This window comes from Methylobacterium sp. GXS13 (assembly GCF_001455965.1).
In the GTDB taxonomy this organism is placed as follows: Bacteria; Pseudomonadota; Alphaproteobacteria; order Rhizobiales; family Beijerinckiaceae; genus Methylobacterium.
In genome coordinates this window covers 1-44,310 of sequence record NZ_LKKO01000049.1, presented here as the reverse complement: position 1 = coordinate 44,310, position 44,310 = coordinate 1, and the positions used below count along the sequence as shown (strand labels likewise).

The window sequence follows — 44,310 nt, the reverse complement described above, 5'->3', positions numbered from 1 at the left end:
CCGAGGACGAGGATTGGTCGGCCTCGCTGCTGGCGGTCCGGGGCGTCGCGGCCCGGGCCGCCGCGCTGCAGAAGCGCGCGCGGGACTCGGTCCGAGAGGCGCAGCGCGCGGTGCGGGACTCGGATGCGGCGGCGCGGGCGGCCGAGGACCGGGCCCGCCATGCCGAGGCGACGATGCGCGAAGCGGTCACCCGTGCGGAGCGGGCCGAGGAACAGGTCCGCTTGGCGGCCGAGCGGGCCGACCGGGCGGAAGCCCGGGCCACGGAGGCGCATATGTGGCTGCGGCGCATGCACGAATGCATGGTCAGCGAGTTCGGGGCGCTCGCCGCCGAGCCGACCCGGCCCTGACGCGGCCGCGCCGGGCTCACGCGGCGGGAGCGGCGACCACGTCGACCGCATGCTGCGCCCAGGCATAGGGCTCGCTATGGCCGTGATACACGGCGATCTCGAGCTCTAGGATTCGGACGCATTCCTCGGACAGGTCGGCCAGGATGTCGTAACCGTCCTCGTCGATCGCCGACCGGACCGACACGAACGGCCGATGATCGTCGTAGGTGACCAGCACTTCCTGCTCGGCATAGGGATCGAGCGGGTTAATACAATAATGGGCCGGCATCCGCCTTATCTCCCGAGATGATGTCGCGCAGGATGGCTTTAAGTCTCGGTTGTAACAGCCCGATGAAGAGTGCCGAGCGCCCCGGCCGTTGCGCGCGTCACAGCGCGGGCTGGGGGCCGCCTTCGACGGCGCGGCACTCGGGCACGGCCGCCGCCGGAACGACGGGGCAGGGCCCCGAAAACTCCGCCCGGAGCGCCGAGAGCGCCGCGCGGATCGCCATCCGCACCGGTCGCGGCGCGCTCCCGGCCTCGGCGCGCAGCTGAAGCTGCTGCAGCTCGTGCCGGAGGGCCCGCCGCCCGGGATCACCGGGCAGGCCGTACTCCGCGGTGAGCAGGCTCAAGAGCTGACGGCCGAACGGATCCGCGAGAAGGGTCGCCATGAAGCCAACTCAACACAGTACAGGATCAAGCCAAAAAGCGATCTCTGCTATATCGCTCCGTATAAACCGCTGATTGGCGACTCCATAGTGAGAATGCTAGACGAAGATTACTGACTTGCGTAACCCCCGCGCCGGTCAGTACCGGCGCGGCGGGAGGGGGAGCTTTGCTCGCCCGCCTCGCCGGTGCCCCCGGCCCGACCGATCCGGTTCGGGCGACGGACACGAACAGGGCCGCCCCTATCGGCGAGACCCGAGGTCTCGGGCGACATGGGCTGAGCGGGCAGGGCACGCACAGAACCGGCCGTCGGCGCGCCATCGTCCCACGCCGTCACCGCGGTGGGGTGGCGGAGCGATCCCGGGACCTGCACCGTTCGGAGGTAATGCGCGAAATCGCTTTGCGCCACGCACAAAGACACGGCACGCCGCCAAACCGACCGATCATCTTAAGGTCAAAACAACACTTCCTGGCGATGATTGCTGCATTCGGACAATTCGAAGCTGTCCAGCGAGCAGGCCGCCGTGACCCTCAGCCTCGTTCTCAGTATCACCGCCCCGCTGCTCACCGGCGTCGGAGCCCTGCTCTGGGCCGGGTTCGTGGCCCCCGGCCTCGACGAGGTGCCAGACACGCCGTCGCGCCGCGATCTGCGCACCTGGTGAGCGCCGCCCCCCTCAGGGCATGCGGCGGATCCCAGTGATGTTCTCCGGCGAGAGATCCGCCGCGAGGCTCCGGTGCGGAGCGCTCTCGGCGGCTCGCACCGGGGTCGGCGGCGGCCTGCGGTCGCCCGCGCCCGGGGTCGCCGCAGCCTCCCGGTTCGGCCAATCCTCGAGCTTCAGCGCCCGGGCCGGCTTCTGATCGCCGCAGCCGGCGCAGACCGAGACGAGCCACGATTGCCAGAGGCCGTCGGTCCTCTCCTGGGCCGAACTCGCCTGCTCGCGATGCGCCGAGGCCAGGGGGAGCGTGTCGAGGTCGGATTGCTGCTTGGGTTCGGCCAGGGTCCGAAGCTCGTCGAGCTTCACGTCGCCTTTGCCCGCGGCCGGAGCGATCGGGGCAACCGAGGCGGTGGCACCCGGCAGGGAGCCGGTGGTGCCGGGATCCGGGCGGCAGCCGATGCAGATCCGGGTGCTGATCGCGTCGTCCGCGGCTTGGCGCGGCGTCCGGCGCTCGATCGGCTTGGTCGCGACCGGGCTGGCGGCCCGGCTAGGCGGCTTGGTCTGCCCGAGCGCCGTGGTGTTCGGCGCCTTCTCGGTGGTGAGCGGATCGCCGCCGGTTCCGGTGACGGCCGGCTGCGCCGCCGCCAGTCCGGCCGACAGGATATAGAGCACGAATCCGACAACCGGAGTACGCAGTGTCGTCATGGTCACCTCCATGACTGGTCAATCGCGTATATCGCATCGGGTTCAGTAATACTTCCGGATGAACCCGGCAGATGATCATCCCATGCCCGCGGATCTCCCAACCCGAGCCCGGGTGACGCCTGCGAATTCGGCGCGGTATCACGCTCGCGGAAGCCCTCCCTGGGAGGGCCGGTTCTCGGAGGCATCGATGGATCTGGGTTTGAGCGGGCGCCGGGCCCTCGTATGCGCGGCTAGCAAGGGGCTCGGCCGGGGCTGGGCGCTAGCGCTCGCCCGCGAGGGCGTTGCGGTGACGATCACGGCCCGCACCCGGGAGACCCTGGAGGCGACCGCCGACGCCATCCGCCGGGAGACCGGCGCGGCGGTGACCGTGGTGGCCGGCGACATCGCCACCGACGCGGGCCGGGCCGCCGCGCTCGCCGCCTGTCCGGAGCCCGACATCCTGGTCACCAATGCCGGCGGCCCGCCCCCGGGGGATTTTCGCGAGTGGGACCGCGACGCCTGGATCCGGGCGCTCGACGCCAACATGCTGGCACCGATCGCGCTCATCAAGGCCACGGTCGACGGCATGATCGGGCGGAAGTTCGGCCGGATCGTCAACATCACCTCCGGGGCCGTGAAGGCGCCGATCGCGCATCTCGGCCTGTCGAACGGCGCCCGCTCGGGGCTTACGGGCTTCGTGGCCGGCCTCGCCCGCCAGACGGTGCGGCACAACGTGACGCTCAACAACCTCCTGCCCGGCCCGTTCGACACCGACCGGATCCGCAGCAACGCCGCCGCCGGCGCCGCCAAGGCCGGCACCAGCGTGGAGGCATTCCTCGAAGCCCGGGCTCGCGACAACCCCGCGGGGCGCTTCGGCCGTCCGGACGAGTTCGGCGCCGCCTGCGCGTTCCTGTGCAGCCAGCAGGCCGGGTTCATCACCGGCCAGAACCTACTGATGGATGGCGGGGCCTATCCTGGGACGTTCTGAGCAGGGGCTGGCGAACAGGCGCCGATCGCCCGCGCGGCCGGTCGTGGTCCGCTTGCCTTCGGCTACGCGGTTGCGCAGTATCACAAGACGGCACGGCCCATGCCGCCCCCCTCCGAATCGGGGAAGCATCTCCCATGCAGGGCCTTCCACGCATTGCGCCGACTCCGTTCGAGCACGCATCAGGAGGGATTGCGGATATCGCTCGGACGAGGAGGTCCTTGCATGACTCTGTCCGCTCCCATTTTCCGGCTCAGGCGCCAAGCCAAGCTGCTTGCGCGCGGGTCGAACGCGCCGCTCCACCACGCCCTCGACCGGATCGCCCAACGGGAGGGCTACCGGAGCTGGAGCTATCTGTCCGGGTCGCACCCCGCATCGCGCCCGACGCAGCGGATCTTTGCGGCTCTCAGTCCCGGCGACTTGGTTCTGCTCGGTGCACGCCCCGGGCATGGCAAGACGCTTCTGGGTCTGGGCCTCGCCCTTGGAGCGGCGCAGGCTAAGTGCCGCAGCTTCTTCTTCAGCCTCGAATCGAGCGAGGCCGCCGTACAGGCCCGGATCCGCTCCCTGCGCGGGGAGGGCGCGCCGATCCCGCTGATTGTCGATACCTCGGACCGGATCTGCGCGCGCTACATCGCGGACCGGGTTCAGGACGGTCGCGGCGGCAGCTTCGTGGTGATCGACTATCTCCAGATCCTGGACCAGAAGCGCAGCAATCCCGAACTCGACGTTCAAGTGCGGGACCTCAAGACCCTGGCGCGCGACACATCGGCGATCGTAGTGGCGCTCTCCCAGATCGACCGCGCCTTCGACCCCGCGAACCGGCCCGTGCCGCAGCTCTCCGATATCCGTCTGCCGAACCCGGTGGATCTGAGCCTCTTCACCAAGGCGTGCTTCCTGCACGCGGGCACGGTGCGTCTCGACGCCGTGGCCTGATCGCGGAGCGTCCCGGCACGGTGTCCCGTTCCTTGCGCGCTGCCGCATCCGGACACGCGTCATCGACCCCACGCGGCAACCCGCCGGGAGCATGGCCCAAACACCCAGTCGCAACCGGGGTGACGCGGGACGCCGCGAAGCCTGAACGCAACGTTGCACAAAGAGCCGGCTTCCCGGCGTCCCGCGGATCGAAGGCGCTGCCGCCAACCGGCCGGCCGCGCATTCAGATCCGTTTTTTCGTCCGATGTCCGTCACGCGGGAACCCGCCTGCGCTAAGTTCCAGTCCCGAGGTGCTCATCGCCCCTCAGCGCTTCCGAGCGAGCCTTCGTCGCACGCCCCCTCGTAGTAGAGGGCGCCGCAGAACCGCCGCACCGCCCCGTACAGGGTCGCCCTCAGGCCTCTGAACGGCCATTGGCATTTCCTCCGCCGGCCGCCGCCCAGCCCGAGCCGGGGGGTGTCGCGTTCCCGCGCCCGGGCCTGCCGCAGCCGACGGCAGACGCAGGCACCGGCCCACCGCCGCCGACCCGGCGGCTGACCGGATGGGCGCCCCGAGACGTCTCACGACGCGTCGCGGCGGGCGAGAGACCATGAGCACAAAATAGGAACATTGTCAAGGGACGGACCGGGGAAGGGGTTCCCAAACGGCGAGCCCTTTGGCGGGGTTCGGGGCGGAGCCCCGATGAACCAGGGCTCCGCCCTGGACCCGCACAAGGTCCAGGACCTTGTGAATCCCGGATTCCCTCGATCGGCGCCGACGCATTGCCGGCCAGCGGCCCCTGGTGCACCCTGTCGGCGATCTCGCTCACCAAGCCAGGAGCCGTCGCATGATCGCAGCCGCCCATTCCAGCGCCCCGGACCAAGAGGCCAACCCCGCCGCGATCCAGGCGATGCGGTTCGACCTAGCGGCGGCCTACCGGCTGATCCACCGGCTCGGCCTCGACGACAGCATCTACACCCACATCTCGGCGCGGCTGCCGGGGGAGGGCCATCGGTTCCTGATCAATCCCTACGGGCTGCGCTTCGAGGAGGTGACGCCCCAGAATCTCGTCACCGTCGATATCGACGGGCGCGTGCTCGAGGATCCGATGGGGCTCGGCATCAACCCGGCCGGCTTCACGATCCACAGCGCCATCCACGCCGCGCGCCACGACGCGATCTGCGTGCTGCACACCCACACGGTCGCGGGGGTCGCGGTCTCGTGCCAGGAGGAGGGGCTGCTCGCCCTGAACCAATGGTCGATGCAGTTCGCCGGCCGGCTCGCTTATCACGCCTATGAGGGGATCGCCCTCGACCTCGACGAGCGGGCGCGGCTGGTGGCGGATCTCGGCGACAAGCCGGTCATGGTCCTACGCAACCACGGGCTGCTGACCTGCGGCCGGTCGGTCGGCGAGGCGTTCAAGCTGATGCACAACCTAGAGCGCTCATGCCGGGCGCAGCTGGCGATCCAGGCCGCCGGCGCACCGATCACCCGCCCCTCCGCCGCCATCGCAAGCAAGACCGCGGGGCAATACGCAGCCGGCTACGATCGCATCGCGGTCCAGGGCGCCCCCGACAACGAATGGGCGGCGTTCAAGCGGATGCTGGCCCGCACGGATCCCGACTTCGCGCAGTGAGCCGGCTACGGATGGCGGGGTGAGAGCAGGGGATGTCGTCAACCGGGCTGGGTGGAACGTGCTCATCTCCCCCTTGTGGAAGGAAAAGCACGGTCCGGACGGTTCTCGACTGTAAAAGAGTCTCTTCGAGACCAACACACGCCCTCCCTCCCCCCTCTGCGGGGGAGGGAGGGCGCTTGGGGTTAACCTTGGCCCACATTCGGCAGCGATATGTGAACATCTTAGCCCGCACTGGAGAGGGGACCTGCGTCACATCCGGCGTCGCACGAATTCGGTCCCCCGCCGCTGAGCCGGGCAGGGCGCCTCACGGCTCCGGCCAGGCGGCGCTCGACCGGTAGGAGCGCTTCAGGAATTCGATGAAGGCCCGGGTCTTGGCCGGGACGAAGGCCCGGCTCGGATAGACCGCATAGATGCCCGCCTGGGAAGCGGCCGTGTAGGCGGGCAGCACCACTTCCAGCAGGCCGCTGCGCAGTTCCGCGTGCACGTCCCAGGTGGAGCGGAGCGCGATGCCGAGGCCACCGATCACCGCCTCGCGCACCACCTCGTTGGAATGGGTCCGCAGGGGCCCGGCGGCGCTCACCGTGCAGGGCCCGTCCGGCCCGACCAGGCGCCACGGGTTCTGGTTCTCGGTGGCCAGGCAGACATGGCCGCGCAGATCGTCCGGGCCGGCGGGACGCCCAGCCGCGTCGAGATAGCTGGGCCGCGCGCAGAGGACCCGCCGCACCGGGGCGAGGCGCACGGCGGTGAGCCCGGAACTCTCCAGGGTGCCGACCCGGATCGCGAGATCGTAGCCGCGCTCGACGATCGGCTCGAAATCGTCGCTGAGCTCCAGGTTCAGGACGAGGTCGGGATGGAGCGCGAAGAAGGCCCGCAGGTGCGGGACGATGTGCAGCCGCCCGAACGAGCTCGGCGCCGTCACCCGCAGCGTCCCCCGCGCCCGGGAGGCCCGCTGCGACACCAGGGTCTCGGCCTCCGCGATGGCGTCGACGATCGGGGCGATCCGCTGAAAGAATTCCTGGCCCACATCGGTGGGCGCCACCCGCCGCGTGGTCCGGTGGAGCAGCCGCACGGAAAGGCGCTCCTCCAGCCGCTTCAGCCGCTTCGAGACCACCGCCACCGACAGGCCGAGCTCGGACCCGGCCTGGGTCAGGCTGCCGGCCCGGACCACCCGGGCGAAAATCTCCAGATCGCTGTGATCTTGCATGGCGGTGGGGCCGACATTCTCAACGCCGCGGAAAGAATCAAATCCCTTTTGGCGCCTTTTTCGCGGGAGCCAAGGGCTCTATCGCTGGGCCATCAAAGAATCTTCACGCGCCGCTCAAGTTTTTCTCAACAGCGCGCGCCAGCCCAGGGGATCGCCATGTCGGGCCTCGTCGTTGCCGAAGACCTCCGCCGCTTCCTGTCCGAGGAGGCTTTGCCCGGGACGGGCTTGAGCGCGGACGCGTTCTGGTCGGGCTTCGCCGCGATCCTCCGGGATCTCGCGCCGCGCAACCGGGCCCTGCTCGACCGGCGCGACGGGCTCCAGGCCGATATCGATTCCTGGCATCGCGACCGCCGGGGCGTGCCGCACGATCCGGCCGCCTACGCGGCGTTCCTGGCGGAGATCGGCTATCTGCAGCCGGAGCCGGAGGCGGTGCGGGTCACCACCACGGATGTGGACGCCGAGATCGCCGAGATCGCCGGCCCGCAGCTCGTGGTGCCGATCTCCAACGCGCGCTACGCGCTCAACGCCGCCAACGCCCGCTGGGGCAGCCTCTACGACGCGCTCTACGGCACCGACGCGATCCCGCAGGACGGCGAACTGGCCCCGGGGCAGGCCTTCAACCCGGCCCGCGCCGCCGCGGTGGTCGCCCGGACCAAGGCGTTCCTGGATACGGCCGTGCCCCTGGCCGGGGGTACCTGGGCCGAGGCCACGGGTTTTGCCGTGACCGCGGGCGCGCTCGCCGTCGATCTCGGCGGCGGCCGCAGCGCCGCCCTGCAGGACGGCGCCGCGCTGGCAGGCTTCACCGGCGCCGCGCAGGCGCCGGAGATCCTCCTGCTGCGCCACCACGGCCTGCATATCGAGATCCGGATCGACCGGACCAGCCCGATCGGCCGCACCGACCCGGCCGGCATCGCCGACGTGGTGCTGGAATCCGCCCTCTCGACCATCATGGACATGGAGGATTCCGTCGCCGCCGTGGACACCGCCGACAAGGTCGCGGTGTACCGGAGCTGGCTCGGGCTGATGCGCGGCGACCTCGTCGCCCGCCTGCCCAAGGGCGGCCGCACCATCGAGCGCCGGCTCGCCGAGGACCGGACCTACACGGCCCCCGATGGCGGCAGCCTGACCCTGCCGGGCCGGTCGCTGATGCTGGTGCGCCATGTCGGGCACCATATGGTCACGGACGCCGTGACCCTCGACGGGGAAGAAATCCCCGAGACGATGCTCGACGCGGCGGTCACCGCGCTGATCGCCCTGCACGACCTCAAGGGGACGGGCGCCATCCGCAACAGCCGGGCCGGCTCGGTCTACATGGTCAAGCCGAAGCTGCACGGGCCCGACGAGGTGGCGTTCGCGGTGGAGCTGTTCGTCCGGGTCGAGGCGCTGCTCGGGCTGGCACCGCGGACCCTGAAGATCGGTGTGATGGACGAGGAGCGACGCACCAGCGCGAACCTCAGGGCCGCGATCGCGGCGGCTGCCGACCGCCTATTCTTCATCAACACCGGCTTCCTCGACCGGACCGGCGACGAGATCCACTCCGCGATGGAGGCCGGCCCGGTGGTCCGCAAGGAGGCCATGAAGGCCACCGCCTGGATCCGGGCCTACGAGGACGGCAACGTCGATGCCGGGCTCGCCTGCGGGCTGCCGGGCCACGCGCAGATCGGCAAGGGCATGTGGGCCGCCCCCGACCGGATGGCGGCGATGCTCGCCGCCAAGGGCGACCATCCGGCGGCCGGCGCCAACACCGCCTGGGTCCCGTCCCCGACCGCGGCGACGCTCCACGCGCTCCACTATCACGGGACCGACGTGCGTGCCCGCCAGGCCGAGCTCCGCGACCGGGCGCCCGCGACCCGGGCCGCCATGCTGACGCTGCCGCTCGCCACGGAGGCGTTCGCGCCGGAGGCCGTCCGCGAGGAACTCGACAACAACTGCCAGGGCATCCTCGGCTACGTGGTGCGCTGGATCGACCAGGGCGTCGGCTGCTCGAAGGTGCCCGACATCCACGATGTCGGGCTGATGGAGGACCGCGCCACCCTGCGCATCTCCAGCCAGCACATCGCCAACTGGCTCCGCCACGGGATCGTCGACCGCGCCCAGGTCGCCGAGGCCCTGCGCCGGATGGCCGGCATCGTCGATCGCCAGAACGCGGCCGATCCGGCATACCGCCCGATGGGCCCGGATTTCGACGGGCCGGCCTTCCGGGCCGCGGAGGCGCTGGTCTTCGAGGGCGCGGCCCAGCCGAACGGCTACACCGAGTTCGTCCTGCACCGCTTCCGTCGCGAGGCGAAGCGCGGCCAGGCCTGACGCCTCGGCTTCCGACGGGGCACGCCGGAACCTCTCGCGATCGCGCTGCGATCGGGAGAGGCTATCCGCGTTTGATCGGACGCGCGCTCGTCGCCGAACCGGTCTCCCTTCGGGCAGCGCGCTCAGCGCTTCTTGCGCGTCATCACGTAGACGAGGAGGTTGGCGACCGCGCGGTAGAACTCCGCCGGGATCGCCTGGTTGATCTCGACATTGTCGTACATCGCCCGAGCCAGGGTCTTGTCGACCACGATCTCGATCCGGTGCTGCTCGGCGATCTCGCGGATGCGCAGGGCGAGCAGATCCTTGCCCTTGGCCAGCACCATCGGGGCATCGTTCTAGGCCTGATCGTAGCGCAGCGCGATGGCGTAATGCGTCGGGTTGGCCAGGATCATCGTGGCCCGGGGCACGGACGCCATCATCTGCTTGCGCACGCGATCCAGCGCGATCGAGCGCAGCTTGGCCTTCACCGCCGGATTGCCCTCGGTCTGCTTGTACTCGTCCTTCAGATCCTGCTTCGACATCCGCAAGTCGCGCTGCCACTTCACGCGCGTCCAGACGAGATCACCGGCCACCAAAGCAATCGTCGCCACGCTGACCGCCGAAACCAGCCGGACCGACAAGCTCAAGAGCAATTCGGGAAGGCCGATCGGATCCTCGAACATGATATTCACGATCTCGTGTCGGTCGGCGCGCAGAATCATAGAGACGACGCCGCCGATAGCCAGGAATTTGAGGATACTTTTCCCAAATTCGTTATATCCCTGAAGACCGAAGATGCGGCTCCACCCGCTGACGGGCGAGATGCGAGACCATTGCGGCCTGATGCGCTCGCCCGCGATGCGCGGCACATTCTGGAATATCGAGGCGGCGAGACCCGCCGCCATCAGGATCACCAACATGGGCAGCAGAAGCTGCCACATCGCAAGGGCCAGTGCCACGACGAGCTGCTCGGCGTCCTGACTGGTGGCCAGCGCGAAGTTCCGCGGCTGCTCAATGAGCAGGGCGAGTTGCTGGACGAACAGGGCGCCGCGATCCCGGACCACGAAGACGAGGATGATGAGGATCGCCCCGATCGAGGCGAAGATCGTCGCTTCCCGTGAGAACGGGACGTTTCCCTTCTCCAGCGCCTCGCTGATCTTCTTCTCGCTCGCAGCCTCGGTCTTGCTCTCCTTGTCCTCGTCCGACATCGCACCCCATCCGTTCAGCTGAAGAAGGTGTCTTCCGTCTCAGCTTGATTGAGTTCGATCTCGCCGCGGGAGGCCATCTCCAGGGCCTGGTCGGTGATCGCGCGGCGCGCTTCGAGCACATCGCGCTGGGCGGCCGGCTCGCCGCCTTCGAGTTCGTGCTCCACGAGGCGTCGCGTGCGGGCCGTGATGGCGCCCAGCACGACGTTGCGGAGGGTGCCGCTGGTGCCCTTCAGCGCCAGGATGATTCGGTCGGGCGGGATCTGATCGAACAGGGCCGTGCGCGCCCGGGGCGTCATGTTGATGATGTCGTCGAAGGTGAACAGCAGGCTCTTCAGGATCTCCGCCGACTTGGGACGCGATTGCGCGAGGCTGTCCAGGACCTCTTCCATGCCCTGGCGCTCCATCTTGTTGATGATGTCGGCCATGCGCGCATGGGTGTCGGCACCGGAATTGCGGGCCTGGTTGATCATGAAGTCTTCGTGCATCGACTGCTCGATCATCTTCATCGTGCCATCGACGATGGGCTTGAACGTCAGCATCCGGCGCAAGACCCCGTTCCGCAGGGGCGCCGGCAGCTGGGCCATGACCTTGGCGGCGCAGCCCGGCTTGACCTTCGACAGGATCAGGGCCGCGGTCTGCGGATGCTCCAGTCCCAGATCCGCTCCGAGCCGGATCCGCGGCGCGCCATCGCCATGGCCGCCGCTGCGGAGGCCGCGTCCGCGACGCCGATGACGATCGCACCCGCGCAGGGCCGCGCCGTGTCGGGTGTCGAACGGGCCGTCCTTGCTGCTGTCGGCGAGCGTGCGGAGGAATCCGCAGCGTCGGCAGGACCGCATGATGGGACCGGGATCGCCACGAGCCTGCCCGGCGGATCCCTGCCGATGATCGCGACAGCGATCAAGGAGGAACTCGAACGCGCGAGCGCGGCGGCCACGCAGGGCCAGCTCCCCGCCGATCCGGGGGCCAACGCCGTCCCCGCGGGACCGCTGCGCATGCCCAAGATCCAGCTTCGGCCGGAGGATCTGGGTGTCGTTACCGTGGAGATGCGGCTCTCGAACGGCCAGCTCGAGACGCATCTGCGCGCCTCGCAGCCGGAGACCGCCGCGCTCCTGCACAAGGACACGGGGATCCTCACCGACCTCCTGAGCAACAGCGGCTATCCGGCCGAAGTCAGCGTCGCGCAGGCTCGGCCGGCCGATGCGGGCGGGTCGGGCGGCTCCCAGCAGCAGGCCTCACAGCAGAACGCCTCGTCGTTCGCCGATGGGGGCGCGCGACCGGGCAACGAGGGCGCCAGACAGCGGCAGGATGCGCAGCGTCAAGCCCTCCCACGACGCGAAGGAGAACGGACGGATGAAGCGGTACGTCCTCGTGACAGCGGCGTTTATCTCTAGCGCCGTCCCGGCGGCAGCGAATGTCTGTGAGGACGAGATGGGACGCGCCTCCGCCCGCTACGGCGTGCCGCTGGGCGTGCTCTACGCCGTTGGTCTGACGGAGACCGGCAAGCGCGGCTCGCTGCAGCCCTATGCCATGAACATCGCCGGGACAGCCTATTTCGGGACGGGACCGCGGGACGTGCTCGCCCGCTTCGCGGAGGCGCGCAGCAAGGGCGTGCGCCTGATCGATCTCGGCTGCATGCAGATCAACCACCATTACCACGGTGGCAAATTCAGCTCGGTCGAGGCCATGATCGACCCACACGCGAACGTCCAATACGCGACGCAATTCCTCCAGGATCTCAAGAAGCGGGAGGGCAGCTGGACCATGGCGGTGGCCCGCTCCCATGCCGGACCGAACAACAACGCGGCACAGAAGCAGTATATCTGCCGGGTCGTCGCCAACATGGTTGCGACGGGATTCGGACAATGGACTCCGGCCGCGACGCAGTTCTGCCGGTGATCTCCCGCCGTCGTGGAGAGACCTCGGCCACGCCGGACCATGTTGAGAGCGGCCAAGCCTCTGCCTGCACCGGCGGCGCGGCCCGAAGCACGGATCCGGGCAAGCAACGGATTCGTCGGCGCCAACAGCGCAGATTACTGAATACGCTGGGCAGACGCCGCTCATTGCCTGCTCATACGTTGAGCCGAATGGTAGACGCCACCATCCTTCCGGGGCTGGGGAGCATCATGAACGACGCGCCAGAGCCGCCGGACAACCCCTTCGCGAAGACGCTGCTGCTGTTCGCCGTCACCGTCGTCGTCATCGCCGTCTCGGCCTACATCCTCATCCGGATGGAGTGAGCTACAAAGTCCGGCAGCTGCCGTAGCTCATCTTGATCTCGCTGCGGTCTTCCGGATTGAGCTGTGCCTCGACGAAGTTCAGCTTGTTCAGATCGATCAGAAGAAAATACACGCCGTTCTGGCATTTGATCGCATTCCGCGGCGTCCGTTCGTTCAAGCGCGGCGAGGCCACCTGGCATTCGTAATAGTCGGACCGGCCGGCAGAGATGACGGTCAGCAGGCCGCCGCTGGAGACCAGCGAGAAGGTCCGCGCCCGTTGTGGCTGCGGTTGCGGTTTCGCGCCTTCGGGGGCGGGGACCGGATCGAGCCTCACCGACACGTCCTCCGTACAGGTCATCGGGCGGCGCAACTGAGAGGCCGCCGGCACGATGCTCAGCATGAGAACCGCGCTGGCGAGCGCTACCCTGTGGGCGATCATCGGGAGGAATTCCGTGATTCGTGGGTAGTTTCGACCGACAAGCTAAGGCCTCGTCCGTCGATGTAAATGTCGCCCCCTCGGACGACGGAACCGATCAACAGTTTTGCCGCAGCTGGCGATGGCATTTCATCGGCCAGTACCGCTCAATCCGAAGCGTTCGACAACATCGGCGAGACCGCGACCGATGAATCGGCCGTGTTCGCCCTAACCCTGCGGATCGTCGGGGTTGTCGTTCGCGGCGGTCTCCAGATCGGATCGCAGGGCGATCTCGGCGCCGATCTCGATCAGCAGCAACCGCGACAGGAGTTGCATGGTCGGCGTGCCGTGCGCGAGCAGAAGCGCGTGCGTCGCGATGACCGCCTCCACCAGGCGGCTGAAACCGTCATCCTCTGACATCGCCGCGCAGGAGCCGAGCTGAATGCCAGCAGACAACTGTAGGATCCAGCTCAAGTTCGCTGCCGGCCGCGGAAACCGGGACCCGCTCGGCGTCGGACGCGCGATCCGAGGCCGGCTGACTTGCCCGGCTACCGGGTCGGACACTTCACGAGGTCGGGCAGGAGCTTGCCGGACCGCGACCGGATCAGGCAGAGCCTGCGGATCATGGGCCGTAAGCGGCCTATTGCGCCGCCGGCAGAGGCGGGACCGCCGCGTAGGTCGAGACCGTTGTGGGCAACGCGGGGGAGTCCGGCATTTCCTTCCTGGCCGCGCGGGAGTCGCGCTTCTCGTAGAAGGCATTGCCGCCGGCCACGGCGACGTAGTGCATGTTCTTGTAGGGGAAGTGGTGGCCCGCGGTGTGGAAATACATCGCCTTCCCGACCTTCGGGTGCCGCTCGCCCGCCAGCACCGCGTCGGCCGCGTCGGCGACCTTCTGAAGATCGCGCTCCTGCATCGGCTTGGTGAGCACGCCGGGGGCGAATTGGCCAGGCTGGCCGACCACCGCGCAGATGCCGCCCGGGAAGATCGCGGCTTCCATCCGGTTCATGACCACGGTCCCGACGGCCAGCAGGCCGCCCTCGTCGCTGCGGTTCGACTCGAAATACATGGCCCGGCCGAGACAGTCGCGCTCGGCATCGCTGACAACCATAGACGGCTTGCGATCGGGGATCGATCCCGTGGTCAGGGGTGAAGCGGTGTTGCACGCACCGAGACCGCTGGCGAGTGCCAGGACGACCAGCCCGGAAACGATCTGAATCCTCTCGCTACCCTGCATGCATCAGCGCTCCGTCCTCCTGCAGCCGCGTTTCGGTGCGAGACGCCCGCGCCATCGCGGCCTCGCCTCGCACCGTCGTTGTACGCACAAGCTTGAGTGCACGTTCGCGGCGAGGATGTGGCGAGCCGTCCTCCGTCCATCGGCGAGGGCGCCGGATCGCAGGCGCAGGCAGACGGCCCGACAGACCCGGCAGGCCCGGAGCGCGATCCCTTCGGCCGCGTGCAATGTCCGTCGCCAATCCGCCGGTCCGACCGTAAAAAAATCGTTTCCCGTCAGCATTTTAAAGACATTCCGGGACCCGCCCGGCATAGCATCCGGCGCGCATGTCCGAGAAATGACGCGGCGGGGAGGAGGCTCAGCCCAGGGCCCGGTGTCATCCGGGAGACACACCGGCCGCCAACCGGTGCCGGGGCGTTGACGCGGCCTGCACCTTGGTTCGATGGTGGTCGCGACGGTTCCCTTCGGGGATCAAAAGGGAACGCGGTGAGGGATATTGACCCGAAGCCGCGGCTGCCCCCGCAACTGTAAGCGGCGAGCCTTCTCGTCACCACGTCACTGGGTCACCTCGCCCGGGAAGACGACGGGAGGGCGGCGACCCGTGAGCCAGGAGACCTGCCGTCAGTCGTGGTCACACGCGAAACGCGCCGGGCGGGGTGTCCTGGCGGGTGTCGGGACGCCCGTGCGCAAGCGCGGTCGGCACGGCCTCGTTCGCGGTGACGTGCCACTGCCGTCGCCCGAGGTCCCGTGTCCCGTCCTGTCCCCCGCCCCGCGCTCTTCAAACTGTCCGCGCTGACGGCCCTCTGCCTCGCAATCCTCCCCCCGCCGGCATCCGCCCAGGACCGATCGAAGCCGGGTCCGGCTGCCGAGGCGACACTGGATGAGATCTCCGTCACCGCCGACCCTGCCGCGCCCCCACGGGGCGGTGCCGTAGCCAGTGCGGGCTATGTCGGCGGCGTGACCGGCATCGCCGGCCCGCTCCTGACCGTGGATTCCGCCAGCGCGGGGGTGATCACGGGCGCCCAGCTCAACAGCCGGCCGGTGACGCGTCCCGGCGAGGTGCTGGAGGCGGTGCCGGGCCTGATCGTCACGCAGCATAGCGGGGAGGGGAAAGCCAATCAGTTCTTCCTACGCGGCTTCAACCTCGACCACGGCACCGACATCGCCCTGTTCCTGGACGGCATGCCGCTCAACATGCGCACCCATGCCCACGGCCAGGGCTATGCCGACATCAACTTCCTGATCCCGGAACTCGTCGGCGCGGTGGAGTTCCATAAAGGACCGTATTTCGTGCGCGACGGGGATTTCGCCTCGGCCGGCTCGGTCCGGATCGACTACCTCGACACCGTCGCCAAGAACCTCGCGCTCACCTCCATCGGCAGCTTCGGCTACAAGCGGGCCCTGAGCATCGCCTCGACCCCGCTCGGGGACGGCAATCTTTTGGTTGCCGCTGACGCGCAGGTCTATGACGGGCCCTGGGTGGTCCCCGACGCCCTGCGCAAGATCAGCACCGTCGCCCGTTACAGCCAGGGCACGGCGCTCGACGGATTCTCGGTCACCGGCATGGCCTATGCCAGCCGCTGGACCGCCACGAATCAGATCCCCGAGCGGGCGGTCACACAAGGGTTGATCGGCCGCTACGGCACCATCAACCCCACGGATGGCGGCGACACGAGCCGCCTCTCATTGTCGGGCCGCTTCAGCAGCACCGACGACACCGGCGTGACCCGGGCCTCAGCCTACGTGATCCGCTCGCAGCTCAACCTGTTCAACGACTTCACCTATTTCCTGAACGACCCGGTCAACGGGGACCAGTTCCACCAGCTCGACCAGCGCATCCTCGGCGGCGGCGAGGCCCTGCATATCTTTCAGGGCGATCTGTTTGGCATGCCGATGGAGAACGAGATCGGCGTACAGACCCGAACCGACAGCATCCGGGTCGGCCTGTTCAATACGACGCGCCGGCAATACCGCTCGGGCGTGCTCGACGACCGGGTGCTGGAGACCAGTGGAGCCTTCTATTTCGACAACCGGGTGCGCTGGACCGACTGGCTGCGCACCAGCCTCGGCTTCCGCGCCGATGGCTACGCCGCCCGCGTCGCCTCGGACACGCCGGCCAATTCGGGGCGCGCCCGCGACGGTATCGTCAATCCGAAGCTCGGCTTGACCCTTGGGCCGTGGTTCGACACCGAACTCTACGTGAATTACGGCGGCGGCTATCACTCGAACGACGTGCGCGGCGTGACCGCCACCGTCGATCCGGCGAGCCCCCTGTTCAACATCGCCCGCGCGCCGTTCCTGGTGCCCTCGACCGGCTACGAGGTCGGGCTGCGCAACCACTCGATCGCCGGTCTGGAGACCAGCCTAGCGCTGTTCCGGCTCGATTTCGCCTCGGAGAACCTGTTCCAGGGCGATACCGGCACCACCGAGCCGAGCCGCCCGACCCGACGCTTCGGCGTCGAGTGGACCAACCGCTACGCGGTGACCCCGTGGCTCTCGCTGGAAGGCGACCTGACGATCACCAATGCCCGGTTCTCCGACTTCGATCCGGTGGGCAACCGGGTGCCGGAAGCCCCCACCACCATCGCGTCGGCGGGAATCACCTTCGGCGAGCCGCTCGGCTGGTTCGGCTCCCTGCGGTTCCGGTATTTCGGGCCGCGCCCCCTGATCGAGGACAACTCGATCCGCTCGCGCCCGACCGCCCTGTTCAACGGCCGGGTCGGCTACGCCTTCGAGAACGGGGTCAGCGTCTCCCTGGACGTGCTCAACCTGACCAACAGCCGGTCCGACCAGATCACCTACGCCTACGTCTCGCGCCTGCCCGGAGAGCCGGCCGAGGGCCTGATCGACCGCGTGTTCCACCCGGTCGAGCCCACGGCCGTGCGCCTCACCATCGCGGGCCGCTTCTGAGCGCAGCCCAGGCGGCCCCGGGAAGCCGGCTCAATGCTGGCCCTGGCCAGACGCCAGGACGGCCACGCCAACCGCGATGATCGCGATCCCCACCAGCATGGTCGGGCTGATCGGCTCGCCGTACAGCCACGCGCCGCCGAGTGCTGCGCCGATCATGCCGACCCCGGACCAGATCGCGTACACCACGCCGATCGGCAGCATGTTCATGCTGCTCGACATCAGCCACAGGGCGGTGCCGTAGCCGACGGCCACGATCAGGGTCGGCCCCGGCTTGGTCAGGCCGTCGGCGGCCTTCAGCGCCAGGGTGGCGGTGACCTCCGCGCCGATCGCGAGCCCGAGGATCAGGAAAGGGTTCATCGCGCGGAAGACCTTTTGTGCAGGAACGGAGCCAGCTTCAAATGAAAGCCAGTTCTTCGGGTGAGCATAGACGGTCAGTCAAGGATGGCGGGCTGCCGTTTGTGCAGGACGGCCTCCTCCCATAGGATGCCGCCAGACTTCGAGAGCCCTTTTCCGTCGAAGCGATGAAGATTTTCGAATCCCCCGCGCCGAGCTCACGCGGTCGAGCCCCGAATTCATCGTCCGATCGGGTTGGCCCTTCGTTAACGCCTCCTCATCATGGTCGCCGCGCGCGCCGGACCCCGGTCGACGGCGCGATGACCGTGACGATCCAGAGCGATACCGATCCATCATGACCTCGTCGTCCGCGATCCCGGAGCCTTCGGCCGGCCCCCGCCCGGGGCGTCGGCGGGGCACGCGCTGGGGCGTGATCGCGGCGGCCAGCGGCATCGTTGCGGCGGGCTGCGCCTGGACCGCCACGGCGCTGATCAACGTCCCCAATCCGGTCACCCTGGCGGCCCTGGCGGTCATCGAGCCCTCCGCGATCGGACCGTGGTTCCCGAGCCGGGTGGTGCAGGCGCCCGAGCACGCCCGCGACCTGGCGTTCCGCCCGAGCCCGATCTTGGAGCGTGTCCCCTGGAAGGGAAAGTCGGTCCCGCTCGCGACGATGCTGGCGCAGACGCACGCCAACGCCTTCCTGGTGGTGCAGGACGGGGTCCTGATCCACGAATGGCAGCGCCCCGGGACCGGCCCGGCGACGCTGTTCCCCTCCTGGTCGGTGGCGAAGTCGATCGTGTCGCTGCTGGTCGGCGCCGCGGTGGCGAACGGCAAGCTCGCTGAGACCGACCGGGTCTCCGCCCTGCTGCCCGAACTGCGCCACGCCGCGGTGTTCAGCCAGATCACCGTGCGCGACCTGCTCGACATGACGAGCGGAATCGCCGTGCCGGAGAATTACGACCCTCAGCATCCGCTCACCGGCACCGCCGGGATGTACCTAACGCGCGACATCACCGCCTTCGTGCGCGACAACGCCCATCTGGCGTTCAAGCCCGGCAGCCAGGGCCGCTACCGCAGCATCGACACAGAGCTGCTCGGCCTGATCCTGGCGCGGGTCGAGGGCAAGCCGCTGGCGGACCTGCTCTCGGAGCGAATCTGGAAGCCGATGGGCGCCCAGGCGGACGCGACCTGGAACCTCGACCGGGCCGGCGGCATCGAGAAGGCGTTCTGCTGCATCAACGCCACGCCCCGCGACTTCGCCCGCCTCGGTCTGCTGGTGGCCGACCAGGGCCGCGCCGGGCAGAACCGCATCATCCCGGCCCGCTGGATCGACCGGATCGAGACGCCGGCCCGCAGGGCGGTCGATGGCTGGCAGTATTCGGCCCAGTGGTGGCACGCCCCCGGGGGCGACGACAGCGACATCTCGGCGATCGGCGTCTACGGCCAGTATGTCTACGTGAACCGTGAGACCGGCACCGTGATCGTGAAGCTCAGCGACCACGGCGCCGAGCAGGACGAAGTCGACACCCTGTCGGTGATGCAGGCCATCGCCGGCGACCTCGCCGCCCGCCGCACGGCCCGCTGACCCGGGCGCGGCGCCCGTCGGCGGCCCTTAGCGGATTCACACATCATTCCGGCGGCAAGCGTTTGAAGCACCGCGCATTTCCCCTCCCCCTTGCGGGGAGGGGTCAGGGGTGGTGCAGGATCGAACGTTAAGGGTGCCTTCTGAGCCACCCCCACCTCCAACTCCTCCCCGCAAGGGGGAGGAGAGAGCGCCGCGCCGTTCGCGGTGCGATGTGTGAACATCGTAGTCCGCACGGGAGAGGAGGCGCGTCGCAGCCTGCAACAACGCCTGCGCCTCGAACCCGTGTCGCCTGTGCGGGAGAGGGAGCAGGTCACGCTTCGCCGGAACCGCCCTGCGCGCACCGCAGGCGACGGCCGGCAGGGAGGCAGTTCAGGCCTCGGTCGGGCCCACGCCCGAGGCGGGCCGGCGCCGGGCGAGCTGGTACAGCCGGGTCATCGACCCGACCCGCCCGTTGCGGATGAACCGCCGGCCGACGCTCGCCCAGGCGATGGTCGTCACCGGCGCGACCGGATCGACCAGGGCGCTGAGCGCCCGCGTGTAATCGAGCACCAAGCCAGGGGTCCAGGTCATGGACCGGGCGCCGTTGCGCAGCAGGGCTGCGGCCCAGAATTCCGGGCTCGTCAGCGCGTTGGCGAGGTTGCGCCAGGGATGCCCGTCGCGGCTGAACGCCCCCTCCACCGCCACGTCCAGGGCACGGGCGACCGTGGTCGAGCAGTTGCGGCTGATGAAGTTGTAGGTGGTGTCGCGGCGATAGGCCTCCCAGAACGCCCGCAGCCGGGCGCCGTCGACGCCGTTCAGCGTGACCGCCACGGTGGCCTCGCACCAATCCGCGACCTCCGCGCGATGGGACGGCAGGAACCGGCCGGGGACGTCGTTCTCGGGCCCGGCGCGCAGGCTCGACCGGAGATTGGCGGGGGAGCGATCGATCTCCACCGCGGGATAATGGCTGATGTAGAGCTCGCCCCCCTGTTCCAGGGCGGCATGGCCGGTGGAATAGCGCCCCGCCACGTCGACGGAGGCGACGTAGCGCCGGACCAGCCGCTGCGTGGCCGGCGTCGTGGCCTGCCCGGTCGGGGTCCAGACATAGACCGTCAGGCTGTCGGCGCCCGGGGCCGGCGCCCCCTCCGGCATCGGCTCCAACACCGTCCGCCGCGTGCGCAAGCCCGCCAGGGCCAGCCGGCCGCCGTTGATGATCAGGAACATCCCGATGCAGTAGCCCACGGTTCCGACATACCAGGTCGGCCAGGGCTGCAGGTGGAACACCCCGAAGGCGACGCCCAGCGCGCCGAGCGCCACCGAGGTCCGCCATTCGGGAAATTTCAGCAGGTAGGCGAGGACGATCCGGATCGCGCCGTCGACCAAAAAGGCGGTGCCGAACAGCATCGCCAGCAGGAAGAAGCTCGAAGCCGAGGCCATCATGATCAGGATGGCCGCCAGGGACAGGAACAGGCCCTTGAAGATCCGCAGCCGCCGGGCCGCCCCCGCGGCGATCAGGCCGGCGGCGAGCGAGCCGAGGCCGTCCAGGAGCAGGAGCAGGCCGAACCAGCGTTCCGGGATGTGGACCGCCCCCGCGAAGGCATCGATCATCACGGCCACGCCCAACAAGGCCAGGGCCACGCCGGCGGCCAGGATCAGAGTCGCATGGCGCCGGACCGCCTCGCCCCCGACCAGCACCTGCCAGAGCGGCGCCATCCGGGCGTTGCCCTCCCGGATCGGACGACGGGAATCGAGACCATCATGCCGCTGCGGCAGGGAGGAGAGATGGGACATGACCGGTCGTCTTCGGAAGCACAGTTGCGGCTCGTACCTTTCACGAGTCGCCTGAGGGCTCCGTTAATGGAATCGCCGCCGCTGCACCTGCCGGCCTGGTATCCACCAGGCATAGCGGACTTCGCCGAACCAGCCGATGGGAAAGAACCTTGGGAGCGGCACCGGTTTCACCCGAACCGGCCGCTGCCGCCCCGCCTACGACTCAGCGCAGCTCCGTCATCCCGCACGAGAACTGGCGGAATGTCCGAACCACCGCGGCCAAGACCCGGCAGCCTGCAAGAGATCTGGGCGAAGACGCCGTAGCGGTCGGTCTCGGACCCGGTCGAGCTTCCGGCAGAGAACCGGACCTTGATCCAGCCCGAACCGATCCGCATCGGCCTGCAGCGACCTCCGATACTGACGCTGAGGGCCGACGTCCGGTCGTTCGAGATGATACCCTCGGCGGAGGAGCCATCGCCCTTGGCTGGCTGCGGCAGCGTATTGCCGTCGTCCAGAGCCAGTGGCAGTCGATACCAACCACGACGACGACAGGCAGATCGGTGCCTTCCAGGCTCACCTCGAACCGACCGGACTGCGCCGACGAGGCGGATGCAGTCGAACGGTGTCGCGCTGCCGAGGGCGCCGTATCTGGCGAACAGCCTGCCGCAGATCCCCGATCACACGAGGGCAGGCACCGACCCCGATTCGACAGCCTGGCTATTGGCAGGTTTCTCCAAGCGTGGCTTTCCAAGTAAATCCACTCTTATCATCGATTTTAGATTCGATCTCATTGGCTATTAAGCCAGTAATCGGCCAAACTGCTCGGCAATATTTCCGATGACGATCCGATTTCGGACTATAGCGGGGTTGATACGGCCATAGGTACTGTCGATTTCGCCTCCCGGTTTCAATGCTTCGCAAGTCATGCGGACGTCCCGCGGCCAGCGAAGCACCCGGCGAGATGGTTATACGCCCATATCCCTGCCGTGGCCTTTGCCAATGAACCCTATTTGCCACGTATTGCTCTGCAAGCAACTTAGTGTTGCTATCGTGAAACAAAAAATGCTCAAAGACCATTCAAGTTAAAACCTAGACAAATTGCCCCAACTTCGTATTGTTAGTTGCCAATTTTGGCGGAGAATCAGCAGTCAGGCGCAAGTTCCCACGGAATGAGACGATGATTTTATCCATATCTTCGGATCCGAACTCTGATTGCCGCGACGAACTGAAGCGATGGGAAAATGAACGCTATCGATATTCACGAAAAGCTTCAGGAACCGAACTACGACTTGATCAAATGCACAGCTTCACTAGTCGCTGCTTATGTATCGCGAAACGCTGTCGGTGTTGGTGAATTGCCGGTTCTGATCGACCAGGTTCACACGGCCATCTCGGTGCTTCAGGGGAATGCGGCCGGCTCGACCTCCGCCTGGACTGGCCCGACGGCCGCGCAGATCGAAGCCTCGATCGGCCAGGACGGCCTGATCAGCTTCATTGGTGGCCGGTCCTACAAGACGCTCAAGCGGCACCTGACCGCCCACGGCCTCACCCCCGAGCGCTACCGGACCAAGTTCGGCCTGCCCGCCGACTACCCGATGGTCGCCCCGAGCTACGCCGAGCGGCGCTCGCAGATCGCCAAGGCGATCCAGCTCGGCCACAAGGTCGGCTGACTGCGCGTGCGCGTCCCCACGTGGACCGGACCCCGGTTCTGGGCCGACCGGATCGACCACGAGGGACGCGCGCCCTGACGGCCCGGGGCGCAGTGGGGGGATCCGCTAAGCTCCCGGACGATCTTGGAGCACGCCGAAGTCGCGCTCCGCCTGCCGGCCACGACGTTTGTCATGGTCACCCGGACGACCCCCGCGATGGCATCGACGTCAAGGCGGCTCGAACGGGTTCCGTTCAGCTCTTGCCCACCGCCAGCGTTCCGTCGTCCATCGGGATAAACCGGATACCCGCCCGGCGCAGCGCCTCCACGGCTTGGAGCCGAGATCGGCTCCCGCGATGCTCGCGGTCCTCCTCGAGGCGCCGGACGGTGGAATGCGACACGCCGCTCGCCTGAGCCAGATCCATCATCGACCAGTCGAGCAGAGCCCGGGCGGCGCGCAGGTGATGGCCGGTCACGGCCTGGTCGAGGCCTTTGCTCAGAGCCGACGATATCGGTATGGGGCTTCGAGCCGGGCATTTCAGCCCGCAGCGTCCGAGATAGACGCCGTCCGGATCCAGGACCGGCACCGTGATGATCTTGAAATGCCAGAGCTCGCCGTTCGCCAGGCGCTCATGGGCCGTGCCCTGGAAGAAGAGCCGCCGCTCGATCTGTGTCAGGGCCGCATCCTGGAAGGCCGCCCGCTCCTCGGGAACGATCATCGCGTACGGGTCGAGGCAAATCTCTTCGTATGGCAGCCCGTGCACCTGCGCCATCTCGAACGGGAATTCGTGACGGAGATCGAGCCCGACCGAGAAGGCCACGATGTGCTCGGTGAGATACAGCGCGCCCCGCCGCCGCTCCACCTCCCGCATCCGTGACAGTTGCTCGCGGTCGGTGACATCGAGCGCCGTCCCGTTGACGGCGATGGGCCGGCCTTCCGCGGAGAAGCGCGCCTCCATCACCAGCGAAAGCACGCGCACCGTGCCGTTCGGGCGGATCACCCGGACGATCGTCTCATGCGGGATATGGCCCTGCCGGACTTCACCGGGCGCGGGCAGGCGGTGCCGATCTTCCGGATGGACCAAGCTCAGGAGCAAGTCGTAACTCGCCTTCGTGGCATTCGGCACCAGGCCGAGAAGGCGGAAGAACCCGGGCGACCAGATCTGCTCGCCACCGGCGAGCACCCAGCTCCAGGCGCCACTCAACCCCCGTCTCTCGGTGATCGTCAGAAATTCCCCGGAGGAAAAGGTCAGGGCGCTGAGGGCGGAATGAAACATCTCAGGTCGTCTCAAATTTGTTCGCGCCCGCCGACATCAATCCGGGCTCCGCGCGGCCAGTGCCTGTCGCCCCGGGCTCCGAACTGAACCGAAAGCCTCGTCCGCGGCGCGTCCTGCCCGCGCGCGCAATCCGCGCGGCCCGGCTCGATCCGCTGCAGTCGCGATCGTCAGTTCTGTTCGGCGCAAGAATCGAACTCATTCCTTATATAAAATACGACATATCGGCGCTCCAGGCGCATCGGTCCGAAGATAATATACGTGTCGAACTGCTACTTCGCCCTGTTTTTCAGGCAGATCCGATATGCGCGTCGAACAACATTCATCAATATGTCTTAGTAATTATTTTTCATTTACGCTGTCCGCTCGCGAGAACGCGCCCAAATGCAAGCCGCATCACAGCATCGGCATAGAATAAATATATCGCACCGAATTGGGCACCTAAATAAAATATTCATTTTGGGAATATCACAGCTGTCCCGGCAAAGCATGAGGATCGTATCAGATTGGATCCAATATTTTGCGCAATATACTCGCTATCAACATCACAACATACCAGGAACAGTCAGCGGAATACGCCGTGCTTGTTCCTGGACACCTCCCAAAGCGGTACGGCCCGAAACGGACCCCGGACACAGACGGCGCCCCCGCTGAGCTCGGACCGGATGGCCGGGCGACCGCCCGGACATGACGCCGCGCGATTGACATATCGGGGCGAACGGGCCCCGTCCGTCGCGGGGCCGGTCGATGGCCCGCAGGGGGAGTAGCGGCATGAGAGTCGCCTGCGTCGGCGAGTGCATGGTCGAGCTGTCGGAGCGGCCGGACGGGAGCCTCGTCCGGGGCTTCGGCGGCGACACGCTCAACACCGCCCTCTACCTCGCCCGCCTCGGCGTGACGGTCGATTACGTGACCGCCCTCGGGGACGATCCCTGGAGCGATGCGATGGTGGAGGCCTGGGGCCGTGAGGGCATCGGCCTCGGCCGGATCCGTCGCCTGCCGGGCCGGATGCCGGGTCTTTACATCATCCGCACCGACGACGCGGGCGAGCGCAGCTTCCATTACTGGCGCGACAGCGCCGCCGCCCGGGACCTGTTCTCGGAGCCGGGCGCCCCGGAGACGCGCGCCGCCCTGGAGACCGACGACCTCGTCTACGTCTCTGGCATCAGCCTGTCCCTCTACGGCGAGACCGGGCGCGCGGCGCTCGCCGTCGCCCTGGCGGCCCTGCGTGCCCGGGGCGGCCGGGTCGCGTTCGACACGAATTACCGCCCCCGCGGCTGGCCGGATCGCGAGGTGGCCCGCACCGCGTTCCGGGCGGCCCTGGCCCAGGCGGACCTGATCTTCGCCTCGCTGGAGGATCTGGACTGGCTCTACGGCGCGGCGGGCGAGGACGAGGTGCTGCGCCATCGCGGCCGCGCCGAGATCGTGCTCAAGACTTCGGATGGCCCGGTCCCAGTCGCGCGGGTGCTGCACGGGGCCGGCGACACGGCCGTTCCGGCCGGCCCGGTAGAGCGGGTGGTCGACACCACCGCCGCCGGCGACAGTTTTGCGGCGGGCTACATCGCGGCTCGCGTCGCCGGTCTGGCCCCGGAGGCCGCCGCCGCCGAGGCGCACCGCCTGGCAGGCGTCGTGATCGGGCATCGCGGCGCCGTGATCCCCCGGGAGGCGATGCCGGCCCTGGCGTTCTGAGTCCTGGGTTTCCAAAGGGCTCAGCCCTTTGGCGGGGTTCGGGGGCGGAGCCCTCGAGAACAGCAGGTCCCACCGATCGGCCCGCCGCCCTTGAGGCGGACAAGCGCAGCCGCTACCTGTGCCTGCGGGGGATTGATCGCCCTCAGGCAGGATCGCCGCGCATCGAGCGGCCGAGAGGGCACCCGTGGCGCCGAGTTCCCCGCCGATTCAGGCTCCCGAGCCCGACGCATCCGCGCCCGGCCCCGCCACCGCGAAGACGCGCGTCAGCGCCCGGGGGCGGCTGCGCACCTATTTCCTCACCGGCATCATCGTGGCCGGTCCGCTCGCGATCACCGCCTACATCACCTGGTGGTTCATCGCGCTGATCGATTCCTTCGTGAAGCCGCTGGTGCCGGCGAGCTATCTGCCGGACCATTACCTGCCGTTCTCGATTCCCGGCCTCGGCCTCGTCATCGCGTTCCTGGCGGTGACGTTGCTGGGCTTCCTCACGGCGAACCTGGTCGGCCGCTCGGTGATCGAGTTCGGCGAGGTGCTGCTGGCCCGCACCCCGGTGATCTCCGGCCTGTACAAGGGCCTGCGCCAGATCTTCGAGACCCTGTTCTCGGCCAACGGCACCTCGTTCCGCACGGTCGGCCTGGTCGAGTTCCCGGTGAAGGGCACGTGGTCGGTGGTGTTCCTGTCGGCGCCCGCATCCCCGGAGGTCGAGGGCGCGCTCCAGGCCCGGAACGCGGCCGGCGCGGACGAGATGGTCGGGGTGTTCCTACCCTGTGCGCCCAACCCGACCACGGGTTTCTTTTTCTACCTGCCGCGCTCCGCCGTGGTGGAACTGCACATCAGCGTCGACGATGCGGCCAAGCTCGTGATGTCGGCCGGCGTGATCCAGCCCGAGGACCCGCAGGGTCGGCTGCACGCCATGGCGGCGTCCTTGCGGGCCGCGCAGCAGGCAGGCGACCCAGCGGCCCGGCGGGAACCGCAGGACGCGTGAGGTTCAACGGAAAGGGCCGCCCCGCGCGAGCGGGACCGCCCTTTCCATCAGTCAATTTTAAAGGAAGCTCAGCGCTGCAGCGAGGCCGTCTGCGGCGCGATGGTCGGCGGGGTCGCCTGAGCCACCGTCACAGCGCTGCGGGACGGAGTTGGTGTCCAGCCGGTGGCGCACTGGAGCGTCAGCGCGAGGCCCAGCGCGATGCAGAGCCCGTTAGCGGCAAGCCAGAAGGGACGCGCGGCCTGCCGGACGGCGGCCTGCAACTCCTCAGACGTCTTCGACACCGCTGCGGCGGCCCGATCCGAGATCGGCATCAGCCAGGGCTCGGTCGGTAGGGCTTGCGTACCGGCCATCTCGTGGGAGCCCGGCAGGTTTTGGAACAGTCCGTGCGGCATGTCCGTCCTCCAGATTCGTCCGTGATGTCCCGGCTTACCGGGCCATTCGTTCATCTGCAGTTAAGGGACGATTGTGGCTGATGCAAGGTCACGGCCCATGCCTCAGCGCTTTCCCGCGGTCCTGAAGCCCGGCTCCGCGCAGGCATGCGCAAAGCCAACCCTTTGCCGCAATTGCACTTTATCCGTCTGGGTCGCTTGCCCGGCATCAGCCGTCCATTCCGTTCGGCATGTTCCCTAGCGCACATGGCCGAGCTGCGGCGTTCCTGAACAGAGGCCTTTCCTGAACGGCGCCGTTCAGGAAAGGCCTCTGTTCAGCCGGCCCCGATCAGCCGGATCGCGGCATCGCGCTCGAACAGGTAGAGCAGCACCCGCAGGGCCTGTCCGCGCGGGCTCTTGAGGCCGGGATCGCGCTCGACGATCATCCTGGCATCGTCCCGGGCAGCCTCCAGCAGGTCGCCGTCGCTCTCGATCCGGGCCAGCCGGAACGCGGCGAGGCCCGACTGGCGGGTCCCGAGCACCTCGCCCTCGCCGCGCAGCTTCAGGTCCGCCTCGGCGATACGGAAGCCGTCTTCGCTGTCGCGCATCATCTCGAGCCGCGCCCGCGCGACCTGCCCGAGCGGCCCCCGGTAGAGCAGCAGGCACGAGGACGCCTTGGAGCCGCGTCCGACCCGGCCGCGGAGCTGGTGCAGCTGCGCCAGCCCGAAGCGCTCGGCATGCTCGATCACCATGATGGTCGCCTCGGGCACGTCGACGCCGACCTCGACCACCGTGGTCGAGACCAGAACCTTGGTCTCCCCGGCGGCGAACCGGGCCATGGCAGCATCCTTCTCGGGGCCCGGCATCTTGCCGTGGATCAGCCCGACGGCGTCGCCGAAATGCTGCTTCAGGTCGTCGAAGCGCTCGGCCGCGGCTGCGAGGTCGATGAACTCGGATTCCTCCACCAGCGGGCAGATCCAGTAGACCCGCTCGCCGCCGGCGATCGCCCGGGCGAGACCGGCCACCACCTCGTCGATCCGCTCGGTCGGCAGGGTGAGGGTGCGGATCGGCTGGCGGCCGGCGGGCTTCTCGTCGAGGATCGAGACGTCCATGTCGCCGAAGAAGGTCAGCGCCAGGGTGCTCGCGGTCGGCGTCGCGGTCATGACCAAGAAGTCCACGGCCTCGCCTTTGGCACCCAGCGCCAGGCGCTGGTGGACGCCGAACCGGTGCTGCTCGTCCACGACGGCGAGACCGAGGTCGCGAAACGTCACCGCCCCCTGGAACAGGGCATGGGTGCCAACCAGAATGTCGATCTCGCCTGCTGCGAGGGCGGCCAGCGTGCTCTTGCGCTCCGCGGCCCGGTCCCGGCCTGTCATTAGGCGCAAGCGCAGACCGCCGGCCAGGGGCTGCAGCCGCTCGAAATGCTGCCGCGCCAGGATCTCCGTTGGGGCCATCAGCGCGGCCTGCCGCCCGGCTTCGACGGCCGACGCCAGGGCGAGCAGGGCCACCGCGGTCTTGCCCGAGCCGACATCGCCCTGGAGCAGGCGCAGCATCCGGCGCGGGGCAGCGAGATCCGCGCGGATCTCCGCCACCGCACGGCCTTGCGCGCCGGTGAGCGCGAAGGGCAGGGCGGCCTGGATCCGGCCGCTCACGGCGCCGTCGCCGGCATTGACCCGGCCGGCCTTGCGCCGCTGGCGGGCGCGCATCAGGGCGAGCGCCAGCTGCGAGGCCAGCAGCTCGTCATAGGACAGGCGGCGCCGGGCCGGGGTGGCGCCGGGCGGCTGGAGCGGATCCTCGGATTTCGGGAGGGGCTCCTCGGGGCGGTGTTCGACCCGCAGGGCATCCGCGAAGGCGGGGAGGCGGTTCTTCTCCAGCCAGGCCGGGTCCTGCCATTCGGGCAGGGTCGGCAGCCCGTCGAGGGCCGCCACCGCCAGCTTGTTGATTGCCCGGGAGGTCAGCCCCTCGGTGGCGCCGTAGATGGGCTCGACCGCGGGCAGCTCGGCCAGCCCCGCCTCGTCCACGATCCGGGACGGGTGGACCATCTGGCGGGTGCCGTCCCACAGGTCGATCCGGCCGGTGATGTAGCGGTGGGCGCCCAGCGGCAGCATCTTCTCGACCCGGGCCCGGGGCATGCCGAAGAACACCAGGGAGATGTCGCCGGTGGTGTCCTCCACCAGCACCCGGTGCGGGCGCTTGCCCGATCCGATCTGGGCCGGGCGGTGCGCCACCACGGTGACCCCGACGGTCACCGGCTCGCCCACGGGCGCATCGCTGATCGAACCCATCAGCCGGCGCGGGACGCCGCCCTGGGGCAGGTGGAACAGCAGGTCCACCACCCGGGCCTCCCGCTCCGGGGTGCCGAGCAGCTTCTCGATCAGCGGCGCCATCTTGGGGCCGACGCCCGGCAGGGCGCGGGCCGGGGCGAACAGGGGATCGAGGATGCTCGGGCGCAGCAGCGGCGCGCGGACGCCCTCGCCCTCCGGCACCTCGGCGTCCGGGTCGTTTAAGGCCGCGTCCCGGAGGGCGGCGTCCTGAGTCGCGCGTGCATCTGTCATGGTGGCTCGGCGGACATCCTGCCGGAGCCGCCTTATCATCCGGTGCATCCCGGCGCGCCAGTGCGGCGCAAGGGACACGGGCACAGGGGACGGAGGCGACCGAGCGCATGGGCACGGATTTTCTGCCGGGCTTCGTCCGGCACCGGATCGAGACCGAGCCGGGCGTGACGATCCACGCCCGCTCCGGCGGCTCCGGGCCGCCGGTCCTGCTGCTGCACGGCCACCCGCAGACCCTGTCGACCTGGCTCCACGTTGCGCCGCGCCTGGCCGAAAGCCGCACGGTCGTGGCGATGGACCTGCGCGGCTACGGCGATTCGGACAAGCCCCCGGGCGGCGAGGCCCACGCCGCCTACGCCAAGCGCGCCATGGCGGCGGATGCGGTGGCGGTGATGCGCGCGCTGGGCCACGACCGGTTCGCGCTCGTCGGCCGCGGGCGCGGCGGCCGCGTCGCCCACCGCCTGGCCCTGGACCATCCGGAGCGGGTGGAGCGCCTCGCCCTATTCGACATCGCCCCCACGGCGACGATGTACGCCCGCACCGACAAGGCCTTCGCCACCCGGTACTTCTGGTGGTTCTTCTTCATCCAGCCGCATCCGCTTCCCGAAACGCTGATCGGCGCGGATCCGGAGTTCTTCCTGCGCCACCACGTCGAGGGCCAGTCCAAGACCCCGGGCTCGACCCCGCCGGACCTCTTCGCCGAGTATCTGCGCTGCTACAGCGACCCGGCCTGCCGCCACGCAATCTGCGAGGATTACCGGGCGGCGGCGGGCATCGACCTGGAGCACGACGCGGCCGACTCGGACGCGCGGATCACGGCGCCGCTGCTCGCCCTCTGGGGTGCGAAGGGCACGGTTGGCCAGACCTACGACGTGCTGGAGACCTGGCGCGAGAAGGCCACGGATGTTTCCGGCCAGGCGCTCGATTGCGGCCATACCCTCCAAGAGGAGCGACCGGAGGAGGTGTTCGCGGAGCTGTCGGCGTTCCTCGGGTGAAACGGCGCGTTCGGGCAGCGCTAAGGAGGCCGAGGTCCGAGGCCCCTTCATGCTTCGCTCCGGGCTGCGGCGCTGTGGCCTTCGCGGGTCGGGCTTGGCAGGGATACCGGAATGCTCAGATAGGAGCACGGGCCGCGTGGACGAATCGGCGCGGAAGCGGGTGAGACATCGTGCAGGGCAGCAGACCGGAGGGCGCGGCATTCGACGTCGCCGTGGTGGGCGCGGGGGCCGCGGGGCTGGCCGCCGCCTTGGCGAGCGCCCAGGCCGGCATCCGGACGGCTTTGGTCGGCCGCCACGCCCCCGTGGCGGACGGGCGGACGGTGGCGCTGCTCGATGGGTCGGTGCGCTTTCTAGAGGCCCTGGGCGCCTGGGAGGCGGTGGCGCCGCATGCGAGTCCGCTCTGCACCCTGCAGATCATCGACGACACCGGCAGCCTGTTCCGGCCGCCGCCCGTGCGCTTCCAGGCCGCCGAGATCGGGCTGGACGCCTTCGGCTGGAACGTCGAGAGCGCCCGCTTGGTCGAGAGCCTGCGTGTCGGCGCCCGCGCTCAGGCCAATCTGACCCTGGTCGAGGCGGATGCCGCCGGCGCCACCCCCGGCGAGGCTGTCGCGCAGCTGCGCTTGGCTGATGGCGGCGCGGTCGCGGCCCGTCTCGTGGTCGGCGCCGACGGGGCCAGCTCCCCGCTCAGGACCGCCAGCGCCGTGCGCGTGCGCGACTGGACCTATCCACAGAGCGCGATCACCACGATCCTGGCACATGACCGTCCGCACCGGGACGTCTCCACCGAGTTCCACACCCGCTCCGGCCCGTTCACCCTGGTGCCGCTGCCGGGCGGGCATCGCTCCAGCCTGGTCTGGGTCACCGGGGAGAGCGCGGCGCGGCGCCTCGCGGCTCTGGACGACGCCGCCCTGGGCCGGGCGGTGGAGCGGCAGGCCCGGGCCATGCTCGGCGCGATGCGAGTCGACGGCCCACGCGGCCTCGTACCGATGCGCGGCCTCTCCGTATCGAGCCCGGTTGCGCAGCGCCTGGCGCTCGTCGGCGAGGCGGCCCACGTCTTCCCACCGATCGGCGCGCAAGGGTTGAATCTCGGTCTGCGCGACGCCGCTGCCCTGCGCGACGTGCTGGTGGCCGCGTCCCGCGATGGCCGAGATCCCGGCGCCCGGCCGGTCCTTGACGGCTACGCCCGGAGCCGCCGCCTCGACGCAGCGGCCCGCACCGCTGCGGTGGATTTGCTCAACCGCAGCCTGCTGACCGACTTGCTGCCGGTCGACGCGCTCCGGGGACTCGGGCTGCTCGCCATGTCGCATCTCGGCCCGCTCCGGCGGGTGGTGATGCGCGAAGGCGTGCTGCCGCGGCTCGGCGCACCGGAATTGATGCGCGGGGCGCGCTGAGCGCGTTCTCTCGGTGGGGGCTGGGAGAGACGCTGTGGTGCGACGCGGGATCGGCTTCGACACGGAGCGCAGCGCAGCCGATCATTGGCAGGAGCAGGGCCGTCGAAGCCTGGAGGCGAGCCCCGGGTAAGGACTGAGGTCGGCAGCGGCGGAGATGACCGGGAAGGCGGCGGAGGGCGACACGTCGTCCCTGGGAGCGATCGCATCCTGTTTCGGGACTGGAGTGCCCTGTGCGCCGCGCTGACGCCGAAGCGCTACGAACGCCTGTGCCCCATTCGACAGACGCCCGAGACGGGAATTCGAGCCTTGGCCCGCGCGCTCGACCGCGACGTCAAGCGGGTCCACGGAGACCTGGTAGCCCTGGCCGAACTGGAGATCGTCGTGCGCGGCGCGAAGGGAAGCGTGTCGAGCGACAGCGACGAGATCACCTCAACGATCCGAATCGCAGCACAACATCGGCCTTCGGATCCCGGGCTCGATGGCGGGGATCCGTGTGCGCTCATCGCGAGGGGAGCCGCCAAGGCCTGCACCAAATCGGAACTCGCAGGATGCCCGAGGCCGCTTCGCTGCCCGCGCCCCGTCACCGTAACGGGGCTTCAGTCGGTGAGTGCCCTCAGAGGTCCGGCTGGGCGGCCACGTAGGCGCCGAGGCGGGTGGCGAGGTCCACCGGGCCGCCGGCCCGTGACTCGCCTGCGTCGCCGATCAGGAGAACCGGGATACCGCGGTCGCGCAGCTGGCAGCGCAGGCGGGCGGCGCGGCGGGCATAGGCAGGATCACGACGGGTAGGGGCCTGGAGCAGCACCGCCGCCGGGCGGGCGATCACGGCCAAAACATCGTCCGCCGCCTCCATCGAGGCGGTGACACTCGCGTAGCCGAGGTTGGCGAGCTCGCCCGAAAGGGACCGGTCCACGGCGCGAACACCGTCATCGACCACGAGCACTTGTTGCAGCGCACCCATAGGCTTGAGCGGTACCTCATGAAACGTGGCTTGGGAAGATAGCCAGAACCACAATCCGAAGCGAAACCCACGAAGGCGCGGATCGGATCCGTCCAGCCGTGTGCGGATGCGAGATTATCCTCCGTACCTGAGCGCGCGATGAACCGACGATCGTCCGCCGTTCAGACGGCCTCGATCCCGGTCGCGACACCGCCGAACAGGACCGGCCGGTAGCCAGAGTCCCGCCACGCCAGGACGTCCGGCTCCGGGACGCCGCTGCGGGGCAACGCCGCCGTGGCGCAGGCCAGTCCGCGATAGGCCAACGGGCCATCCCGGTCGTCGCCGAGGTCCAGGAACGCGAGATCGAGGAGCGCCCGGGGCAGGGGTGCCCGCTCCGGATCGGCCAGGGTCGCGGCGAGGTCGCGGCTGCCGAGACGGGTGAGGACCGCGTCCTCGTCGAAGACCAGCGAAGCGAGGCGGCGCGGGCCCGCCAATTCGGGGAGGGCGCTCGCGATCACGCGCGCGGGCGCCCGATGGACCACCTGGAGCGCCCGCACGGTCCAGGGAAGGGGCAGGGCGGCGAGCGCCGTCTCGACCAAGGCCGGGACCACGAGCCGGGTCGGCGCCGGCCGCATCAGGGCCGCGCGGAACCCCGCCTCGTCGAAGGGGATCACGGTCTCGAGACTGGCCCCGGCCGCGAGCGCCGCGCCGAGGCCGGTTACCAGGCCGCGCAGGTCATGGGCCGGCAGGAGCGTCAGGATCCGCTCCTCTGCCGTCACCGGGAGCGCGGCGAGATGGACATCGATCGCTGCCGAGAGCGCCGCCGCACTGCGGTAGACCGGACGGCTCGGATCCCCCGCCGCGAAGGTGACGAGGCCACGGCTTGCCACTGGCTCGACGACCCCGCGTTCCAGGGCCATCGCATCGAGGCTGATCACGCCGTCCGGGACGCTGGGACCGAAGGCCGCGAGATAGCGCAGGCCGAAATGGCCCATGGCCGCGCGGGCAAGGTCGTCCTCGGGGCGGCGGCCGCCGCGGCGGCCCTCCGTCAGCACCGCGACCAGGCCGGCGGACGCGATGCCGACCGAGAGCTGCTCGGAATCCCAGAGGGCGGGCATCGGGCAGGGGAGGTGGCCGGCTGCCTCGACAGCCAGGTGGGCGAGGGTCGATTCGGCGCCGCCGGAAAACCACAGGCCGACCCGGCTGCCGGCGGGCAGCCGCCACGCCCCGATCCCGCGGGCGAGGCGACCGATGATCTCGGCGGCCGCCGCGTAGGTCCAGGTGATCGGTGGGCGCCCGCACCAGGCCGCCCGGTCGCCCGAATCACGCAGCGCCGTGCGCTGCGGGCCGGTCTGGGCCGCCGCGAACAGGCTGGCCGACAAGCCGCCGGACCGCGCGGACGCATCCGGCGCGGCATCGGCCGTCCTCTCCGCCACCGCGAACGCGCTCAATCCGCCCCCCACCCGCACTGCAGATCCACCCGCATGGTCGGCCGACTATGGTTAACCCCCAGCTAAGACCCGTTCACTTGGGCGAGGCTGTCGTCACGCAGGGCGCGCCGGGGGCGCCGGCAACGTCGCGCTTGCAGCCGGGCAGGCAGGGGCCTATCGGGAGCCGGCTGCGGCACAGGGTGCCCCGATGGGCACGCAATGCCGCGGTGTCATGCCTTCGCCTCATTCGGAGGGGAGAGGCAGGCCGCCCGGTCGCCGGGGCAGGCGATGCGCGCATCCGGCGCCATCCTCGCCCGATGGTCGGACCGATTCATCCGGAGCCTCGGGAGGCACGCCACGGCGGCGCGTGCCCGGGCGGTCCGGCGGACCAGCCCGTCAGGCCGGCTCCGCAAGCCACATCACGTTTCTCCAAAGGGGTCAGAGCCGATGTCCTTCACCCGCCCCGCGACGCTGGCACGCGCCGCCCTCCTCGGCCTCGCGGGCCTCGGCCTTGCGGCCGCTCCGTCGCTGGCCCAGCCGAAGAAGCCCGCCGCCCCAGCGCCGACCGCTCCTGCTCCCGCCGCGCCGAGCACCCCGGCCGCCAACACGCCGGCCGGTGCCGCCGCGCAGACCGGCCCGCAGATCGTGACCGTGAAGTCCGAGCCGAGCCAGGCCGACTGGACGAAGGTTTGCGGCAAGGATCAGGGCTCCGGCACGGACATCTGCTACACCACCCGTGACTTCGTGTCCGACCAGGGCGAGCCCGTGCTGGCGGTGGCCGTCTACGATATGAAGAATGCCGCCCAGAAGCAGGAGGTGCGCGTGGTGCGCTACCTGCTGCCGCTCGGCCTGCCGCTGCAGCCGGGCATCCGCTTCAACGTCGACGGCCAGGCCGCCACCCCGGGCCGCTTCGCGGTCTGCTTCCCGAACGGCTGCTTCGCCGAGGCCGGCGGCGTCGATGCCGGCGTCATCGCCGCCATGAAGAAGGGCACGACCCTCAACGTCTCGGTCCAGAACCAGACCCAGCGCGAGGTCACCTTCGCGGTGCCGCTGACCGGCTTCGGCAAGGCCTTCGACGGCCCGGCCATCGACCCCAAGGTGCTTGAGGAGCAGCAGAAGAAGCTTCAGGCCGAGCTGGAGAAGCGCAGCGAGGATATGCGCAAGAAGCTCGAGCAGCAGGGCAGCGCCGCGCCGGCCGCCGGTGCTGCGGCTCCGGCAGCGAAGTAACGCCGCAGCGGACGTTATCAGGGGCCGGTCCGCAGGGGCCGGCCCCTTTTTCATGCGCGATGGCCGGAACCGCGCTGTGCGTTTCGGGGCTCCGCCCCGAGCTCAGCCGAAGGGATCGCCCTGTCGGACCCGGGCCTTGGCCTACCGGATCCCCCTGGGGCCCGGGCCGGGCAGGACGATCAGCACCCGGAGGTCATGATCGGGCACGTAGTCCTGCGCCTCCCAGCGGAACGTGGTCGGGCCGGTCTTGCGGATGCCCGAGCGGCAGAAGCTCACCACCGCCTCCGGGCTGCCCTTGTCCACGGTGAGGGTGAAGCGGCCGATCGGGGCGGCCCAGTTGCGCGCGGTGGTGACGATGTAGGGCACCACGAAGGCCCGCAGGTGGCCGCTCGCGTCGGGCGCCTGCGCGTGCAGACGCCGGATCGCCGCCAGCCCGGCCTCGTCCAGGCAGTAGGTCGCCCGGTAGGCGGCGCGGGCGGCCTCCTTGGGGTCGAGGACGTGGAAGCCGCTCACCGGCACGTAGCTGTGCGCGATCCGCACCTCCCGATCGGGCGGAAACGTCTGCAGCCAGTGGAACTTCGCTTCGAAGCGCTAGAGCCCCTCGGTCATGTCCGCGGCGTCCGGGAACAGCCCGGCCTGGACCAGCTCCGCCCAGTCCGGCTTGCCGATCCGCTTGGCCGCCGCCGCGATCTCCAAGACGCGCAGCGGGTTGAGCGGCAGGCCGTGGCGGCGCAGCAGGTCGGTGACCTCGCGCTCGCCCACGAAGGCGCGCTCTTCCAGGTCCGGCTGGACCGGGCTTCCGTCCACCGTGACGGTGAAGCCGACGAAATTCGCGTGCTCGACCTGCGGGAGCTTCGTGGCCGAGAAGCTCAAGCTCCGGCCGTCAATCGGTGGCAACGGAAAGGCGATCCGGACGGTGTGCGGCTCCGACGCCTGGTTGCGAAACTCATAGGATACGCGGATCCGGTCGAGGGCGATCGACAGGTCTTCGCTGGCCAGGGCGATGCCGGGTTCCGGCCTCAGGATCAGGCCGCCGGCATCGAGTTCGGCGGCTCTGTCATTGGCCCAGGCCGGCGCAATGAGGAGGCCAGCAGCGCCGCTGCGCGGGGACGGGAGATCACGACGGGACCTTCGAAGAATCGCGGCGACACCCGTCGCAGTATCGTCGCAGCATGGCCCGAGCGTGACCGGACTCTTCGAAGAGTTCAGTTCCGGACGCGGTCGCGCACGCGGTAGCCGCCGGCCGCGTCGCGCTCGAACATCTCGGCGATGCCGGCATGGCGCAGGGCCTCGCCGGACGTGTCGGGCAGGAGGTTCTGCTCGGACACGTAGGCGACGTACTCGGTCTCGGCGTTCTCGGCGAGCAGGTGGTAGAACGGCTGGTCCTTGCGCGGCCGGACCTCCTCGGGGATCGCCAGCCACCATTCCTCGGTGTTGTCGAAGACCGGGTCGACGTCGAACACAATGCCCCGGAACGGGTAGACCCGGTGGCGCACCACCGCGCCGATCGCGAACTTCGCGGTTCTGGTTGTTACGTCCGTCATGACTCTGTCCGTTCAGAGCGGACAGATAGGACCGATGCCGGGGCGTGTCACCGGGCCGGTGGGATGTACCGGTTTCCCAGGTGCGATTCGGCAGGTCCGGGGGCCGGGATGCCGAGCTCGGCCGCGATCGCCCGGGCCGTGGCCTCCCGCCGGGCGGTGATCCCGGCCGCCGCGGCGCGCGCCTGCGCGACGATGGCCGGCGGGGCGGTCCGCGGGGTGCCGCTGTCGAAGGGCGGCTCGGGGGCGTATTGCATGCCGAGCTGGATCAGCCGGGCGGCATCGTCGCCGCGCAATTCGGCCGCGAGCCGGAGCGCGCCGTCGATCCCCGCGGTGACCCCGGCCGCGAACAGCCAGGTGCGGCCGTCGGCATCGCGGTCGATCACCACCCGGGCGTCGACCGGTTCCGCCCCGAACCAGGGCAGCAGGTCGACCGCGTTCCAGTAGGTCGTGGCCCGCCGCCCGATCAGCAGCCCAGCCGCCCCGAGCAGCAGCGCGCCGGTGCAGACCGAAAAGACGTGAGAGGCGCCCGCAGCCTGGCTGCGGATCCAGCCGAGCACGGCGGCGTCGCGCATCAGAGCCTCCTGGCCCTGGCCGCCGGGGATGTGCAGCACGTCGAGCCGCGGCGCCTGCGCGAGGGCGGCGTCGGGGGTGATCCGCAGACCGCGCAGGTCGCGCACCGGCTCAGAGCTCGGCCCGTAGATCCGGTAGGTCGAATTGGGAATCCGCGACAGCACCGCGAACGGGCCGGTGAGGTCGATCTGGTCGAGTCCTTCGAACAGGAGCGAGCCGATCTGCAGAGGGGTTTCGGGGGGGATCATGCGGAGCCTCCGGGCTGGACAGGGAGACCTTACCGCGGCACGCTCTGGCCGAGATGCCAAACACCCCTCGTTTCTCGCCAGACGCATCCCGCCCGGTGGAGCTGCTGGCCTTCCCGGCGGTGCAGCTCCTCGACGTGGCCGGGCCGCTCCAGGTCTTCGCCACGGCGAATGACCTGAGCGGCGGGCTTGCGCCCTACGCGCCGCGGGTTATCGCGGCCGGCGACCGGGCGCTCACCGCCTCGGCCGGCCTGCGCCTGATGGCCGACCCGCTGCCGGAGCGCGACGCGCCGGTGGACACCCTGATCGTCGCCGGTGGCCCCGGGGTCACGGCGGCGTCGGCCGACCCGGCGCTGGTGGCCTGGGCGCGGGACCGGGCCGGGCGGGCGCGCCGGGTCGCCTCGGTCTGCACCGGGGCCTTTCTGCTCGGGGCCGCCGGGTTGTTGGACGGGCGACGGGCCGTGACCCATTGGAAGCATTGCGGCGCCCTGGCCCGGCGCTACCCGCTGGCCCGGGTCGAGCCCGACCCGATCTTCGTGCAGGACGGCCCGGTCTGGACCTCCGCGGGGGTCACCGCGGGGATCGACCTGGCGCTCGCCCTGGTCGAGGCCGATCTCGGCCGCGATCGCGCCCTGGCGGTGGCGCGCCACCTCGTGATGTTCCTCAAGCGCCCCGGCGGGCAGGCGCAGTTCAGCGCGGCTTTGGCCCTGCAGGCCGGGGAGAACCGCTTCGGGGCGCTCCACGCCTTCATCGCCGAGAACCTCTCCGGCGATCTCTCGCTCCCGGTCCTGGCGGAGGCCGCCGGGATGAGCGAACGCAGCCTGAGCCGGCACTATCGGGAGGCGACCGGCCTCACCCCGGCCAAGGCCGTGGAGCGCCTGCGGATCGAGGCGGCACGGCGGGCGCTGGCCGAAACCGCGCAGCCGGTGAAGCGCATCGCCCGGACCTGCGGCTTCGGCTCCGAGGAGACCCTGCGGCGCAGTTTTCTGCGCCACGTCGCGGCGACGCCGCAGGCGTATCGGGCGCGGTTCGGCGGGTGAGGGCGCACAGCGGATCGCCCGGTGGGCCGGCAGCCCAGATGGTCTCGCGCACGCCGTCGCGATCCTGGTGGAGGTCCGCGTTCAGGATGCGCAGCCGGGCAAAGCCGCGATGATCGCGGCGCGGGCCGCGGCGTAAGGGGTATCCCCATCCGTCGAGAGGATCGCGCCATCGACCGTCCCGACGGTCCGCGCCGCGCCGCGCCGCGCCACAGGCGACATCGACGCCGAAGCGGTCGATCGGATACGGGCGGCGGATGGCGCTCCTCCCCCCAGGCCCCATCCATGGGCGCGCGGTGCGGCCCATGCCGTCGTCACGCGCGACCGGACAGGTGCTCTTGCGACGTCCTTGTGCCAGAGGGAGGAGGGTCGGCGCGCGTCGGCTCGGCGGCGGGCTGTTCCTGAGCGGCGCGTGCCGCCCCGGCCTTTCCCTCGGCCCACGAAAAACCCCGCGTTCCATAAGAAACGCGGGGCGGAAAGACTGCACGCATGTCAGAGCGCGGGGCTCCCGGATCGCCCGGTTTCCCCGCTTGTCCGGCTCAGGCAGGGTTACTTGCCGCTGGGGGCCGCGCCGCTGCCGGTGGCGCCGTTTCCGGTGCTGTTGCTGCCGGCGGGCGAGCCGGACGTCGAGGTGTCGCCGTTGGGCGTGCTCTGAGCGGCCGCCATCCCGGCGCTGCCGGCGACGAGCGCGAGGGCGAGAAGCGTGGTCTGCAGGGTACGGCTGGTCATGGTTGCCTCGAGTCCCGAAGGGCCGGCCCCAGCCGGCATGATCTGAACAACGGCCGGGGCGTCGGGGCTGTTCCCCCGGGCCTCCGCCACGGCCGCATACCGGCAGCGCGGCACCCCGGGCTCGGGCGTGGAGCGGGCAGCCGGCGTGTTCGGCTCGAGAACGCCGCGGATTTCGGGTCGGTGCCACCCACCCGCGTGACTGAGGCGGGCGGCCGATGCACCGCATGAGCGTCATCGCGCATGGCGGTTGCCGACCTGCGGGAGGATGCACAAACCGACAACGCCCCGGGAGCGCAGGCTCCCGGGGCGTTGTCGCAGGTCGGAGGGACGCCCGGCGCGCGGCCGGGCGGTCCTGGTCTTAGTAGTCTTAGTACGAGCCGAACTTGTAGTTCAGGCCGGCGCGGACCACGGCGAACTCGTCGTCGCGGCGACCGATGTTGTTGGAGACCAGCGGGACGTTGTTGGCGGCGTTGATCACGAACGCACCCTGGTTGCGGGTGTTGCGATCGAGATTGACGTACAGGCCTTCGACCTTGACCGTCACGGCGCTCGACCGGAAGAAGTTCAGGAACGAGTCGACCGGGAGGGCGTATTCCATGCCGCCGCCGACGGTCCAGCCGGTGCGGAAGCTGTCGTTGCCGGCGAAGCCGCCGAAGGAGCGGTCAGCGCTGCCCGAGCCGTAGGCGAAGCCGCCGGTGCCGTACACGAGGACCCGGTCGAAGGCGTAGCCGAGGCGGCCGCGCACGGTGCCGAAGAAGTCGAGGCTCGACAGGCCGCGCGGGTCGGTCAGGTAGACGCCCTGGGCCAGCGGGCCGACGACGAGGGCGTTGTTCCGGCTGCGGCCGAAATCGAGGTACTGGGCATCGGCCTCGATGCCGACGACCACGCCCGAACCCGGGGTGAACTGGAAGTTATAGCCGACCTGGCCACCGCCGGAGAAACCTTCCTGGTTCCGCTGGCTGAAATAGGCCGTGGTGCCGTTGCCGTACGGGGCCGGGACGGCGAAGCTCGAGGTGCTGTTGCTGCTGGCGTCGAAGGCGTAGCCGGCGTTGATACCGAAATAGGCGCCGGTCCAGGTGAACACGGGCACCGGGGTGAAGATCGGCGGCGGGGCGGCGCGACGCGGCAGGTCGGCGGCCGAGGCTGCGGCGGTGAGGGCAGTAAAGGCGGCCAACGAGGCCAGAAGCGTCTTCATGACTGGTCTTTCCCCAGCGAATGTTCCTATCGAGCGGGAAATTACCCGGTTTTCCACACTCAAGCTGTATCGCGGCTGCCACAGGTGTGGCGGAAGGCGGAGTCCGCGCGATCCGGACTCCGGCCTTGAACCATCCCGCCGCCGGCTCGTTGGCGCCCCACGGTAGCGGAGGCCCACCATGACCAAGCTGTTCATCGCCCAGATCCGCGATGGGGACGGAGACAAGCCGCTCGTGACGGTGCGGGCCGAGGCCGAGGGCGAGGCGCGCCTGTTCCTGGCGGCCGCCTATCCGGATGCGGAGATCGCCAGCGTCACGGAACCCAGCGACTGGACCAGCGATGCCGATACCGGCACCCGGGCCGGCGACATCCGCGAGCATCCCGGCGCCACCTGGCAGCCGCCCTCCAGCCTGGCGGATTGATTAGACTTGCAGCGATGATGTTCATCGGCCGTCAGCCCGCATCATTGAGGCTGGCGCGCGCCGGCCACGTGGATGCCGGTTCGGCGCGCGCGAGCGCGAAGACTCGAAGGCCCGGAGCCGTGATGTCCGGCGACCCCACCCCCCGGCTGCTCGCAGCCGCGGCCGCCCTGACCGGCGCCGCCTTCCTGATGGTTCGCACGGAACCGTCCTGGACGGGCGTTCTCGTCGGTCTGGCCTGTCTCGCCCTCTGGGCACTGGGCACCTTGGCCGCCAAGCCCGGCAGGCCCCTCGTTCTGGACACGCCATCGCGCCCAACGGTGCTGGAGGCGGTCATCGTCGAGACGCCCCGGGCCAAGCCGGACCTGCTGCTGCCGCCCCCCGTGCGTCCGACACGCCTCCCGGAGGTGCCGACCTATCGCCAGCGGACGGTGATGCAGCGCGGGCGTCGGTAGGCCGGGCGCCGCAGACCGCGCAGCCTCGGCTCCCGACGGCGGCGTTTCGGCGGCGCATCGCACCGGGCCGGGCGCAGGCCCGCCCACCGCGGAAAGAGCCTGCGACGCGAGCTTCTGCCGCAGCGCCGATCCCGGACGATCCGCGTTGCCCGCAGCCCAACAAGGAGACCGGCATGGCCGACAAGGCTGACGTGACGACCTACACCATCAAGCAGGCCCTGGCCGCCAAGGTCGAGGACCATATCGAGATCGCGGTGGAGACCGAGGACGGCACCACGCTGAAGCTCAAGGCGACGGCCGATCAGCTCGACGCCCTGGTCGGTGATCTGGAGACCATCCTGGACGCGGACGATTCGGACGAGGAAGCCGCCTAAAGGGGGCTCGGGGCCGCCGTCCGGACGCGCTCGGGCCGGCGGCCCTTCCCTGAACGTGCGGGGCCTACCGCTTCGCCTCGAGCGCCTGCGCCTCGATCAGCGGGATCAGCGGCTCCAGGTCGATGATCGGGCCGCCATAATCGAAGAGGTCGCTCTCGCCGGGCTGCAGCATCTCCCCCTCGTCCTCGTCCCGCCGCCCGAACGGCAGCAGGGAGGAGAGCATCCCGAGGCACAGGGCTCCGGCAATGAGGGCAACCAGGATCGCGACACTCATGGCGGAACACTTGGACGCGGCAGGCGAGCGGAATCAAGCCGCATCAAGATTAAGACGAAGTTCCTCGGGCACGCAACGCGAAAGGGAATCCGGTCACGGTCGCGCCGGGACCTTGTCCTGCTGATGCTCGACCTCGTCGCGCACGCCATGACCGGCCATCAGGATCTCGGTCATGAACGCCCCGACCGCCGCGACGGTACAGACCAGGGCGAGACCGAAGCAGGCGAACAGGATCGAGGCGGTCGCCGCATCGCGCAGCGCCCCGACGAACAGGGTCAGCACGGCCATCCCGATCAGGCAGGCGCCGAGCGAGGCCAGGACGACCGCCACGTCGAGCATGAAGGAGCGTCGCCGCAGGAAGGTCAGCCGGCGGGACAGGCGCGCGGCCTCCGCATCGGTCACCCGGGCGATCTCCCCCGAGAGGGTATCGACCTTGTCGGAGATCCGGCCGAGGCGGGTGGAGAACACGTTGAGCAGGGTCGCCAGCGCCGACAGCAGGAAAGCCGGCGCGAGCGCCACCTGAATGATGTGGGCGATGCTGTCGGGCTCGGTGGAGGTCAGGGAGAAGCCGAACACGGGCACGCTACGCTCGCGGGTGCGGCGCGGGCGGCCGGCCCTGGGGTTTGCCCGGCACGACGGCAGATGATCTCGGACACGGCATGCCGGGAGGCTCACCACAGGAGGCCGGCCGAATGCAACCCGGCGCCGCGCTGCTCTGACCGTCCCGCCCGCATGCACGGCAGGAGAGCGGATGGTCACGGGGGGTCGATGCCGGGGCGCGCCGGGCAGGGGACGTTAATTAATCTTAACCCCCATCAACAGTCGCGGATGGGCTTGCGGGCCGTCCGTCCCTCGGATCTAACGGAGGATGAAGCTTCCTGGTTGGTCCTGGGAATGTTCTCGAGCAAACTAAAGCCCCGTCAGCCTTCGTGCGGCGGGGTTTTTTGCTGCCGGACACGTTGAGATACAAATCTCCGGGCTGAAATCAGCCCCGTAGGCGCGGGATGTGCTCCACCGCACGCCTCTGCATACCACCCGGGGGCCTTGTCCGCCCTGTTGCACCGCTGCACTATCGCGCCGGGTCGTCCTGTCATCTCTATTGCCGGGTACACATCCCGCCCAACGGGAGACAGAGGACCAGATGATCAAGAAGCTTCTTCTCGCGAGCGCCGCCACGGCCCTCCTGACCGGCGCCGCCTCGGCCGCCGACCTGCCGCGCCGCGCCGCCCCGCCGCCCGTCTTCACCCCGGTGCCCGTGTTCACCTGGACCGGCGCCTACTTCGGTATCAACGCCGGCTACGCCTTCGACGCCAGCAGCCGCTCGAACAGCTCGGTCTTCGGCGTCCCCGCCGCCTTCGCCGCCGCCGGCACCACCGCCACCTTCCGCGACCGCAGCCAGGACGGCTTCTCCGGCGGCGCCCAGGTCGGCTACAACTACCAGTTCACCCCGGGCTCGGGCGTGGTCGTCGGCATCGAGGCCGACGCCCAGTACCTCGACTTCGGCCGCAACCGGAACAACGCCTTCATCAGCGGCGCCGTGGCCCCGGGCTACTACGTCACCGACCCGCGCGGCCTGTCGAGCCTCGACTACTTCGGCACCGTGCGCGGCCGCCTCGGCTACGCCTTCGACCGCACCCTCGTGTACGGCACCGGCGGCTTCGCCTACGGCTCGGGCAGCGCCGACCGCTCCTTCGGCGGCTACGCCGGCAACGACAGCTTCCGCACCGGCTACGCCGTCGGCGGTGGCGTCGAGTTCGCCCTCCCGACCGAGTCGTTCCTGAACTTCTTCCGCTCGTCGGCCGTGACGTTCAAGATCGAAGGCCTGTACGTCAACCTGGAGCGCGGCAACCGCAACCAGGGCGCCCTCGTCGTCAACGCCGCCAACCTCGTCCCGGTCGCCTACAGCGCCATCGGTCGCCGCGACGACGAGTTCGCCGTCGTCCGCGCCGGCCTGAACTACAAGTTCGGCTCGTACTAAGACC

General features: G+C 69.6%; 42 protein-coding genes, 2 pseudogenes and 1 riboswitch. Of the genes and pseudogenes, 21 read left to right on the top strand and 23 right to left on the bottom strand.

Translation table 11 applies throughout. From position 1 onward, the window contains the following. On the top strand, nt 1-347 hold a 347-nt coding region (locus AO398_RS29700), incomplete at its 5' end, for a hypothetical protein (protein WP_058193576.1). 16 nt (nt 348-363) lie between these two features. On the opposite strand, the gene AO398_RS18490 is transcribed toward AO398_RS29700, so the two are convergent. Continuing rightward, the gene (locus tag AO398_RS18490) at nt 364-615 is read right to left on the bottom strand and encodes a hypothetical protein (RefSeq protein WP_201025794.1); all 252 of its coding nucleotides are present in this window, start codon (nt 613-615) and stop codon (nt 364-366) included. Nucleotides 616-712: 97 nt separating this feature from the next. Continuing rightward, nucleotides 713-994: a hypothetical protein gene (locus AO398_RS18485; RefSeq protein ID WP_058193575.1), complete on the bottom strand. Its 282-nt coding sequence runs from the start codon at nt 992-994 to the stop codon at nt 713-715. 474 nt (nt 995-1,468) lie between these two features. On the opposite strand from AO398_RS18485, the gene AO398_RS29090 reads away from it, so the two are divergent. Further along, nucleotides 1,469-1,651 (top strand): hypothetical protein, encoded by a 183-nt coding sequence (locus AO398_RS29090; protein WP_058193574.1) that lies wholly within the window; start codon nt 1,469-1,471, stop codon nt 1,649-1,651. A 12-nt stretch (nt 1,652-1,663) separates the two neighbouring features. On the opposite strand, the gene AO398_RS18475 is transcribed toward AO398_RS29090, so the two are convergent. Next, nucleotides 1,664-2,350 carry a hypothetical protein gene (locus AO398_RS18475; RefSeq protein ID WP_058193583.1) on the bottom strand — a complete coding sequence of 229 codons (687 nt, stop codon included), beginning with the start codon at nt 2,348-2,350 and terminating at the stop codon, nt 1,664-1,666. A gap of 187 nt (nt 2,351-2,537) precedes the next feature. On the opposite strand from AO398_RS18475, the gene AO398_RS18470 reads away from it, so the two are divergent. The 3 genes from AO398_RS18470 (at nt 2,538) to AO398_RS18460 (ending at nt 5,860) form a co-directional block, all read left to right on the top strand. Further along, nucleotides 2,538-3,317 (top strand): SDR family oxidoreductase, encoded by a 780-nt coding sequence (locus tag AO398_RS18470; RefSeq protein WP_058193573.1) that lies wholly within the window; start codon nt 2,538-2,540, stop codon nt 3,315-3,317. 222 nt (nt 3,318-3,539) lie between these two features. Further along, on the top strand, nt 3,540-4,247 hold the full coding sequence (locus AO398_RS18465; RefSeq protein WP_058193572.1) for a DNA helicase: 708 nt from the start codon (nt 3,540-3,542) through the stop codon (nt 4,245-4,247). An 824-nt stretch (nt 4,248-5,071) separates the two neighbouring features. After that, nucleotides 5,072-5,860, top strand: coding sequence for a class II aldolase/adducin family protein (locus AO398_RS18460; RefSeq protein ID WP_058193571.1), 789 nt, complete (start codon nt 5,072-5,074; stop codon nt 5,858-5,860). A 304-nt stretch (nt 5,861-6,164) separates the two neighbouring features. Here AO398_RS18460 and AO398_RS18455 read toward each other — a convergent pair whose 3' ends face one another. Beyond that, nucleotides 6,165-7,064, bottom strand: a complete 900-nt coding sequence (locus AO398_RS18455) for a LysR family transcriptional regulator (protein ID WP_058193570.1) — start codon at nt 7,062-7,064, stop codon at nt 6,165-6,167. Between the two features lie 156 nt (nt 7,065-7,220). On the opposite strand from AO398_RS18455, the gene AO398_RS18450 reads away from it, so the two are divergent. Then, the gene (locus AO398_RS18450) at nt 7,221-9,368 is read left to right on the top strand and encodes a malate synthase G (RefSeq protein WP_058193569.1); all 2,148 of its coding nucleotides are present in this window, start codon (nt 7,221-7,223) and stop codon (nt 9,366-9,368) included. 122 nt (nt 9,369-9,490) lie between these two features. Here AO398_RS18450 and flhB read toward each other — a convergent pair. Beyond that, a pseudogene (gene flhB / locus AO398_RS18445) lies at nt 9,491-10,555 on the bottom strand (flagellar biosynthesis protein FlhB). 14 nt (nt 10,556-10,569) lie between these two features. Next, nucleotides 10,570-11,391: a FliG C-terminal domain-containing protein gene (locus AO398_RS18440; RefSeq protein WP_244498819.1), complete on the bottom strand. Its 822-nt coding sequence runs from the start codon at nt 11,389-11,391 to the stop codon at nt 10,570-10,572. A 45-nt stretch (nt 11,392-11,436) separates the two neighbouring features. Here AO398_RS18440 and AO398_RS18435 point away from each other — a divergent pair, with 45 nt between their 5' ends. Continuing rightward, nucleotides 11,437-11,946 carry a flagellar hook-length control protein FliK gene (locus AO398_RS18435; RefSeq protein WP_058193568.1) on the top strand — a complete coding sequence of 170 codons (510 nt, stop codon included), beginning with the start codon at nt 11,437-11,439 and terminating at the stop codon, nt 11,944-11,946. Next, the gene (locus AO398_RS18430; protein ID WP_082643338.1) at nt 11,906-12,451 is read left to right on the top strand and encodes a transglycosylase SLT domain-containing protein; all 546 of its coding nucleotides are present in this window, start codon (nt 11,906-11,908) and stop codon (nt 12,449-12,451) included. The genes AO398_RS18435 and AO398_RS18430 overlap by 41 nt, the downstream gene beginning before the upstream one ends. Nucleotides 12,452-12,793: 342 nt before the next feature. Here the strand turns inward: AO398_RS18430 and AO398_RS18425 are convergent, their stop codons facing one another. The 3 genes from AO398_RS18425 to AO398_RS18415 form a co-directional block, all read right to left on the bottom strand. Further along, nucleotides 12,794-13,210: a hypothetical protein gene (locus tag AO398_RS18425; RefSeq protein ID WP_058193566.1), complete on the bottom strand. Its 417-nt coding sequence runs from the start codon at nt 13,208-13,210 to the stop codon at nt 12,794-12,796. A 204-nt stretch (nt 13,211-13,414) separates the two neighbouring features. Then, nucleotides 13,415-13,642, bottom strand: coding sequence for a hypothetical protein (locus AO398_RS18420; RefSeq protein ID WP_243960178.1), 228 nt, complete (start codon nt 13,640-13,642; stop codon nt 13,415-13,417). A gap of 184 nt (nt 13,643-13,826) precedes the next feature. Further along, a complete protein-coding gene (locus tag AO398_RS18415) occupies nt 13,827-14,420 on the bottom strand; it encodes a cell wall hydrolase (protein WP_058193565.1) in 594 nt (197 codons plus the stop codon). Between the two features lie 435 nt (nt 14,421-14,855). Further along, a riboswitch (cobalamin riboswitch) is annotated at nt 14,856-15,055 on the top strand. 238 nt (nt 15,056-15,293) lie between these two features. On the opposite strand from AO398_RS18415, the gene AO398_RS18410 reads away from it, so the two are divergent. Then, on the top strand, nt 15,294-17,327 hold the full coding sequence (locus tag AO398_RS18410; RefSeq protein ID WP_058193581.1) for a TonB-dependent receptor: 2,034 nt from the start codon (nt 15,294-15,296) through the stop codon (nt 17,325-17,327). A 30-nt stretch (nt 17,328-17,357) separates the two neighbouring features. Here AO398_RS18410 and AO398_RS18405 read toward each other — a convergent pair whose 3' ends face one another. Continuing rightward, nucleotides 17,358-17,684, bottom strand: a complete 327-nt coding sequence (locus tag AO398_RS18405; protein WP_058193564.1) for a multidrug efflux SMR transporter — start codon at nt 17,682-17,684, stop codon at nt 17,358-17,360. Nucleotides 17,685-18,015: 331 nt separating this feature from the next. Here AO398_RS18405 and AO398_RS18400 point away from each other — a divergent pair, with 331 nt between their 5' ends. Next, nucleotides 18,016-19,245: a serine hydrolase gene (locus tag AO398_RS18400; protein ID WP_058193563.1), complete on the top strand. Its 1,230-nt coding sequence runs from the start codon at nt 18,016-18,018 to the stop codon at nt 19,243-19,245. A 369-nt stretch (nt 19,246-19,614) separates the two neighbouring features. Here AO398_RS18400 and AO398_RS18395 read toward each other — a convergent pair whose 3' ends face one another. Continuing rightward, nucleotides 19,615-21,015, bottom strand: a complete 1,401-nt coding sequence (locus AO398_RS18395; protein ID WP_058193562.1) for a DUF4105 domain-containing protein — start codon at nt 21,013-21,015, stop codon at nt 19,615-19,617. Nucleotides 21,016-22,235: 1,220 nt separating this feature from the next. Between AO398_RS18395 and AO398_RS18390 the strand changes: the two genes are divergently transcribed. Further along, nucleotides 22,236-22,664 (top strand): MucR family transcriptional regulator, encoded by a 429-nt coding sequence (locus AO398_RS18390; protein ID WP_058193561.1) that lies wholly within the window; start codon nt 22,236-22,238, stop codon nt 22,662-22,664. A 232-nt stretch (nt 22,665-22,896) separates the two neighbouring features. On the opposite strand, the gene AO398_RS18385 is transcribed toward AO398_RS18390, so the two are convergent. Continuing rightward, nucleotides 22,897-23,919, bottom strand: coding sequence for a helix-turn-helix transcriptional regulator (locus AO398_RS18385; RefSeq protein ID WP_058193560.1), 1,023 nt, complete (start codon nt 23,917-23,919; stop codon nt 22,897-22,899). Nucleotides 23,920-24,687: 768 nt separating this feature from the next. Here AO398_RS18385 and AO398_RS18380 point away from each other — a divergent pair. Next, nucleotides 24,688-25,602, top strand: coding sequence for a sugar kinase (locus AO398_RS18380; RefSeq protein ID WP_058193559.1), 915 nt, complete (start codon nt 24,688-24,690; stop codon nt 25,600-25,602). A gap of 184 nt (nt 25,603-25,786) precedes the next feature. Next, entirely contained in the window at nt 25,787-26,587 is an 801-nt protein-coding gene (locus AO398_RS18375) for a DUF502 domain-containing protein (RefSeq protein WP_058193558.1), read from the top strand. A 68-nt stretch (nt 26,588-26,655) separates the two neighbouring features. Here the strand turns inward: AO398_RS18375 and AO398_RS18370 are convergent, their stop codons facing one another. Next, the gene (locus tag AO398_RS18370; protein ID WP_058193557.1) at nt 26,656-26,979 is read right to left on the bottom strand and encodes a hypothetical protein; all 324 of its coding nucleotides are present in this window, start codon (nt 26,977-26,979) and stop codon (nt 26,656-26,658) included. 311 nt (nt 26,980-27,290) lie between these two features. Further along, nucleotides 27,291-29,510, bottom strand: a complete 2,220-nt coding sequence (gene recG, locus AO398_RS18365; protein ID WP_244498818.1) for an ATP-dependent DNA helicase RecG — start codon at nt 29,508-29,510, stop codon at nt 27,291-27,293. Between the two features lie 107 nt (nt 29,511-29,617). On the opposite strand from recG, the gene AO398_RS18360 reads away from it, so the two are divergent. After that, nucleotides 29,618-30,502: an alpha/beta hydrolase gene (locus AO398_RS18360; RefSeq protein ID WP_058193556.1), complete on the top strand. Its 885-nt coding sequence runs from the start codon at nt 29,618-29,620 to the stop codon at nt 30,500-30,502. 170 nt (nt 30,503-30,672) lie between these two features. Then, nucleotides 30,673-31,893 (top strand): UbiH/UbiF family hydroxylase, encoded by a 1,221-nt coding sequence (locus AO398_RS18355; RefSeq protein ID WP_082643336.1) that lies wholly within the window; start codon nt 30,673-30,675, stop codon nt 31,891-31,893. Between the two features lie 613 nt (nt 31,894-32,506). On the opposite strand, the gene AO398_RS18350 is transcribed toward AO398_RS18355, so the two are convergent. Then, a complete protein-coding gene (locus AO398_RS18350; protein ID WP_058193554.1) occupies nt 32,507-32,851 on the bottom strand; it encodes a hypothetical protein in 345 nt (114 codons plus the stop codon). 161 nt (nt 32,852-33,012) lie between these two features. Then, the gene (locus tag AO398_RS18345) at nt 33,013-34,266 is read right to left on the bottom strand and encodes an AMP-binding protein (protein WP_058193579.1); all 1,254 of its coding nucleotides are present in this window, start codon (nt 34,264-34,266) and stop codon (nt 33,013-33,015) included. A gap of 441 nt (nt 34,267-34,707) precedes the next feature. Between AO398_RS18345 and AO398_RS18340 the strand changes: the two genes are divergently transcribed. Then, complete coding sequence (locus AO398_RS18340) at nt 34,708-35,487, top strand: invasion associated locus B family protein (RefSeq protein ID WP_058193553.1); 780 nt, start codon at nt 34,708-34,710, stop codon at nt 35,485-35,487. Between the two features lie 141 nt (nt 35,488-35,628). On the opposite strand, the pseudogene AO398_RS29085 reads toward AO398_RS18340, so the two are convergent. The 3 genes and pseudogenes from AO398_RS29085 to AO398_RS18320 form a co-directional block, all read right to left on the bottom strand. After that, nucleotides 35,629-36,567: pseudogene (locus tag AO398_RS29085) on the bottom strand (DUF4424 domain-containing protein). Nucleotides 36,568-36,692: 125 nt separating this feature from the next. Further along, the gene (gene hspQ / locus AO398_RS18325) at nt 36,693-37,031 is read right to left on the bottom strand and encodes a heat shock protein HspQ (RefSeq protein ID WP_058193551.1); all 339 of its coding nucleotides are present in this window, start codon (nt 37,029-37,031) and stop codon (nt 36,693-36,695) included. A 47-nt stretch (nt 37,032-37,078) separates the two neighbouring features. Then, the gene (locus AO398_RS18320) at nt 37,079-37,849 is read right to left on the bottom strand and encodes a DJ-1/PfpI family protein (protein WP_058193550.1); all 771 of its coding nucleotides are present in this window, start codon (nt 37,847-37,849) and stop codon (nt 37,079-37,081) included. Between the two features lie 53 nt (nt 37,850-37,902). Here AO398_RS18320 and AO398_RS18315 point away from each other — a divergent pair, with 53 nt between their 5' ends. Next, nucleotides 37,903-38,886, top strand: a complete 984-nt coding sequence (locus AO398_RS18315) for a helix-turn-helix domain-containing protein (protein WP_082643332.1) — start codon at nt 37,903-37,905, stop codon at nt 38,884-38,886. Nucleotides 38,887-39,432: 546 nt separating this feature from the next. Here AO398_RS18315 and AO398_RS18310 read toward each other — a convergent pair. Together AO398_RS18310 and AO398_RS18305 are read right to left on the bottom strand one after the other, a co-directional pair. Beyond that, nucleotides 39,433-39,612 (bottom strand): hypothetical protein, encoded by a 180-nt coding sequence (locus AO398_RS18310; RefSeq protein ID WP_058193577.1) that lies wholly within the window; start codon nt 39,610-39,612, stop codon nt 39,433-39,435. 367 nt (nt 39,613-39,979) lie between these two features. Further along, a complete protein-coding gene (locus tag AO398_RS18305) occupies nt 39,980-40,807 on the bottom strand; it encodes a porin family protein (RefSeq protein WP_058193548.1) in 828 nt (275 codons plus the stop codon). Nucleotides 40,808-40,985: 178 nt separating this feature from the next. Here AO398_RS18305 and AO398_RS18300 point away from each other — a divergent pair, with 178 nt between their 5' ends. From AO398_RS18300 to AO398_RS18290, 3 genes are all read left to right on the top strand, one after another. Beyond that, complete coding sequence (locus AO398_RS18300; RefSeq protein ID WP_058193547.1) at nt 40,986-41,228, top strand: hypothetical protein; 243 nt, start codon at nt 40,986-40,988, stop codon at nt 41,226-41,228. Between the two features lie 122 nt (nt 41,229-41,350). Beyond that, nucleotides 41,351-41,680 carry an energy transducer TonB gene (locus AO398_RS18295; RefSeq protein WP_201025792.1) on the top strand — a complete coding sequence of 110 codons (330 nt, stop codon included), beginning with the start codon at nt 41,351-41,353 and terminating at the stop codon, nt 41,678-41,680. Between the two features lie 173 nt (nt 41,681-41,853). After that, the gene (locus AO398_RS18290; protein ID WP_058193545.1) at nt 41,854-42,054 is read left to right on the top strand and encodes a hypothetical protein; all 201 of its coding nucleotides are present in this window, start codon (nt 41,854-41,856) and stop codon (nt 42,052-42,054) included. 64 nt (nt 42,055-42,118) lie between these two features. Here AO398_RS18290 and AO398_RS18285 read toward each other — a convergent pair whose 3' ends face one another. Then, nucleotides 42,119-42,328: a hypothetical protein gene (locus AO398_RS18285; RefSeq protein WP_058193544.1), complete on the bottom strand. Its 210-nt coding sequence runs from the start codon at nt 42,326-42,328 to the stop codon at nt 42,119-42,121. Nucleotides 42,329-42,421: 93 nt separating this feature from the next. Further along, nucleotides 42,422-42,904: a DUF2721 domain-containing protein gene (locus tag AO398_RS18280; RefSeq protein ID WP_058193543.1), complete on the bottom strand. Its 483-nt coding sequence runs from the start codon at nt 42,902-42,904 to the stop codon at nt 42,422-42,424. A 565-nt stretch (nt 42,905-43,469) separates the two neighbouring features. Between AO398_RS18280 and AO398_RS18275 the strand changes: the two genes are divergently transcribed. Next, nucleotides 43,470-44,306 (top strand): porin family protein, encoded by an 837-nt coding sequence (locus tag AO398_RS18275; protein ID WP_082643207.1) that lies wholly within the window; start codon nt 43,470-43,472, stop codon nt 44,304-44,306. The last annotated feature ends 4 nt before the right edge of the window (nt 44,307-44,310 follow it).

What these genes read in the sequence shown, in the direction of transcription:
- AO398_RS18490 (WP_201025794.1), bottom strand. Translation starts at nt 615, where the DNA reads ATGCCGGCCCATTATTGTATTAACCCGCTCGATCCCTATGCCGAGCAG.
- AO398_RS18390 (WP_058193561.1), top strand. Translation starts at nt 22,236, where the DNA reads ATGAACGCTATCGATATTCACGAAAAGCTTCAGGAACCGAACTACGAC.
- AO398_RS18275 (WP_082643207.1), top strand. Translation starts at nt 43,470, where the DNA reads ATGATCAAGAAGCTTCTTCTCGCGAGCGCCGCCACGGCCCTCCTGACC.
- AO398_RS18305 (WP_058193548.1), bottom strand. Translation starts at nt 40,807, where the DNA reads ATGAAGACGCTTCTGGCCTCGTTGGCCGCCTTTACTGCCCTCACCGCC.
- recG (WP_244498818.1), bottom strand. Translation starts at nt 29,510, where the DNA reads ATGACAGATGCACGCGCGACTCAGGACGCCGCCCTCCGGGACGCGGCC.
- AO398_RS18285 (WP_058193544.1), bottom strand. Translation starts at nt 42,328, where the DNA reads ATGAGTGTCGCGATCCTGGTTGCCCTCATTGCCGGAGCCCTGTGCCTC.
- AO398_RS18370 (WP_058193557.1), bottom strand. Translation starts at nt 26,979, where the DNA reads ATGCCGCACGGACTGTTCCAAAACCTGCCGGGCTCCCACGAGATGGCC.
- AO398_RS18455 (WP_058193570.1), bottom strand. Translation starts at nt 7,064, where the DNA reads ATGCAAGATCACAGCGATCTGGAGATTTTCGCCCGGGTGGTCCGGGCC.
- AO398_RS18435 (WP_058193568.1), top strand. Translation starts at nt 11,437, where the DNA reads ATGATCGCGACAGCGATCAAGGAGGAACTCGAACGCGCGAGCGCGGCG.
- AO398_RS18430 (WP_082643338.1), top strand. Translation starts at nt 11,906, where the DNA reads ATGAAGCGGTACGTCCTCGTGACAGCGGCGTTTATCTCTAGCGCCGTC.
- AO398_RS18295 (WP_201025792.1), top strand. Translation starts at nt 41,351, where the DNA reads ATGTCCGGCGACCCCACCCCCCGGCTGCTCGCAGCCGCGGCCGCCCTG.
- AO398_RS18465 (WP_058193572.1), top strand. Translation starts at nt 3,540, where the DNA reads ATGACTCTGTCCGCTCCCATTTTCCGGCTCAGGCGCCAAGCCAAGCTG.
- AO398_RS18350 (WP_058193554.1), bottom strand. Translation starts at nt 32,851, where the DNA reads ATGGGTGCGCTGCAACAAGTGCTCGTGGTCGATGACGGTGTTCGCGCC.
- AO398_RS18405 (WP_058193564.1), bottom strand. Translation starts at nt 17,684, where the DNA reads ATGAACCCTTTCCTGATCCTCGGGCTCGCGATCGGCGCGGAGGTCACC.
- AO398_RS18450 (WP_058193569.1), top strand. Translation starts at nt 7,221, where the DNA reads ATGTCGGGCCTCGTCGTTGCCGAAGACCTCCGCCGCTTCCTGTCCGAG.
- AO398_RS18400 (WP_058193563.1), top strand. Translation starts at nt 18,016, where the DNA reads ATGACCTCGTCGTCCGCGATCCCGGAGCCTTCGGCCGGCCCCCGCCCG.
- AO398_RS18315 (WP_082643332.1), top strand. Translation starts at nt 37,903, where the DNA reads ATGCCAAACACCCCTCGTTTCTCGCCAGACGCATCCCGCCCGGTGGAG.
- AO398_RS18320 (WP_058193550.1), bottom strand. Translation starts at nt 37,849, where the DNA reads ATGATCCCCCCCGAAACCCCTCTGCAGATCGGCTCGCTCCTGTTCGAA.
- AO398_RS18340 (WP_058193553.1), top strand. Translation starts at nt 34,708, where the DNA reads ATGTCCTTCACCCGCCCCGCGACGCTGGCACGCGCCGCCCTCCTCGGC.
- AO398_RS18310 (WP_058193577.1), bottom strand. Translation starts at nt 39,612, where the DNA reads ATGACCAGCCGTACCCTGCAGACCACGCTTCTCGCCCTCGCGCTCGTC.
- AO398_RS18380 (WP_058193559.1), top strand. Translation starts at nt 24,688, where the DNA reads ATGAGAGTCGCCTGCGTCGGCGAGTGCATGGTCGAGCTGTCGGAGCGG.
- AO398_RS18470 (WP_058193573.1), top strand. Translation starts at nt 2,538, where the DNA reads ATGGATCTGGGTTTGAGCGGGCGCCGGGCCCTCGTATGCGCGGCTAGC.
- hspQ (WP_058193551.1), bottom strand. Translation starts at nt 37,031, where the DNA reads ATGACGGACGTAACAACCAGAACCGCGAAGTTCGCGATCGGCGCGGTG.
- AO398_RS18415 (WP_058193565.1), bottom strand. Translation starts at nt 14,420, where the DNA reads ATGCAGGGTAGCGAGAGGATTCAGATCGTTTCCGGGCTGGTCGTCCTG.
- AO398_RS18475 (WP_058193583.1), bottom strand. Translation starts at nt 2,350, where the DNA reads ATGACGACACTGCGTACTCCGGTTGTCGGATTCGTGCTCTATATCCTG.
- AO398_RS18440 (WP_244498819.1), bottom strand. Translation starts at nt 11,391, where the DNA reads ATGCGGTCCTGCCGACGCTGCGGATTCCTCCGCACGCTCGCCGACAGC.
- AO398_RS18300 (WP_058193547.1), top strand. Translation starts at nt 40,986, where the DNA reads ATGACCAAGCTGTTCATCGCCCAGATCCGCGATGGGGACGGAGACAAG.
- AO398_RS18395 (WP_058193562.1), bottom strand. Translation starts at nt 21,015, where the DNA reads ATGTCCCATCTCTCCTCCCTGCCGCAGCGGCATGATGGTCTCGATTCC.
- AO398_RS18425 (WP_058193566.1), bottom strand. Translation starts at nt 13,210, where the DNA reads ATGATCGCCCACAGGGTAGCGCTCGCCAGCGCGGTTCTCATGCTGAGC.
- AO398_RS18385 (WP_058193560.1), bottom strand. Translation starts at nt 23,919, where the DNA reads ATGTTTCATTCCGCCCTCAGCGCCCTGACCTTTTCCTCCGGGGAATTT.
- AO398_RS18460 (WP_058193571.1), top strand. Translation starts at nt 5,072, where the DNA reads ATGATCGCAGCCGCCCATTCCAGCGCCCCGGACCAAGAGGCCAACCCC.
- AO398_RS18360 (WP_058193556.1), top strand. Translation starts at nt 29,618, where the DNA reads ATGGGCACGGATTTTCTGCCGGGCTTCGTCCGGCACCGGATCGAGACC.
- AO398_RS18290 (WP_058193545.1), top strand. Translation starts at nt 41,854, where the DNA reads ATGGCCGACAAGGCTGACGTGACGACCTACACCATCAAGCAGGCCCTG.
- AO398_RS18485 (WP_058193575.1), bottom strand. Translation starts at nt 994, where the DNA reads ATGGCGACCCTTCTCGCGGATCCGTTCGGCCGTCAGCTCTTGAGCCTG.